We start from the raw sequence: 55,736 nt of genomic DNA on the forward strand, positions 1-55,736 counted from the left end.
ATCGCAGGGTGGTAATGTCCAAGTTTCGCATCTTCACGATTCCTTATGTGTTCCATCAAAAATATTCGTTTTAAAAATATGTCATACTCACCCATATCAATCAAGGAAATTGATGACAACCGGCGAAACCATCGAGAATGCAGAAAGGACAAGTTATGACCCAACTCGCGATCCATCATCCTTGCAAACCAGCCAAACGTTCTTTTGTGACCCTGATCTCTCAAGCCTTCGAGCTGACCAGACAGCGGCGGAAGCTGGCACTGCTGGACGACGCCGTGCTGGAAGATATCGGCGTGACCCGGGAAGAAGCATCTGCAGAAGCAAATCGCTTTTTCTGGGATGCCCCCCAATTCTGGAAAAGGTAACCGTGAAACTCATATTTTTATGGCGATAGGAGGCCTTGAGTCGCCTGTCGCCATTTTTGTTGCGTGTTTTGGTCGGTTTTCGCCCGGAATCTCTTGAAACACAGCCCCTTGTTGCCGATATTTAGATGGAAAACCGCCCCGTACAACCGGGGCGATGTAACTTGACGACTAGGGAGACCCTTTGATGGCACAATTCGATACGATCCGGACGGCATCCGGCGCGCGCGCCGCCGAGATTGATCAGGGCCTGCGCGCCCACATGAACAAAGTCTACGGCACGATGTCCGTCGGCATGCTGATCACTGCACTGGCGGCATGGGCTATTGCGGGTCTGGCTGTCACCAGCGATCCAAGCAACGCGGTCGCACAGATCGGCGCAGATCGCTATCTGACCAGCCTGGGCGGCACGCTGTTCCTGTCGCCGCTGAAATGGGTGGTCATGTTCGCGCCGCTGGCCTTTATCCTCTTTGGCTGGGGTGCCCTGATGCGCCGCGGCTCGGCGGCGACGGTTCAGCTTGGCTTCTTCGTCTTTGCCGCCGTGATGGGCATCTCGATGAGCTCGATCTTTCTGGTCTTCACACCCTACTCGATTACCCAGACCTTCCTGGTGACGTCGATCGCCTTTGCTGGCCTCAGCCTTTATGGCTACACCACAAAGCGGAACCTCAGCGGAATGGGCACCTTCCTGATGATGGGTGTGATCGGTCTGCTGGTTGCGATGATCATCAACCTGTTCCTGCAATCCGGTGTGATGATGCTGGCCATTTCGGCCATCGGCATCCTGATCTTTGCCGGTTTGACCGCGTTTTACACACAGGACATCAAGAACACGTACGTCGCCCATGCTGCGCATGGCGACCAGGAATGGCTGGACAAAGCGGCCTTTGACGGCGCGCTGAGCCTGTACATCTCGTTCCTGAACATGTTCCAGTTCCTGCTGATGTTCATGGGCCAGCAAGAATAGCCCTTGTTGACACCTGAATTGGTTTGGGGCCGGTCATTGACCGGCCCTTTTCTTTGCGCGCCGGACTTCTTTTGCCCGGAAATGAAAAGCCCCGCCTGACAAGGCGGGGCTTTCTGTTTCCGAAGCGTTTATGTGTTCAACTGCAGTTTAGCGGTATGGCAAAGCCCGAGCTCTTCTCGGATGTACCTTTGCGGAACACATTGCCAGCCGGCAGACAGCCTGTAAACCGCTCTGTTTCTTCCGCAAAGCTCACACCGATCGAATTGTCGACTTTCACACTGTTGGAGGGCGTGCGCAGCACACCAAACAAAGTGCCGTTCACGCTGACAGTGCTCAGGAACAGGTTCGTGTCGCTACCTTGCAATTGCACCGCGTTGTCTGGCGTCTGGCCGCCGTTATCGATTGCAACCGATGCTACCTTGGAAGATTCCACCTCATCACTCAAAAGCGTGACTGTCCGCAGTTCCGCCAGTTCCGCAGGAACGTTGGTCGCATCCGGCAGAAAGGCTACGGCTCCGGGTACGTCCGAAATCGTGCGTGGTTCGCCATCGATTCCAGTAAACCCGACACCTTCGCGGTTAAACGGGTCTTCACAGGCCGTTAGGGTTAGAACGGCGATTGTGGATAACAAGATTTTTTTCATGGCGGTCAACATTTTGTGGCGGTTTGCTGAAACGTACTTGCAGGTCCCCACAAAAAGCAAGCCGCAGCGGATGCGATTGCACCAAACGCTGATGCGCCACTGCAACGGACTGCTTGGATTGCCACCTGTCAAAAACAGGAAATCAGAACTGAAAAAGGGCTCTGTGAACCAGAGCCCTTTTCGGAATTTCCATTTGGAACGGCAGATTACTTGATCTTGCCTTCCTTGTACTCGACATGCTTGCGAACGACCGGATCGTATTTACGAATGGTCATTTTCTCAGTCATGGTGCGCGCATTCTTTTTGGTCACGTAGAAGTGGCCCGTGCCCGCGGTCGAGTTCAGACGGATCTTGATTGTCGTCGGCTTCGCCATGGTTATCTCCTGCGTCCGAAAAGGCAGGGGCCTTTCGGTTGAATTCCTATGAGCGTGCGCTTTTACGCGCTGCACCGCCCATGTCAAGGCCAATCCGATGATACCGGCTCAGGAATCGGGTGCAGATTCAACCAGGCAGTGTTGGAGCGCCCATATAGGTGTGAATTTGGTCTCTTTCAGCGTCCGAAAGGCCCAACGCGGTGGACAGCTGCCGCAGGTATGATGCCTCGCGCGCGTTATCCAGACGGATCGCGGCCAGAGATGCTGCATAGATCTGCGTTTTGAACGGCGCACCAGAATCAGCCGCCAATCCCATTACATCAATCGGTGCGTTCAGCTGCTCTTGCACGAAAGCGCGTTCCTCATCGCTGATGTCATCGCCCAATTCACCCAGAATGATTTCCTTTTCCTGTTCGTCCAGTTCGCCATCCGCCTTGGCTGCCTGAATCATCGCCCGAAGCATCAGCTTCGCCTGCTCTTCCATTGCCGCACCCGCGGGCGTGCCGCCGAATACGGTTTCCATCATGTCACCTGTTTGTTGGTTGGCCGTCTTGGCGGCCCCCTGCATGGCATTCAACAACCCACCCAATCCGGCCGCACCGGTTGCGCTGCCGCCGATGCCCATCTTGCTCATCGTGTCCTGCAAGCCTGACGCGCCACCGGGCAGACCAAACTGCTCTGCCATTTTGCCCAGCTGATCCACGCCAAAACCGCCGCCGGCGCCCTGCATCATGTCCTGCAGGCCAGCCATGCCGCCCATCTTCTGATATTTGTCCATGCCCTTGGCAGCAGCAAACCCAATGGCCACGGACGCCAGCGTTTTCATAAAGCTCATAATCAACCTCCCGTTTCAAAAAAATTGGTGCCGCAAGCCTAACAGCAGAATGGAAGCACGAATACCGCACTCAACCCCAGCGCGACTGACGCGCACTATAACGTCTGGAGAAGGCGGGTTATTCGCCATGATGTTTGTACATATCACGCTTTCGTGATAGGTTTGCGTATCCAAGAAGCCGAATTCAGGCTCGAAGGCCGAGGCAGTGCCAAGTGGGATTGATCCGCATCGAGCAGGGGTGTTTTGCGTGACTTTTCTTGGGGGCTATCATGACAGAATGGGCTATTCAGGCCGAAGAACTGGCCAATTGCAATTGCAATTTCGGTTGCCCGTGTCAGTTCAGCGTACTTCCGTCTCACGGAAACTGCGAGGCGGTTGTCGTTTTCGACATTCAAAGCGGTCACTACGGTGACACTGATCTGGGCGGGCTTCGGGCGGCAGGGGTTTATTATTGGCCGGGACCAATTCATGAAGGGAATGGTCAGATGCAGCTGATCATTGATGAAAGCGCGACGGCTGAACAGCGGGCCGCGTTGCAAGCGATCATGACCGGTCAGGATACCGATGAAATGGCCACGTTCTGGTATGTCTTCAGCGCCATGGCACCAACGAAACACGAAACACTTTTCGTTCCAATCGAGCTGGATTGGAACCGCGAAGAACGTAGCGGATACGCCAAGGTTGCCGGGGTTTTCGATGTTGAGGTCAACCCGATCCCACATATCGTATCGGGCGCACCTCACCGCGCGTCGATACAATTGCCCAATGGCTTTGAATACCGCCATGCCGAGGCGGCATCGGGCAGTGCGACGACAACAGGCGGTCAGATCAGCCTGACCTTTGACGCGACGCACGCTCATTTGGCGCATCTGAACATCTCGGGCCACGGCGTTCTTGGCGCTTAGGCGGAGACCTCCCATGACCAGACAAAACATATCGTCCCGGGTTGGGGCGGTTGAACGGTTGTTGAGACAGGACAAAGCAATTGTTTTGGGAAGTGTTCTTCTGATTATTCTCGCAGCAGCCTGGTACACGATAACCGGTATCGGAATGACCATGTCTGCGGTCGAGATGACCCGAATGGCCGGCCCGATCGGAGATCCCATGCAAATGGGCTCTAAGTCCGCCTGGAGCGCAAGCTATGCCTTGCTGATATTTCTGATGTGGTGGGTCATGATGATCGCCATGATGGCCCCGAGCGCTGCACCTGCCGTTCTTCTGTTCATCGCGATCAAGCGGATAGGGCCTGAAAAGCATCGAACGGCAACGTTCGCATTCTGTTTCCTGTCAGGTTATCTTGTTGCCTGGGGTGCATTCAGTCTGACCGCAACTGCGTTGCAATGGGGGCTGGAGCATGTCGGTCTGTTCGACGGCCCAATGATGACGATCCGTTCTGGTGTCTTCGCAGGAAGTATTCTGCTGGCTGCCGGCGCCTATCAGTTTTCAGGTTTGAAGAACGCATGCCTGCGCCACTGCCAAAGCCCTGCACGTTTCCTGGCCGATCACAACCGACCTGGACCATTCGGGGCGTTCCGAACCGGTGCCGAACACGGCACATATTGTCTGGGGTGCTGCTGGGCACTGATGTTGCTGCTGTTCGTAGGAGGGATCATGAATCTCTACTGGATTGTCGGAATTGCCGCCTACGTCGCGCTGGAAAAGCTCCTGCCCAGGGCCCGGTGGCTTGTTCCCGTGACTGGCTTGGCGCTGATCAGTGCTGGCCTCTGGTTCATCACTGCACCGTTGTTTTCTGGCATCTGACGCTCGTCCGCCAAGGGGTCGGTAGACGATAAACCCCTGCACTGTTTCAACAAATAAACGGAGAAACCAATGCCTATTTTCATTACTTATGCATCTTACTCGCAGGCTGGCGTCCAAGGGATGCTGCAAAAACCTGAAAACCGCACCGGGCCGGTGAAAGCCTTGCTGGAAAAAGTAGGTGGCAGGCTGCTGTCCTTTTACATGACAACCGGCAGCAACGACGTGGTCGTGATCAGCGAAACTCCCGATGGAACAGACGCTGTGGCCGTTGGCATGGCTGTCGCCGCATCGGGTGCAGTGACGAACATAGAAACCGTTCGTGCCTGGACCGCGGACGAGTTCACGTCGATAACCGAAAAGGCAGCAGCGCTGACCGGTTCCTACACGCCGCCCGGAGGGTAGGAGGGTACGCGCGGAGGGCCTGTAAGCCGGATCTTGTTCCGGGGTTTCCCCCTTCGATGACCATTCCTCTAGGCCGTGCATTGCTGCACGGCTCAAGCTGCCAACCCGGTCCCTCTCGGCCAAGACGCGCTTAGCGGCGGTATCGGCTTGCGCCGACCGGCCCGCGCGGGGACCCTATTTGGCATTGCTCCCGGTGGGGCTTGCCGTGCCGCCGCTGTTGCCAGAGGCGCGGTGGGCTCTTACCCCACCGTTTCACCCTTACCTTTGACCGAAATCGCAGGCGGTCTGATTTCTGTGGCGCTTTCCGTCGGGTTACCCCGCCCGGGCGTTACCCGGCACCGATGTCTTGTGGAGTCCGGACTTTCCTCTCGGGCCTTGCGACCCCAGCGGCCATCCGGCCCTCCGCGCTTGGGCTGGTTAGGCTTTGCGCCCAGCGGCGTCAAGGGATGATGGTTCAAAGAAGGGGCCAGCCCCTTCTTGGCCTGCGGCCAATTCAACCCCGGGATTTTTTCGGCCAGATGAAGTGCGGATCAGGAGTGCCGGATCAACGGGGCGAGATCGGCTTGCTGCAATGGCCCCCTGCCCCATGGGCGGTATCGAAGGCGGACGGCACGTAACAGCGTTTCATCGTCTACATCAGCGCTGAAACCGGCGGCTTGAGCCAGATTTCGGAACTGGTCCTTTGATGCAGCTTGCGGGCCAAGGGCATATCCGCGTGGCGCAGCCAGCAAGTTGCGCTCCAGCCGCAACCAGTCAAATCGCGGACCGGGGTCAAATTTGCGCCCGGGCGCCATGTCCGAATGGCCGATAACGCCATTTGGTAAAATGGCCCAACGGTGCATTATCTGATGCAACAACTGTTCGAGCCTGTGCAATTGGGGTTCCGAGAACGGATGCTTGCCGGTGTTGTCCAACTCGATGCCAATGGAACGGGAGTTGATGTCGGTCTGACCGTGCCATTCTCCGGCACCCGCGTGCCAGGCCCGGTCTTCTTCGCGCACCATTTGCCAAAGCGTGCCATCATTGCCGATCAGGTAATGGGCCGAGACCTCGGCCTCGGGGTCGCACAGACGATCCAGAGCCGCCTGCGCGTTGTCCATCGCGGTGTAATGAATCACGATTAAAGATGGCGTCAGCCCATCCCGGCGTTCACCAAAATTGGGCGACGGATGCCAAATGGGCGAGGTTTCAGTTGCTGACAGCACTGCGGAACGGGCTTGGGTCCCAGCCACACGCATAGCCGTCCCCATCCGGGTCCAGACCTTTACGGTCGCGCTGTGGGCCGCCATTGGACAGAAACTCGATCTGAGCCTGATCCGGGGATGGGAATTGCGCGCAGTTCCTCTGAGCTTTGGCCTGAAGGTTGAAGCCCGAGCGGCTGTAGAGTTGGGTGCCAACGGGATTGGACGTGCTCAGCGCGTATTGCACAATGTTTGTCTGGCCGCTCGCCGTACGCTCGGGCACTGCCGTCGGGGCCACGAGCTCATACGTCTGGCGGTTCTGCTCGATTCGGACGGCGTCGGTTTCGATGCTGCGGCGTTCGGACACGGCGGCAAAATCCTGTTCATCCGAAATCGCGCCAGTGTTCGCCACGGGAACCGCCGTAGCCGCGGCTGGGTTTTGGCCAGATGTGATGGCCAATGCCGCCGCGGCTTGGTTGGCGATATCCGCGTTTTCACCCGTGGCAACAGTCGCCGCACCGGGAGCGCCCAGCGGTTGTTGTGACACATCGACCGGAGCCAGCAGAGGGTTGCCGACCGCACCTTGACCTGCCAATTGAGCTTCTCGCTGCGCCTGATATTCAGGCGTGTTGAAACCTGTGCTGGTCAGCGGCGCGACGTCTGTGCATGCAGCTGCCAGTGTCAGAGCGGGCACCAAAAGCAAAACGCGCATTGTTTGGCTCCGTGTCTAGATATTCTGTTGCCTTAGGCTTACCACCATTTCCCGGGTTTGGCCACAAAACCGGCTGCGTTTTCCAGCGCATAGGCGGTGTTGAGCAGATCGCCTTCTTCCCATGGACGCCCGATCAGTTGCAAACCCAGTGGAAGGCCTTGTGTATCCAACCCGGCGGGGACCGATATTCCGGGCAATCCGGCCAGGTTCACAGTCACTGTAAAGACGTCGTTCAAATACATTTGAACTGGATCTGCCTCGGTCATTTCGCCCAGACCGAAGGCTGCCGATGGGGTCGCCGGGGTCAGGATGGCGTCGACTCCGGCCGCGAACACGTCTTCGAAGTCTTTCTTGATCAGTGTGCGCACCTTGCGGGCACGGTTGTAGTAGGCGTCGTAGAAGCCCGCCGACAACACGTATGTACCGACCATGACCCGGCGTTGCACTTCGTGACCAAAGCCCTCGGCGCGGGTTTTTTCGTACATCTCGGTGATGCCATCCCCCTGCGCCAACTGCGCACGATGCCCATAACGGACACCGTCATAGCGGGCGAGGTTCGAAGACGCCTCGGCCGGGGCGATCACATAGTAGGCTGGCAGCGCATACTTGGTGTGCGGCAGTGAGATATCGACGATCTCGGCACCCGCATCCTTCAGCATCGCGGCACCGTCGGCCCAGAGCTTTTCGATCTCTGCGGGCATGCCGTCCATGCGGTATTCCTTGGGAATACCGATCTTCTTGCCCTTGATGTCTCCGGTCAGCATCGCTTCGAAATTCGGGACGGCCAGGTTCGTACTGGTCGAATCCTTGGCGTCATGACCGCACATGGTTTCCAGCATGATCGCGGCGTCGCGGACGTTCTTGGTCATCGGGCCGGCCTGATCCAGCGAGGATGCGAAGGCGACAATGCCCCAACGGGAGCAGCGACCATAGGTCGGCTTGATGCCGGTGATGCCGACAAAAGCCGCGGGCTGGCGGATGGAACCGCCGGTATCGGTGCCCGTTGCCGCAAGGCACAGGTCAGCGGCCACAGCAGACGCAGATCCGCCGGACGAGCCGCCCGGCGTCAGCTGCGCATCATCGTTGCCACGACGCCATGGACTGACGGCATTGCCATAGACCGATGTTTCGTTGGACGACCCCATGGCGAATTCGTCCATGTTCAGCTTGCCCAGCATCACTGCGCCTGCGTCGGCCAGTTGCTGCGAAACAGTGGATTCGTATTCCGGCTTGAAGCCTTCAAGAATGCCCGACGCGGCCTGCGACGGCACGCCCTTGGTGCAGAATAGGTCCTTGATGCCGATCGGCAGGCCACACATAGACGGAGCGTCGCCACCCTTGATCCGTTCATCCGCAGCCTTGGCGCGTTCCATCGCGATCTCAGGCGTCTTGTGGACGAATGCGTTCAGCGCATCTGCTTCATCAATGGCTTTCAGGCAGGCGTCTGTCAGCTCGACAGAAGTGACATCGCCGGCTCGCAATGCGTCGCGGGCCTCGGCCAGGCCCAGTTTGTTCAGTTCGCTCATGTCTTACTCCACCACTTTGGGGACTGCGAAGAACCCTTCACGGGCGTCGGGGGCGTTGGCCAGAATCTTGTCCTGCTGATTGCCATCAGTGACTTCGTCCTGACGACGCTTGAGGCGCATGGGTGTGACCGAGACCATCGGCTCGACACCTTCCACATCCACTTCGTTCAGCTGTTCGATGAACCCTAGGATGGTGTTGAACTCGGATGCCAGCGCCGGCAGCGCGTCATCCTCGACCTTGATCCGGGCCAGCTTGGCCACTTTGGCGGCGGTGCTTTGGTCAATCGACATCGGCTTCCCTCATCTACGTTTAGGGGCGTTTACCCGTCTGTTGCGACAGTCGCAAGACCGCCGCGCCACTGGCAGGTCCGAGTTTCGGAATCCTCCTCTTCTCTTGCCATTCAAAACTGAATGAGTGGTATGCGAAAAAGTAAACTGAATAGTTCATTGCGGATCTTGAAAACTAAACTGTACTGTTCATTTTATTTGTGCGACATAACGCAAACCGGAGAAAAAACATGAAACCCCTGATAACAGCCGCAGTCTTGTCCGCCACGTTTCTGGCCGCACCGGCCATGGCCTTGGGTATCGACACAAGCAACCTGACACGCACGTTGACCTTCCCGTCCCCTATTGCGGAACCGGTCACGCAGGATCAGGTTAAACCTGCCAGCTAAAGCGCAGGTCCCGGCCGGGTCAGATATCCCCTCTCTGACCCGGCCGTTTTTCATTTTCGAGGATGCACATCCCAGGGCAAGCCGTTAGCATGACGTCGAATGACGAACAGAACTGCGCCGAGGTTTCGTAGTTCAGGCAAGCCAGTGGAGCAGAAAGTGAGCACGCAAAAACAAGCGGTTCTGGACGCAATCGACGCAGCCAACGCAAATGACCCCAACCAAGACGATGGCCGCCCCGCGGCGCTGTTGTATGGCGAACGCATGAGTGCCGAGCTGGACCGCCTGTTTCCGGAAGCTTCTGACGCCCTTCAGATCGCCGCGCGCGGGCAGCATGTTGAGCGTTGGAAACTTGCCCGCAGTGAATACCCCGAAGGCCGGGCGGGATATTTGGCCTGGCGCAAGGCGCAGGGCGAACACCATGCTGAAGTGGTCATGGGTTTGATGTCCCGTGAAGGTTATGACGCGGAACAGGTTGAGGCCGCAGGGCGCATGTTGCGCAAACAGGGCCTCAAGCGCGACGCAGAGGTGCAGGCGCTGGAAGACGTGATCTGCTTTGTATTCCTGAAATGGTATTTCCAGCCCTTTGCTGCGAAACACTCAGCCGAGAAAATCCAGAGCATCGTCGAAAAGACTGCCCGCAAGATGTCGCCCGACGGCCGCGCACGGGTATTGCGCGAATTCGATCTGCCCGATCATCTGGCCGCGGCCTTTCAGACCTGAACACGGACCAATGCGGATTCGCCGACCTCGTCTCCATGAGACGCGGGATGGCCGGAAAGGACCATTCCGCGACTCAAGGCCCGAGGCCATCGTCGAAACGGCCCCTTATGAGGGCCGTGCGATACACCTCGATCATCCAACCCAGCATGATGGCATTCAGGACATGCCACATGAAATGCGTCCCCATCGGCCATTGCTTGCAAATTTGCAAATCGAGCGCACGGAAAGTGATCGATAGAATCAGGATCAGGGCCCCGAGCGTCATCCCTCTGGCCAAGTTCGGGTCATTGCCCCGCAGCAGGAACGCGTAGATCAGGATCAACAAAGGGACCGGCGCATAAGCCGCCGACCCACCAATCCCTGGCACACGTTGGAACAATGGTGCAACGGCCGCCGCATAGGGAAGAAACAGAATCATACCGACGAAGGCCAATCCAGACGACATGCGACAGATGTCCCGGTTCACCGCATATATATAGACCAATATGAACAGCAGGATCGGCACCACATCCGCCAATGCCGCCCACACCCTGGCATGGGTGTGAAACAGATAGCTGCCGATCCCAATCATGGCCAGAATCACGACCAGACCCTTGGCCAGTGGCATGTCCTGATCGCGTACGCGCCGCCACATGATCCATGCGGCAATCAGAAAAGCTGCGTTTGTGATCGCATTGATCGGCTCGGCCCAATAGTCCGCCGACAAGCGTTCGCAATAGCCATCGATTTCTCGAATCCAGTCCATGGAATTTTACATAGCCGATGCTAGGCTGCTGCCAAGAGACCTTATGGGAGGAAAACCGGAATGAACATTATCTGGCTGGGCCATGGCAGTTTTCGCATTGAAACTCAGGGGCAGGTTCTGTTGATCGACCCGTGGCTGACCGGCAACCCGGTCTTGCCGGAAGATCAGCATGATGCAGCGCTGGATGGTGCGACTCATATCCTTCTGACCCACACGCATTTCGACCACGTGGTTGATATTCTGCCGCTGGCCAAACACCTGAAAGTCCCCGTTGTCGGCCAGTATGATCTGATGGGATTCTGGAGCGAAACGGAAGGCATTGAGACCATCGGTTTCAACAAGGGTGGCACCGTCGATCTGAACGGCGTCAAGGTGACAATGGTTCCGGCTTCTCACAGCTCGACCTTTTCAACACCGGACGGTCTGCGCACCGGTGGCAGTGAAGTCGGCTTCATGATCGCGGCTGAGGGGCATATGCTCTATGTCTCGGGCGATACCGACATCATGGCCGACATGGATTGGATGGGAGATTACCACAAGCCCGATATCGGCATCCTTTCGGCCGGCGGGCATTTCACCATGGACATGAAAGCCACCGCCTATGCCGCCAAGCGCTACTTCAACTTCAAGACGGTCATCCCATGCCACTACAGAACGTTCCCCATCCTGGAACAGTCCGCACAGGCGTTGATCGACGGATTGCCGGGGGTCGATGTGATCGAGCCTGAGGTGATGCAGCCGATCAAACTCTAGGCCCGACTTCAGCTTGGCACGTCCTTCCGGCGCGACGCAAAGAAGTCTTTCAAAAGTGCGGCGGCGTCTTCGCAGGCAATCCCGTCATAGACCTCGGGCACGTGATGCGCCTGTGCATGCGAAAACACGCGTGCACCATGCGCCACACCCCCGGACTTGGGGTCTGCCGCACCGTAATAGATCCGCCGGATGCGCGCGGCGGCCAAGGCCGCTGCGCACATCGCGCAGGGCTCCAGCGTGACATAAAGATCGTGATCCGGCAGCCGTTCAGACCCCGCCTGTGCACAGGCTGCACGCAAGGCCACGATTTCAGCGTGGGCCGTGGGGTCATTCAACTCACGCGTTTGGTTTCCAGCCGCCGCCACAACGGTTCCGTCCGGACCGACGATAACAGCCCCCACGGGCACCTCGCCGCGGTCAGCCGCTGCGCGCGCCTCGGCCAGGGCCTGTTCCATATGCGATTTGAACACCATGCCCCTGACTGCATCAGAAACCCGCCTTTCGCAAGCGTGCGGGATGCGGTATGGCCCTGACATGAACAAGACCCCACCCCCCGGCGATCGGATCGCCAAAGTCCTGGCCCGCGCTGGCGTAGCATCGCGGCGCGAGGCGGAACGCATGATCGAAGCAGGCCGCGTGGCAGTAAATGGCAAGACCATTGACAGCCCCGCCCTGAACGTGACGGCGAAAGACAAGATCGTAGTCGACGGCAAGCCGGTCTCGGAACCGGAACCATCGCGCCTGTGGCTGTATCACAAGCCTGCCGGGTTGGTGACAACGACCAGCGACGAAAAAGGGCGAGAGACAATATTCGACAGGCTGCCCGACGACATGCCACGGGTGATGAGCGTCGGTCGGCTGGATCTGAACTCCGAAGGGTTGCTGCTGTTGACCAACGATGGCGGCATCAAGCGCAAGCTTGAACTGCCCTCGACTGGCTGGTTGCGGAAGTACCGCGTGCGAGTGAACGGTCGCCCGAAGGACGAAGACTTCGAACCGTTGCGCAAGGGGCTGGTAATCGAAGGAGAGCGATTTCAGCCGATGACCGTGTCGCTGGATCGCCAACAGGGCGCAAATGCCTGGCTGACGATCGGCTTGCGCGAAGGCAAGAACCGCGAAATCCGCCGCGCGATGGAAGATATCGGTTTAACCGTGAACCGACTGTTGCGCGTGTCCTACGGCCCCTTCCAGCTGGGGACTCTGAAACAGGGTGAGGTCGAAGAAGTCCGTCGCAGGGTCATGCGCGATCAACTGGGTCTGGATTCCGAAGATAAAGCCGACAACGCGCCCAAACGCCCGTCACGGCCACAAAGAAAACGACCTCAAATCGGCAAGAATCCCCGCAAGTGATGCGGGTTCGGCAACCTTCCCCCTAGCGCTAAGCCCGCGTATCCCCTAAATTTTCAGTGAAAGCTGCTATTTGGGGGGCGTGATGTCCGGAAGCGGAGTGCAAAAACTGGCCTACGCTGTACTGCTGGTGCTGTTGTTCGGCGTCTGCACTGGCTTGCTCGGGGGTCTGTAAGCCATGGCAAAACGGTTTGGCGGTAAATACAGCCCACAGGGCGATGAAACGGAAAACGCTCCGCTGCCAAGGGGTCAGTTTGACGGCGCGCGGGTCGAGCCCGCTGGTGCGCGTGCGAATATTTTGTTTCTGCCCGCCATTCCTCTGGTGTTTCTGTCCCTGAACGACGGCGCGATTGGCATGACCATCGGGTTGATCGCCGCTGGTTTTCTGACGGCGGCCGCATTCTTGCTGCGGGAAGGCCTGAGGGCCGAGGCCGCGTACAACGCCCGCAAAACCGCCCGAAGGCCCGCTTTTCCGCGCAAGATCTTTGCCAGTGTTCTCACTGGCCTTGGCGCAGGCCTTGCGTCTTACAGATCCGAGTTTCTGGACGCTGAGGCAGCCGCGCAGGTCAGCCTGTTGGCCCCCGTACTGTTTGGCGTTGCGGCGACCGTTCTGCACTCTGTCTCATTTGGACTTGATCCGATGAAGGACAAAGGGATGGAAGGGGTCGACACCTATCAGCAAGACCGTGTGGCCCGCGTGGTCGATGATGCCGAGAAACATTTGTCGGAAATGACGGACGCCATAAAACGCGCGGGCGACCGACGCGTCGAAGCCCGTGTGGAGCGGTTTCAGGACACCGCACGTGACCTGTTCCGCACGGTCGAGGAAGATCCTCGCGATCTGGCCGGAGCCAGAAAATACCTGACCGTCTATCTGCGGGGCGCGCGTGACGCGACTGTCAAGTTTGCTGATGTCTACGCGCGCACCCGCGATGCGCAGGCGCTTGCCGACTATTCCGCCCTGCTGGACGATCTGGAGCAGAATTTTTCCGCACGTACGCGGAAAATGTTATTGGATGACCGCAGTGATCTGACGGTCGAAATCGACGTGTTGCGTGAAAGACTGCAGCGCGAAGGCGTCCGGCTGGACTGACCGGCCATTATTTGAGCGAGGAACATCCCCATGTCCGATGAGATCAAGAAAAAGGCAGTTCAGGCCGAAACTCTGGTACAGGAAGTCACCGCAGTTGCCCTGCCCGAACCACAGGCCGAAGTCGTGTCGCTGGAGGAAGCCGACGAACCCGTCAGCGCCGAAATCCGCAGGCGGATGAATGAAATCGACATGGACAACACCAATTCGATCGTCGCGTTTGGCTCGTCCGCTCAGGCCGAACTTCAGGAAATCAGCCAGGCCATGCTGGCGGATGTGCGCAACAAGGATGTCGGCCCGGCCGGTGACAGCCTGCGCAACATCGTAACCACGATACGCGGGTTCTCGGTCAGTGAACTTGACGTGCGTCGCGAACGTAGCTGGTGGGAAAAACTGTTGGGCAGAGCTGCACCATTTGCAAAATTTACCGCTCAGTACGAAGAGGTTCAGGACCAGATCGACCGCATTACCGACGATCTACTGGGGCATGAGCATACGCTGCTCAAGGATATCAAGTCTTTGGACTTGCTGTATGAAAAGACCTTGGATTTCTATGATGAACTGGCGCTGTACATCGCGGCGGGCGAAGAGAAGCTGACCGAACTCGACAGCCACGCCATCCCTGAAAAAGAAGCCGAAGTTCAGGCAGCACCCGAAGAACAACAGGTGATGAAGGCGCAGGAACTGCGCGACATGCGCGCGGCACGCGATGACCTCGAACGCCGGGTTCATGACCTGAAACTGACACGACAGGTCACGATGCAGTCGCTGCCGTCGATCCGTTTGGTTCAGGAAAACGACAAGTCGCTGGTCACCAAGATCAACTCGACACTGGTAAACACCGTCCCGCTTTGGGAAACGCAACTGGCCCAGGCGGTTACGATCCAGCGCAGCGCCGAGGCCGCTGCCGCGGTGCGGGATGCCAATGACCTGACCAACGAGCTTTTGACCTCGAACGCAGCCAACCTGCGAGAATCGAACAAGATGATCCGCCAAGAAATGGAGCGCGGTGTGTTCGACATCGAAGCGGTCAAGCAGGCCAATGCCGACCTAATTGGCACCATCAATGAAAGCCTTGCGATTGCAGACGAAGGCAAGGCCAAACGCGCCGCAGCCGAAGCTGAGTTGCAGAAGATGGAAAAGGAACTGCGCGACACTTTGGCGTCTGCCAAGGCACGGCGCGATGGAACCGGCGACAATGCCGGTACGGCGGTACCTGGCTAAGGGTGGGTTCAGCGTGCGGGCCTTCGGTTACTTGAAACGAACATTGGGGATAGTATCATTCCTGGCCCTGGCCAATTGCGATGAGACCCTGACGTCATCCGTTGTTCCGCAACCCCGCCCCGCACCCGCACCTGTGGCAGCCATTGCTTATGTGCCGCCGTCTGCCGCAAGTCAGGATCTGGCGCGCTTTTATCGGCGGGTTGAACGGGACCTGCTGGTGCGGGGACTTTTGCGCATCGATGGGGGCGGCCCCGACACCCCCTATGATGCCGAAGATCTGTCGCGGAATTTCGAAGCGATTGCGTTCTACAGTGAGTATCCGACGCAGAGCGTCGCGGTTGGCTCGCGTCAGACGGACGGGCAACTCAGCCGATGGTCCGGGTCGGTGCGCATACAGACCGAGTTCGGCCCTTCGGTGCTTCCCTCTGCACGGCAGAAAGACACAGATCAGGTTCGGTCCTTTGCCACCCGTCTGGCCAGATTGACCGATCATCCGATTTCCGTCGTCTCTCGCAACGCCAATTTCCATGTCTTTTTTGCAGGCAAGGACGACAGCGCCTATGTCGTATCCCGCCTGAAGCAGCTGATCCCGAATATCGGTCAGGACTCGCTGAACCTGGTGGCCAATCCACGTGCCAATATCGATTGTCTGGTGTTTGCATCGGCAACGACCTCATCACCACACAGATACGTACGAGCCGTTTCCCTTATCCGGGCCGAATTGACGGATCTGGGCCGCCAAAGCTGCATTCACGAAGAAATTGCTCAGGGTCTTGGCCTGTCCAATGACAGCCCGGCAGCGCGACCTTCGATTTTCAATGATGACGACGAGTTTGCCCTGCTGACCAGCCACGACGAAAAGCTGCTGACGATGCTGTATGACCCGCGACTGCAGCCCGGCGTAGACGTCGACGAAGCACGACCCATTGTAAGAATTATTGCACACGAACTGATGGGGCAGCCGCTCTGACCCCAAGGACAGGAGAACCCAAATGGGAATATTCGATTTTCTGACCGGAGAATTCATTGATGTCATTCATTGGGTGGATGACACCCGTGACACCATGGTCTGGCGGTTCGAGCGCGAAGGTCACGAGATCAAGTATGGCGCCAAGCTGACCGTGCGCGAAGGTCAGGCGGCGGTCTTTGTGCACGAAGGCCAACTGGCGGATGTGTTTACGCCGGGCCTTTATATGCTTGAAACAAACAACATGCCGATCCTGACCACGTTGCAGCACTGGGATCATGGATTTCAATCTCCGTTCAAGTCAGAGATTTATTTCGTCAACACCACACGGTTCAACGACCTGAAATGGGGCACAAAGAACCCGATCATGCTGCGCGATCCAGAGTTCGGGCCGACCCGGATCCGCGCCTATGGCACTTATACTGTACGTGTGAAGGACCCAGCCAAGTTCCTGATCGAGATCGTAGGAACTGACGGTGAATTCACAATGGACGAGATCAGCTTTCAGATCCGCAACATCATCGTGCAGGAATTCAGTCGGGTCATCGCGGGGTCGGGCATTCCGGTTCTGGACATGGCCGCCAACACCGCCGACCTGGGCAAGCTGATCGCGGCCGAGGTGTCGCCGGTACTGGACGGATACGGGCTCGAGATGCCTGAATTCTATATCGAAAACATTTCGTTGCCGCCAGCGGTCGAGGCGGCGCTGGACAAGCGCACCTCGATGGGATTGGCCGGTGATCTGGGCAAGTTTACACAGTATTCCGCAGCCGAGGCAATGACGGCAGCCGCCAGCAACCCAAACGGCGGTGGCGGCATGGGCGCTGGCCTTGGCATGGGAATGGGCATGGCGATGGCGAACCAGATGGCGAACATGGCAGCGGGTCAGCCGTCAGGCCCGTGGGGCGCGACCGCGCCCGCTGCTGCGCAACCGGCCGCGCATGTGGCCCCGCCGCCTCCGCCCCCCGTCGAGCATGTGTGGCATATCGCGGTGGACGGACAGACCAGCGGCCCGTTCTCGAAGGCCAAGATGGGCCGCATGGCCAGCGACGGCGAGATCACGCGCGACACTTTCGTGTGGACGCCTGGTCAGGACGGATGGAAGAAAGCGGGCGAGGTGCAGGAGCTGGCGCAGCTGTTCACCATTCTGCCTCCGCCCCCACCCGGCACATGAGGGCACCGCATGGCCGGCCCTGGAAAGCGCACGAAGAAGGTCAGACGCAGAACGCGGCCCGGCCCGCATTTCGTCTGCCCCTGCTGCGACTATGTCACCCTTTCGGAGCGCGGAAAGTACCTGATCTGTCCGATCTGTTTCTGGGAGGACGAGAAAATCCATTGTGACACGAACCCACGCGAGCCCTCGGCGGCCAATCATAGCCTGACGCTGGCCGAAGGGCGCGACAGTTTCAAGACGATCGGGGCCTGCGAGGCCGCGATGCTCCCGCATGTCCTGCCCGAGGAAAACCGCGCGGCCTATCTCTACTTCCCTCTCAAGGACTGAGCGCGTCATGACTCATGCCCCTGCCCCATCGCCTGATGTCGCGGAACACCGTTTTCCGTGTGACCAGTGCGGTGCGGACTATCGGTTCGACCCGAAATCCGGCACGCTGACCTGTGACCATTGCGGCCATTCCGAACCGATCGGTGCGGGCCCCTGGGGCGGCGCCAGCCTGCGCGAGCTGGATTTCGACGCGGCCATCGCCGACCGCCTGCCCGACAGCGAAATCGAAGAGACACGGGTTCTGTCCTGCCCAAATTGTGCGGCGCAGGTTGAATTCGACCCCAACACCCATGCTGCGGAATGCCCGTTCTGCGCTACTCCGGTTGTGACGGACACCGGGGTGAACCGACATATCAAACCGAAGGGCGTTCTGCCTTTTGCTCTGGATGAACGCGTGGCCCACACGGCGATGAGCGATTGGCTGGGGCGGTTGTGGTTCGCTCCGAACGGGCTCAAGGACTATGCCCGCAAAGGACGTAGGATGCAGGGTATCTACGTGCCGTACTGGACCTTTGATGCCGATACCAAATCGGCCTATCGCGGAGAGCGCGGCACAGTCTACTATGAAACCCGCACCGTCATGCGGGATGGCAAACGGGTGCAACAACAGGTGCCAAAAGTCCGCTGGACGCCCAAGTCCGGCCGGGTGGCGCGTTTTTTTGACGACGTGTTGGTATTGGCCTCAAGGTCACTCCCCAAGACTTACACCGATGCTCTGGAGCCTTGGGATCTACCGGCTCTGGAACCCTACCAGCCAGAATACCTCGCCGGGTTTCGCGCCGAGGCCTATACGGTTGAGCTGAAAGAGGGATATGCCGAGGCCCGAGCACATATGGCGCGCGTGATCGAGCGGGATGTACGTTTTGATATTGGTGGCGACAGGCAACGTATCCACGCAGTGGACACCGATGTGCGCGATGTCACATTCAAACATATCCTGCTGCCGGTCTGGTTGGCGGCCTATAAGTATCGCGGCCAGACCTATCGTTTCGTGGTGAACGGCCGGACCGGTCGGGTTCAGGGAGAGCGCCCCTGGTCGGCAATAAAGATCACAATCGCCGTTGTACTTGGTCTGCTGGTTGCCGCAGGTGTCGGGTACTTGATGGCAACAGGACAGCAATAACAGCCTCTTGTACATTGTACACCGCACCTTCATCCTCAGGCCTGCAACGTTGAAAAGAGGTCCACGTGTCGATTGCTGAATTGAATGCCTTGCTGGACAAACGTCATTCCTGCCGGGCCTTTCTGCCGGACCCGGTACCGCAAGAACAGATCGCGCAGATCGTGACCAGCGCGTCCCGGGTGCCAAGCTGGTGCAACGCGCAACCTTGGCAACTGGTCATCACCAGCGGAGACGAAACCGACAGGTTCCGCGACGCGATGCTAAACGAGGCGGAAAACGGCACACCGGCCCCGGATCTTCCATTTCCCACCTCTTACTCCGGCGTGTACCAAGACCGCCGCCGGACGTGCGGCTGGGCACTCTACGACGCGGTTGGCGTAAAACGGGGGAACCGCGAGGAATCGGCCCAGCAAATGATGCAGAACTTTGCCCTGTTTGGCGCACCACATTGTGCCATCATCTCAAGCCCGGCAGAGCTTGGACCATATGGTTCAATGGATTGCGGCGGCTTTGTCACGGCTTTTGCGCTCGCTGCTCAGGCTTTGGGCGTGGCAACCATCCCGCAAGCGGCATTGGCCACATATAGTCCTTTTTTGCATCAGTATTTTCAGATCCCCGATGACCGGCTGATCCTGTGCGCAATTTCCTTTGGCTATTCGGATATGGATCATCCTGCAAACAGCTTCCGTACGGAGCGCGCGGCATTGGGTGACTTTGTGGACTGGCGCGGCTAAACCGTCGCTCAGGCAGGCTCAACGTTTCGGGGGAGGAACCAAGTGCGCGCATTGCTGCAAAGGGTGACACAGGCCAAAGTGTCGGTCGGAAGCACCGTCATAGGCACAACCGGCCCTGGGCTCATGATTCTTGTCTGTGCCATGCAGGGCGACAGCAAGGCACAGGCAGAAAAACTGGCCGAGAAAACCGCGAAACTGCGGATTTTCAAAGACGACGCCGGCAAGATGAACCGCTCGCTTCTGGATGTTGAAGGCTCTGCTTTGGTGGTCAGCCAGTTCACATTGGCGGCGGACACCTCCGGCGGCAATCGCCCCGGATTTTCGAACGCAGCCCCGCCTGAGCTGGGAGAGCAGTTGTACATGGTCTTCGCAGAGCACCTTGCCGCGCAGGGGATCGCAGTGGAAGCCGGACAGTTCGGCGCGGACATGGCGGTTGAGCTTGTAAATGATGGGCCAGTCACGATCTGGGTGGAGAATTGATGGATATTGAGAAGCAAGCCGTCAGGTTGTGGCAGGCCGGGGTTGAGGCCGTCGGCGGGTATCAGGCCACCCAAGCCGCCTTGCCTGATGTCCCGAAACCCGACCGTATTCTGGCCGTGGGCAAACCAGCCGCAGCCATGGCGCGGGCTGCGCTGGCGCAATTTGGCGCTATCCCCACGCTTGTGGTCACCAAAGACGACCATGGCCGCGACCTGCCGGGTGGGGTCGAGGTGATTGAAGCTTCACACCCCGTTCCGGACGACCGCAGCCTGGCGGGCGGGCGTGCTCTGCGCCTGGCCATGGAACAAATGGAACCCGGATCACATGTGCTGCTGCTCGTCTCGGGCGGCGCGTCATCCCTGGCCGAGGACCTACTTCCCGGAACATCACTTGATGACCTCGAGGTGTTAAACCGCAAACTGCTGTCCAAAGGTCTGGATATCCGCGCGATGAATGCCGAGCGGCGCAAGCTGTCGCGTATCAAGGGCGGCGGTCTGCTGTCCCATTTCGCCGGAAACCGCGCCACTGTTCTAGCGATTTCGGATGTGCCCGGAGACGACCTGAATGTCATCGGATCGGGAATCGGAGCATTGCCTGATAACCATTCCTTTGCGGCCACCACCCGGATCGTTGCTTCGAACGCGCATGCCCGCAATGCGGCTGCCAAAGCAGCGGAAACGGCGGGGTTGAGTGTCTTGACCAATAATGAGGCCCTGCACGACGACTATTTGCAGGTCGCGGCGCGTCTTGGGCCCATGCTGCGCGAAATGAAAAAGGGAGTGATGATCTTTGGCGGAGAACCGACCGTGGTTTTGCCTGATCACCCGGGGCGTGGCGGCAGAAATCAGGCCCTTGCGCTTGCCTTGGCCAAAGAGATTTCAGGCCAAACAGATCTTGCGGTGGTCGTGGGCGGCACCGACGGCACGGACGGTCCGACAAATGCGGCGGGAGGAATCATAACAGGCGCAACCTGGGGTGATGGCGCAGATCGCGCGCTTCGAAAAGCCGACAGCGGGTCTTTCCTGGAAAAAGCCAATGCTTTGCTGATAACAGGGCCAACCGGCACCAATGTCATGGACCTGGTTGTCGCGATACGTGGATGAATTGACGCTTATCATGCCACCTTGACCCGCAATCGACCGGAAACTACCCGGAAATGCAGACTGCACCTGAACACCCAATCAGCAATTGCCGCACACCGGACAAGAAAGAGAGGGCTTCGGCCATCGGTATTTAGGAGAAATGTCCTTGCCCGGTCCGCGGAAATAAGCCAACGTTGACTCATGCGTCAACAAAAGCCCGAAAAGGGCTGGAACCACTCGATAGGGAGATCACTAAATGAACGAACAAATCACGCATATGGCCGGTCAGGTCACAGCCGGAAAAATGACCCGCCGCGAATTCATGGGGAAAGCCGCGGCCCTGGGCGTTTCGGCTGCCGTGGCCAGCACGATGTTCGCCGACGCAGCACGCGCAGCTGGCCCGAAAAAGGGCGGCGACCTGAAGTTTGGCCTTCAGGGTGGCGAGTCCACAAACTCGCTGGATCCCGCGACCTATGCCAGCTCGGTTCCGTTCCAGAACGGCAAGCAATTCGGCGACCAGCTTGTAGAAGTTGCACCTGATGGGACCATCGAGCCGCGCCTGGCTGAAAGCGTCGAAGGCAGCGCGGACGCCAAGGTTTGGACCTTCAAACTGCGTCAGGGTGTCGAGTTCCACAATGGCAAGACCATGACCAGCGAGGACGTGCTGAAGACCATGCAGCGCCACTCGAACGAAGACTCCAAATCTGGTGCCCTCGGCATCATGAAGGGCATCGAGTCAATGAAGGCCGACGGCGACAACTTCCAGGTCACTCTGACCGAAGCGAACGCCGACCTGCCTTATCTGATGGCGGACTACCACCTGATCATTCAGCCGGACGGCGGCATGGATAACCCGGCGGCTGGGATCGGCACTGGTCCGTACAAACTGGAAGTTGACGAGCCCGGTGTCCGTCACCTGTTCACCAAGAACGAAAACCACTGGAACAGCGATTTCGGCAACTTTGACAGCGTCGAAGTGGTTGTCATCAACGATGCGACCGCACGTACTGCAGCGCTGCAGTCCGGTCAGGTGCACGCCGTTAACCGCGTAGAACCCAAAGTAGCCGACTTACTGGGGCGCGCGCCAAACCTGACGGTGCATTCAACAGCGGGTCGCGGACATTATGTCTTCATCATGCATTGCGACACGGCTCCGTTCGACAACAACGAACTGCGCACGGCACTGAAGTACGCAATCAACCGTACGGATCTGGTGGACAAGGTACTGCGCGGCTATGGCTCGATCGGGAATGATATGCCGATCAACGCCGCCTACCCACTGTTTGATGAGACCATCGAACAGCGCGAGTTCAGCGTGGAAAAAGCCGCCGAGCACTACAAGAAGTCCGGTCATGACGGCTCGCCGATTATCCTTCGTGTTGCTGACGGTGCCTTCCCGGGTGCTGTGGATGCCGCAGCGCTGTTCCAACAGACGGCGGCGCAGGCCGGAATTCCGCTTGAGATCAAGCGTGAACCCAATGACGGATACTGGTCCGAAGTTTGGAACGTGCAACCTTTCTGTGCCTCCTACTGGGGCGGCCGTCCGGTTCAGGACCAGATGTACTCGACCGCGTATCTATCAACCGCAGACTGGAACGACACTCGGTTCAAGGTTCAGGCGTTCGATGACATGCTATTCGCGGCAAAGGCGGAGCTGGACGTTGAAAAACGCAAGGGCATCTATAGCCAGATGGGCAGAATGGTCCGCGACGAAGGCGGCCTGATCTGCCCGATGTTCAACGACTTTGTCGAAGGTGTCAGCAACCAACTGGACGGCTGGGAAAGCGACCCGACGCAAGAGATGATGAACGGCAACATGTCCCGCAAAATGTGGTTCGTCTAAGACGGGCCACGGATAATGCATCCCATCATCAAATTGGTTTCCCAGCGCCTCGCGCTGGGAATCCTATTGCTGTTTGGCGCTTCGGCCTTGATTTTTGGCCTGACCGAAGCTCTTCCCGGAGACGCCGCGCAAGCCGTCCTGGGGCAGTCCGCAACCCCCGAGGCCTTGGCTAACCTCCGCGAAGAAATGGGCCTGAACCGCCCCGCCCTGACCCGCTATTTCGAATGGCTGGGAGGCATTGTTCAGGGCGACCTTGGTCAATCGCTTACCAACAAGCTTGATATTTCTGAGAGCATCGGAAAACGCCTCGGCAACACGCTTTTCCTGGCTTGTGTTGCGGCAATCGTTTCGGTTCCACTAGCGATTTTCCTTGGGCTGCTGGCTGTCAGGTACCGCAATCGCTGGCCAGACAAGCTGATTTCCGCCATCACATTGACGACGGTATCGATCCCCGAGTTTCTGATCGGCTACGTTGTGATCTATTACATCTCAGTCAAACTGGGATGGTTTTCCTCGCTTGCCATGGTCAATGATTCCATGTCCATCGGCCAGAAACTGTACGCCGTCGCCTTGCCGGCATTTGTTCTGACACTTGTGGTGCTGGCGCAGATGATGCGTATGACCCGGGCTGCAATTCTGAACCTGATGCAATCCGCTTATATCGAAACGGCAGAGCTTAAGGGCCTGAGCACATTTCAGGTCATCGCGCGGCATGCCTTTCCCAACGCAATCTCGCCCATCGTGAACGTCGTCATGCTGAACCTCGCCTATCTGGTTGTCGGCGTTGTCGTGGTCGAAGTTGTCTTCGTCTATCCCGGCATGGGGCAGTACCTTGTGGACGCCGTGACCAAGCGTGACGTGCCGGTCGTTCTGGCCTGCGGCGTGGTGTTCGCGGCTGTTTACATCGGCCTGAACATGGTCGCGGATATCGTCTCGATCCTTGCAAACCCAAGACTGAGGCATCCGAAATGAAGAACATTCCTATTTCGGCTCTGATTGGCCTTATGTTCACCGGCGCCTATTTCTTCGTGGCAATCGCTGCCCCGTTGATCGCGCCCTACGGGATGGCGGAAGTGGTCGGCGATGTATGGGAGCCGACCAGTGCCGAGCACCTGCTGGGTACTGACAATATCGGCCGTGACCTGCTGACCCGCATGATCTATGGCGGGCGCACGACGATCTTCATTGCCGCCGCCGCGACATTGCTCAGCTTTCTGACCGGTACCTCGCTCGGTTTGCTGGCCGCCGTTCTGGGCGGTTGGGCGGATCAGGCGCTCAGCCGGACAGTCGATCTGATCATGTCGATCCCGACCCTGATCCTCGCGCTGGTCATTCTGGCCATCGTTCCGGTCACTGTTCCGATCCTGATCCTTGTCATGGGCCTTCTGGATGCGACACGCCCCTATCGCCTGTCGCGGTCCGTTGCCGTGGATATCAACGTGATGGATTACGTCGAAGCCGCTAAACTGCGCGGTGAGGGACGGGCTTGGATCATCTTCCGTGAAATCCTGCCGAACGCATTGTCGCCATTGGTGGCCGAGTTTGGACTGCGGTTCATCTTCATGGTGCTGTTCATCTCTACCCTGTCCTTCCTGGGCCTGGGCGTACAGCCCCCACTGGCCGACTGGGGTGGCATCGTGAAGGAAAACAAAGATGGCATCGTCTATGGCATTGGCGCGGCGCTGTACCCGGCTGTCGCCATCGCGACGCTGGCGATTTCGGTCAACCTTGTGGCTGACTGGATCCTGAACCGAACCACATCGCTGAAAGGAGGCCGGGGATGAGTGATACCCTTCTCAAGGTCCGCGACCTCAAGATCGGTGCGACCGTTTACCCACCGGGTGAGAAACCCCATGACATCGAAATCGTGCACGGGGTCAGTTTTGACCTCGAGCGCGGCAAGGTGTTGGGCCTGATCGGTGAATCTGGTGCTGGGAAATCCACAATCGGTCTCGCCTCAATGGCCTATGGCCGGGGTGGCGTTGAAATCACCGGCGGCGAAGTCTGGGTCAACGGACGTGACGTCCTGAAGTCATCGCATGGCGATATCCGCAATCTGCGCGGGGGTGAGGTTGCCTATGTCTCGCAATCCGCTGCCGCGTCGTTCAACCCGGCCAAGAAGATCATGGATCAGGTTGTCGAAGCCGCGGTCGAGCACAAGAAGTTCAGCCGCAAAGAGGCCGAAGGCCGCGCGCGCGAACTGTTCGCCAAGCTGGGATTGCCCGATCCTGACAACATCGGCAGCCGTTATCCGCACCAGGTCTCGGGCGGTCAGTTGCAGCGTTGCATGACCGCTCTGGCTCTGTGCCCCGAACCTGATCTGGTGGTGTTCGACGAACCGACCACAGCGCTTGATGTGACCACCCAGATCGACGTTCTGATGGCAATCAAGGATGCCATTCGCGATACCGGCGTTGCCGCTTTGTACATCACGCATGACCTGGCCGTTGTTGCGCAGGTCAGCGACGATATCATGGTTTTGCGGATGGGTGATACAGTCGAATACGGCAGCACCGACCAGATCATCAACAACCCGCAGGAAGAGTATACGCAGGCTTTGGTCTCGGTTCGTTCAATCGAGCACGAAGAAAAACAGCCCACGCCGCAACCGCTGCTCACCGTCGAAGGCATCACGGCACGCTACAAGGGGCTGAACTTCGACGTGCTGCACAACGTCAATGTCGAACTTCATCCGGGACAGACGCTGGCGGTCGTTGGCGAATCCGGTTCGGGCAAGTCAACACTGGCCCGGGTTATCACCGGCCTGTTGCCGCCGCGCGATGGTGAGATCAATTTTGCCGGGCGCACACTTTCGCCGAACCTTGCGGGACGGTCTCGCGAGGATCTGCGCGAGTTGCAGATGATCTATCAGATGGCAGACGTGGCAATGAATCCACGCCAGACCGTCGGCACCATCATCGGCCGCCCGTTGGAGTTCTATTTCAACATGCGCGGCGCTGAGAAGCGCAAACGGATCATCGAGTTGTTGGATGAGATCGAGCTGGGCGAAAAATTCATCGACCGCTATCCTGCGGAACTGTCTGGCGGCCAGAAACAGCGTGTCTGTATCGCGCGGTCGCTGGCGGCAAAGCCCAAGATGATCATCTGTGACGAGGTCACTTCAGCGCTGGATCCGCTGGTGGCGGACGGCATCCTGAAACTGTTGCTGGGCTTACAGAAGATCGAGGATGTGGCCTATCTGTTCATCACCCACGATCTGGCGACGGTCCGCGCCATCAGCGACAGCATCGCGGTGATGTATCAGGGTCGCGTGGCCCGTTATGGCTCAAAGAGTCAGGTGCTGAGCCCGCCTTTCGACGATTATACCGACCTGCTGCTCAGTTCGGTGCCTGAAATGCATCTGGGCTGGCTGGAGGAAGTTGTCGCCCATCGCAAGATGGAAAGCGCCGGGAACTGATCCGGTTCGCGACAATTCAATGACGGTTTGAAATCCCGGCACTTTGTCTGATGACAGGTGTCGGGATTTTGCTATTGGGGGCGCAAAGTGGCAGCCGATGGACGTCGAATCTCCTAGGGTCGCCGGAACGCAATGTCTCTCAAAGGGCCTCGACATGGACCGCAAGCTACTTCTCATCATTCTGGACGGTGTCCCCTATCGCAATTTTCGCCGCCTGTTCGGCAATCTCGAAGGCTGGGTCGACAGCGGCGAAGCGCGTGTCTGGAAACTGCGCGCGGTGCTGCCTTCGACATCGGCCAGTTGCTATGCGTCGATCCACACAGGCGTGACGCCGCAAGAGCACGGCTGCACCGGGAATGGAAACGTCTTCCGGCTGAACCACAAGGACGTCTTTAGTCAGGTGCGTGAATCCGGTGGTGTGACCGGAGCGGTGACACACAGCTACTGGTCGCAGTTCTTCAACCGTCATCCCTTTGATTACGTCCGCGACATCGAATATGACGAACCCGAAAGCCGGACGATCAACCATGGCCGTTTTCACAGCATGACCGGCTATGGCAAAGCCAATCAGATGACGCCATCCGATGTCGACCTGTATGCCACTCTGACCAATCTGTGCCTGCGGTTCGGGCTGGACTATGGCATTCTGCACACCTGCACGCTGGACAGTATGGGCCACCGTTTCTTCCACGATTGTGAAGAAATGGATCACGCCTGCTTTGTCGCCGACGAGATGCTGGCCCCTTTCATCCCCCGCTGGCGCCAGTTGGGATATGAAGTGATCGTCACGGCGGATCACGGCCAGGACGAGCGTGGGCACCACGGTGGACGCAGCCCGCTGCAACAGGAAACGGCGCTGTATTATTTCGGCGACGCCGAAGGGCCAGACTCTGAGACCGTCATAAACCAGTTGCAATTGGCCCCGACCATCCTGAGCCGGATAGGTGCCCCCATTGCAGAGACAATGAAGGCCGAACCGTTTCTGCGGTAATGCGCATGCAGCTTCGGGGTCGCTTATGTGGCCTTTGCGGCCACCATTGTCGCAAACACCTGATATCCGTAAAGTGACCCGTTTCGAGCACGTCTTTCGTGCTCGGCCACAAGCCCCGCCGCCAATTCTTTTCCGATGTCACCTCGCTCGTACATTTGCTTGGTGGTCAGGTCGACCCAAGGCAACATGTGCTCTGGTGTTGATACAACTCTGCTCTGAACGTCAAAGTGCCTAACAGAAAGTCCGGCATCGGCAATCATTGGCCTGAGTTTTGCGACGACAAAGGGATCGGTCACAAACTCGCGGACGAACTCTTTTGCGCGGATATCCAGTGGGTCATTTGGAAAAGAGCTGAACGTCGCTTTGGAAAAATCAGCGTCACACACAATCAACAGACCATCAGGTTTAAGCACTCTGAAAGCCTCGGCAACCAGAGATTCGGGATCTTCCACATGCGTTAGCACCGTATGCATAATGACCGCATCGACGGCATCATCTTCCAAAGGCAGCGCGGCACCGTCCGCCACCTTAAACGTCAGGTTCGAATACTCTTTAGCCCGATCGCTGGCTTCCGAGACAAACCCTTTCGAGGGTTCAAACCCGACAACTTCTGCCGGGTGGCAGCGTGATGCGATGCGACGCGTTACGGCGCCTGCACCCGCACCGACCTCTACAACTGTGGGCGCCCGCGTCACATGCAGATGATCCAGATACGCAGCAACGATCCGTTCCATGGTCGGGTCCGCTTGCCGTTGGCCCATTGAATCCGCAAACAACTTGATGAATTCAGGCCCTGCGGCATCAACGTTCTGGAAGGGGTCGGTCATAACCTAATGTCTCATTGGAAATTCCAAGAGACTATACCACAGCCTAACGGTTTGTTGGGTTGTGAACGTACCGGGCTTTCGAGCGCCATTGCTGAGACATTCGCTTCATTAGTCGTAGGACCAAATCCCCTGCCCCAGCGCTTCTATCGCAACCGAAATACGTTCGAAACTGTCAGCCGCACGTTTCACCGAGGTTCTCGCGCGCAGATAGCCGTGAACAAGACCGGATTCGTTGATCCAGTGGGCCCGCCCGCCCGCCGCGTTGATCCGCCTGCAATAAACCTGCCCGTCGTCTCGCAGCGGATCGCAATCAGCCGTTACAACCACGGTCGGCGGCAGGTTTGAAAAGTCACTGTCCTGCAACGGAGCATAGGTTGGATCGCCCTTGGGTTGAACGCCCGAGTATCGGACGGTTTCATAAAACTTGATTTCATCCAACGTCAGCAACGGGGCCTGGGCATGTTCCGTGTAGGACCCCTGACTGGGGTCCCCACCGAGGCCCGGGTAGATCAGCACCTGCCCCAGGATCCCGTCCAAACGCCCGCGCGCGTGATGGGAAACAGCGGCAGCTAGATTTCCACCGGCGCTGTCACCGGCCAATATCAGCGGGTCACCGTATTCGCTTGCGGCCCAGTTCGCAGCCGTCCAACAGTCATCAAACTGTGCCGGGTGCACATGTTCAGGGCACAGCCGGTAATCGACGGCGACGACCCGGTACCCGGTTTGGACGCATAACTCAGCGCAAACATCGTCGTGGCTTTCGAGACCACCAACAACGAAACCGCCACCATGAAAATAGACGACTGTTCGGGTTGGTTGCCCGGCAGAGTAGATACGAACCGGAACACCATCGGCCGCCCTGTCCTCTGTTTCCACGCCAGCCGGGCGTGGTTGGCGAAAGTCCTGACACATGGTGTCATAGACACGACGCTGATCCTCAATCGACAACTGTACCGCGTCATCAGGATAGCTTTCGGCCGTGCGACGTATGAACGCCCAGGTTTCTTCGTCGATCAGGCGTTCATAGTCCATTGTCCCTCCGGCTTATTCAGACCACTCCCACGGCCGGGTGTATACCCCCAGCACTTTTGCAACATCGTCTTCCGAAGATCCGTTCGCGTCAAGCTGCGCGACCAGGCCGCGCTTCTTGTCATCGATGACAGAGACCACCCGTGCCGCTAAACCAGCATCCTCGAGAGCGCCGTTGTAGATACGAGTGATAGCCTGTTTCCGAAGATCAGGCTTGAACACCTTGCCAACGGCAGTTTTGGGCAGCTCATCCAGAATGGTCATGTGCTTGGGTTGCGCCGCGCGTTCATGCACGTGAACCTTGCAGTAATCCATCAGCTCTTTTTCGGTGACCGATGCGCCCTCGACCAGTTCGACAAAGGCGCAGGGAACTTCACCGGAATGCGCATCCGGCTGGCCGATAGCACCGGCAAAAGCAACGGTTTCATGGCCCAGCAAAGCCTCTTCGATCTCGGCAGGATCGATATTGTGACCGCCACGAATGATCAGGTCCTTCGCCCGACCGGTGATCCACAGATACCCATCTTCGTCGAAGCGCCCCAGATCACCTGTCCGCAGGTACTCATCGAAGTGATACAGGTTAACGTTCTTGTCGGCCTCGGTGTAGGTATTTCCCGCATAGACACCTGGGTTCGAGATACAGATCTCACCGATTTGATCAGTCCCGCATTCGGTCGGTCCGTCCGGCCCGTCCTGCAGGATTTTGACGTCTGTATAAGGAAACGGAATACCGATCGATCCGATCTTTTTCTCGCCGTCCACCGGATTGCACGAGACCAAGCACGTTGCTTCTGTCAGACCATACCCTTCGACAATGGTGACGCCGGTGGCTTCTTCAAACCGGCGGAACAGTTCCACCGGCAGCGGGGCCGAGCCCGAGAAGGCCGTTTTTACGCTTGAGATATCGGCATCGACCGGGCGTTGCATCTTGGCTGAAATCGCAGTTGGCACGGTAATGATAAAACTCACCTTCCAACGCTCGATCAGCTTCCAGAAATTGTCGAACACCCCGTCGCCGCGATATCCCTGTGGTGTCGGGAAAACCACATGGGCACCGGATGAAACGGCCGCCATCACAATCACGTGCACCGCGAAAACGTGGAACATGGGCAGCGGGCACATGATGACGTCGTTTTCGTCAAACAGAAGCGTACTTCCCAACCAGCCATTGTAGATCAATCCGGAATACTTGTGCTGCGCCACCTTCGGCATACCTGTGGTGCCACCGGTATGGAAGTAACAGGCGACACGATCTTCCTTGCTGTCTTCAAAAGTCAGCGTCGTCGGCTGTTTGGCCAATTCAGTGTGGAAGTTCTTGTAATCCGCATGGGCGAGCTTTTCCTTGTCGCCCATCTTGGGGCGCAGGAACGGCACCAGCCATGATTTGGGCGGGGTCAGATACCGGTTCAGATCAATTTCCAGAATGGTATTGACCTTGGGTGCGTGGCGCACCGCTTCCTCGACCTTCTGGGCGACATCTGTTTTCGGGAAGGATTTCAGCGTCACCACGACCTTGGCGCCGGTCTCGCGCAGGATCGCGGCGATCTGTTCCGGTTCAAGCAGGGGATTGATCGGGTTCACGATCCCCGCGACCGCACCGCCCATCAGTGTGACCAATGTCTCATTGCAATTGGGCAGCACAAAAGCGACCACGTCTTTTTCGCCCACACCCAGCGAGCGGAACAGGTTAGCCGCCTGATTGACCTGAGCCAAAAGTTGCGACCAGGTCAGGGTCTCGGCCTTGTCGTTCGGGCCCGAGAACAGTTGGAAACTCATGGCATTATGGTTGGGAAACTTCCCTGCCGTGCGCGACAAAAGCTGATGGAAGGTGACAGGCAAATCCCGATCCTCCCACGGCATTTCCTGTTCCATACGCTTCTTGTCTTCCAATCCCACAAAGGCCATGTGGTTCCTCCCGTATATTCTCCCGCGTTTTGCGCGGGCTTGTTATTCGCGACCAAGATGGAAGCAAAACAAACCTCGCGCAAGCGAGGCCTTAGCCTTCAAGGGGGGTGAAATGTAGAATGACGCTACGGCGAATTCGCAAATGCCGGAGCGTCACTCTTATTCGGCAGCGACACCATCGGTGAACTGCAGGCGCGCAAGGCGTGCATACAGTCCGTCCTGAGATACCAGATCCTCATGGCTGCCTTGCGCTACGATGCGGCCTTCTTCCAGCACAACGATGCGGTCGGCTTTTTTCACAGTTGCCAGTCTATGCGCAACAATCAGGGTCGTACGCCCGGCACGCATCTTGTCCACAGCACCTTGCACTGCGCGTTCACTTTCCGCATCCAGCGCCGAAGTCGCCTCGTCCAGCAGCAGAACCGGCGCGTCGCGCAGGATTGCGCGGGCAATGGCGATACGTTGCTTCTGCCCGCCGGACAGCATGACACCCCGTTCGCCGACAAAGCTGTCATATCCTTCGGGCAAGGCCGCGATAAAGTCATGCGCGGCAGCGGCCCGCGCGGCAGATTCGACTTCTGCATCCGAGGCGTCCAGACGCCCAAAGCGGATGTTTTCACGCGCGGACGCAGCAAAGATCACAGGATCCTGAGGCACCAAAGCCATGTGGTGGCGGAAGTCTGACCGGTCGAGGTCGCGCAGATCAAGGCCGTCCAGCGTCACGCGGCCCGAGTTTGGATCATAGAAGCGCTGGATCAGTTGAATCACGGTTGTTTTTCCCGCACCCGATGGCCCGACAAATGCGACCGTCTCGCCGGGTTTCACCAAAAGCGAGAGATGATCCAGTGCAACTGTATCGGGGCGCGCCGGGTAGCGGAAGCTGACGTCTTCAAACCGGATTTCGCCCTGAATGTCTTTGGGCAGCGCTTTAGGATTGGCAGGGTCGGTGACAGTATCTTCTGCATGCAGCAACTCGACCAGACGCTCGGTGGCACCTGCGGCGCGCTGAAGTTCGCTCCAGATTTCGGACAGGGCAGCGACTGAACCTGCCATGATGATCGAATAGATCACGAACTGGATCAGAACGCCTTCGGTCATTAGCCCGTTTCGCACGTCGTTCGCACCCATCCACAGAACGCCAACAATACCCGAGAAGACCAGGAAGATCACGATAACCGTCAGGACCGCACGGGTCTGTATGCGGCGCAGCGATACACCGTAAGAGGTCTCGGTCATCTCACCGAATTGCTGACGGCTGGCTTGTTCGTGAGAAAAGGCCTGAACGGTCTGCACTGCCCCCAATGCCTCACCCGCATTGCCGGACGAGGCGGCGATCCAGTCCTGATTCTCGCGGCTGATCACGCGAAGGTGGCGGCCAAGAACGAGAATCGGTACTATGACGACAGGGATCAGCAACAATACCAGCCCGGTCAGTTTGGCAGATGTCAGCAGCATCAGAACCAGCCCACCGACGAACATCAACATATTTCGCAGGGCAATGGACACGGATGAACCAAGAACCGATTGGATCAGCGTCGTATCAGTGGTGATCCGGCTTAGCACCTCACCTGTCATGATGCGTTCGTAGAATTCCGGGCTCATGCCGATGACGCGGTCAAACACCGCCTTGCGGATATCAGCCACCACCCGTTCGCCCAGACGAGTGACCAGTGCATACCGAATACCGGTGCCCACGGCTAGAACGGCGGCAATGCCGAGCGCGGCCAGAAAATACCAATCCAGAAGCTCGCCATCCTGAATGCGGAAATTGTCAACGACGCGCCGTACTGCCAGTGGCAGCGTCAGGGTCATGCTCGCCGTCAAAATCAACGCCAGCGTCGCGCCGATCATCAGGAACTTGTAGGGCTTCATGAACGGCCAAAGCGAGGCCAGCACCCCAATCTTCTTTGAACGGGCGCGTTCTTCAGAGGCGCCGGGGGCTGCGGCATTTGCTGGTTTGCTGACGGTTTGTCTTGCCATGTCTGGCCTTTGTGTCCTGAACGGTACTGAGTGACCGCTTTCTTGGAGGTACAGTCAGGTATGGTCAAGCATCACGACCACAATCGGTAGGTCGAAAGGGCCATTTGACGCAGAATTTAGTGAAAGGAATGGAGCGGGTAGACGGAATCGAACCGACATAGCCTGCTTGGAAGGCAGGGGCTTTACCATTAAGCTATACCCGCAAATGGTTTGCGCTGGTTAAGTCATGCGTTCGGGCACGTCAAGCCGGAAGTGGCAAATTTAGTGGTGCATTTTTTCGGAAACTGCGCCGCCCACTATCGGACGTTCAGTCCTGGTTACGGAATATTCTGGTCGACGAGAAAAACCGTTCCAGTTCTTCAATCCGCTCCTTGCTTTCTTCCCACCGTGCCTCCTGCACTTCTGCAATCAGCGTTTCTGAAATCAACTGCAAGGCAATCGTCGAATCCCAACTGGATGGTGCCTCAACCAGCGCGTGGAAGGAATAATTGGCGGTCTTTCCTATCGGTGACCCCCATTGATCCGTAAACAGCACAACGGTGACGCCGCGGCCCGAGGCAACCTGTGCCAGCTTCTCCAGATGCGCCTCGTAACGGCGGATGTCGAAGATCACCAGAACGGATGATTCATCCATATCCAAAAGGTATTGCGGCCAGACATTCGCCGAATTGCCCAGCATCGTCACATTGGGTCGGATGATCTGCATGTGATTGAACAGGTAATCCGCGTTTGACCGGGTGATGCGGCCACCAACGACATAAAGATGGCGCTCTGTCTCTGCCAGAAGATGCGCAACGGCATCGAACATCTCTTTGTCCAGACGTTCCAGCGTGTGGCGCATGTTGGTCCATACCGCTTGCGCAAAGCGCGTTGTTGGATGCTCAGCCTCATCATCCACAACCCAGGCGTCCCGCTTCGAGATCGGCTTTTTGATCTGCGCCGCCACTTCTTCGCGCAGCGCGTCCTGCAGGTCCGGAAACCCGTCGAAGCCAAGCTTGCGCGCCATGCGAATAACGGTCGGGGTCGAAACCTGCGCTGCAGCGGCCAGCTTGGTGATCGATTGCAAACCGGCCATCGGATAATCCTGCAACAGGACAGAGGCCAACTGACGCTCGGAGCGTGTCAGATCGTCCAGCTCATCCTGAATCCGCTGTTTGACAAGTTTGGCAACGGTGGCCATTGGCGCTCTCATTTCTTAAATTTGTTACAGAATATGTTTGTTTGTAATTTTGTCTACAGAAATTTTCTTGACAGGTGAGAAGTTGCTGTAACAAATGCTACCTATGCGTCACGAGACCGAGTCATCATTGCTACAGCCGACTGAAGCCCCGGCAGCCCGCGCGCTCAACGCGCACGGTCGCGCGCCTGCTGTGCTGATATGCGAACATGCAAGCCGGTTTATTCCTGCCGCGTTGGGTGGATTGGGGCTGGATGAGGTGGCTGCGTCTTCTCACGCGGCGTGGGACATCGGCGCGCTGGACCTTTCGGTGGAACTGATGGGCGCTTTGGATGCGCCGCTTGTCCACTCGCGCGTCAGTCGGCTGGTTTATGACTGCAACCGTCCGCCCGAACGCGAAGATGCCATGCCGCAGGTCAGCGAAGTGTTTTCCGTTCCCGGAAACATGAACCTGACGGACGCTCAACGTGCCCAGCGGGTTCGCGATGTCTATGAACCGTTCAAACAGCTGGTTTCATCTACGCTGGATTCGCGACGTGAACCGCCGGTTGTGTTTACGATCCACAGCTTCACGCCTGTCTACAAAGGAAAACCCAGATCGGTAGAGCTGGGAATTCTTCATGATGCAGACGACTGCGCCGCACAACTCATGCTGCGGCACTCGGAAGGCTCGGGGCTACGTGTGGCTTTGAATGAGCCCTACTCGGCCACAGATGGCGTCACACACACGTTGCGCGAACACGCGATCAGGCGTGGGCTTCCAAATGTCATGATCGAAGTCCGAAACGATCTGATCGACTCACCAAAAGGCGTGAATCGCATTGCGGGATTGCTGATGCCAATTCTGCAATCGATCATCAAAGACATATCGCACGCAGAGGCGAAACCATGAGAACAGAGGTATCGAGATGAATTTCATGCGGGGATATGTGGCGGTCATTGACCGCGCGAACCGCTGGATCGGGCGCGTCGTCATGTACGGCATCTTCATCATGATGGGCATCCTGCTCTGGTCCTCGATCTCGAAAACGTTCTTTCTGCCATCGCTATGGACACTGGAGATGGCCCAGTTCGCAATGGTCGCCTACTACATTCTGGGCGGCCCTTATTCGATCCAGATGGGGTCCAACGTCCGCATGGACCTGCTGTACGGCGAATGGTCCGACCGCCGTCGGGCATGGACGGATGCGATCACCGTCTTTTTCCTGATAACCTATCTTGGTGTGATGATTTATGGCGGATACGACTCGCTGAGCTATTCGTTGCAATATGGTGAACGCAGCCCGACGGCGTGGCGTCCCTATCTGTGGCCGATCAAGGTCATAATGGTCGTGGGTCTGTTCCTGATGTTGCTTCAGGCAATCTCGGAACTGTTCAAAGATATTCTGCGCCTCCAGGGCGATGACATCCCGCGCGAGGTGATCTGATGTCCTACGAGTTGATCGCCATCCTGATGTTTTCGACCATGATGCTGATGCTGATGACCGGGCAGCGCGTTTTTGGCGCGATTGGTTTTGTCGCCGTGATGGCCGCCCTGTTCCTGTGGGGGGATCGCGGCGGCTATGACATTGGTTTTTCGGCAGCCATGAAGCTGATGAAATGGTACCCGCTGCTGACCCTGCCGATGTTCATCTTCATGGGCTACGTTCTGGCCGAGTCCAAAATCGCAGACGATCTGTACAAGATGTTCCACGTCTGGATGGGCGGTCTGAACGGCGGTCTCGCGATTGGCACGATTGGCCTTATGGTGCTGATTTCGGCCATGAACGGGCTGAGTGTTGCGGGCATGGCCATCGGAGCGACCATTGCGCTGCCTGAGTTGCTTAAACGTGGGTACGACAAGAAGATGGTGACCGGGGTGATACAAGCCGGATCATCACTGGGCATCCTTGTGCCACCCTCCGTCGTGCTGGTTCTTTATGCAATGATCGCGCGCCAGCCGGTTGGGCAGCTGTGGCTTGCCGGGCTGCTTCCCGGGCTGATGATGGCTGCAATGTTCATCCTGTATATCGTGATCCGCTGCCGCATTAACCCGGCCTTGGGGCCGGCTCTGTCAGCCGAAGAGCGCGACGTGCCCATGGCAGAGAAACTGCGCCTGTTGCGCGCGGGCCTTCTGCCTTTGGCTATATTCGCCGCGATGATGGTGCCTTTCGTCAACGGCTGGACCTCGCTGGTCGAAAGCTCAGCCATCGGCGCCTTGACGGCGTTCGCCGCGGCCATTTTCAAAGGCCGTATGACACGCGAAGTATTCGAGACCTCGGTCCGGTCAACGTTGGGCATCACCTGTATGTTCATGTGGATCATCCTCGCCGCGCTCGCGTTCGGAGCCGTATTCGACGGGCTGGGCGCGGTGCGCGCAATCGAGAACCTGTTTACCGAACGTCTGGGCCTGAACCCTTGGCTGATCCTGATCTTGATGCAGCTCAGCTTTATCCTGATGGGCACGTTTCTGGACGACACTGCCATGCTGGTGATCGTCGCGCCTTTGTACGTTCCCCTGGTCGGCGCAATGGGATTCGATCTGATCTGGTATGGGGTGCTCTATACGATCACGACCCAGATCGCCTATATGACACCGCCCTTCGGCTATAACCTGTTCCTGATGCGCGCGATGGCACCGCCAGAGATTTCGCTGCGCGACATCTACGGGTCAATCCTGCCTTTCGTGATGGTGATGACGCTGGCGCTGGCGATTATCATGACCTTCCCGCAGATCGCGCTCTGGCTGCCCGAATACGTTTACAACAAATGATCCCGGATCAAACCGGGGCTTCGCGGGCAATCCCCGCATAACTGAAACTGACCAACGGAGAGAGAGAATGACGAACAGACGTACATTTCTGAAAGGTGCCGCGGCGGCCCCCGCTGCTGCGCTGGCGACGCCTGCACTAGCGCAATCGACCATCAGATGGCGGATGCAGACCTATGCCGGCCCGGCGTTGGCCGAACACGTGATCGACCCCGCCATCAAGATGTTCAACACAATCGCCGGCGACCGGATGCAGATCGAGCTGTTCTATGCCGATCAGCTGGTTCCAACGGGTGAATTGTTCCGCGCCATGCAGCGCGGCACGATTGATGCCGTGCAGTCGGATGATGACTCGATGGCGTCACCCACCGAGGTCACTGTTTTCGGCGGCTATTTCCCATTCGCATCACGCTATTCTTTGGATGTGCCGGTTCTGTTCAACCAGTACGGCCTGAATGAAATCTGGGACGAGCAATATTCGGCAGTCGGTGTAAAACACATCTCGGCCGGTGCGTGGGACCCTTGCCACTTTGCCACCAAAGACCCGATCAACAGTCTCGCTGACCTGCAGGGCAAGCGTGTCTTCACCTTCCCGACTGCGGGCCGCTTCCTGTCTCAGTTCGGCGTTGTGCCGGTCACCCTGCCCTGGGAAGACATCGAAGTCGCGGTTCAAACTGGTGAGCTGGACGGCATCGCATGGTCCGGCATCACCGAAGACTACACTGTCGGCTGGGCGGATGTGACCAACTACTTCCTGACCAACAACATTTCGGGCGCATGGGCTGGATCGTTCTTCGCCAACATGGATCGCTGGAATGAGTTGCCCGAAGACCTGCAGACCTTGTTCCGCGTTTGCACCGATCAGTCGCACTATTATCGTCAGTGGTGGTACTGGGGCGGTGAAGCCAGCCTGCGCGTCAATGGCGACAAGATGCAGCTGACCTCGATTCCGGACGAAGAATGGGCGACGGTCGAGGCGGCCGCCGTTGCATTCTGGGATGAGATAGCAGCTGAGTCCGAGACCAAGGCGAAGGTTGTTGAAATCTTCAAACAGTATAACGCCGACATGCTGAAGGCTGGACGGCCCTACCGCTACGGCTAAGAATTGGCCAAGCGACCTGCCCCTTCCGTGGGGGCGGGTCAAACAGGACGAATGGCCGATGATGGATCTCGGCAAAGATAAAGGTGGCACATGCTCACGTTCGAACATCTGAAAACGCAGGTATCCGAGGGTTCGGTTGACACGGTTTTGGTCTGCATGGTGGACATGCAGGGCCGATTGATGGGCAAACGATTTCACGCGGGCCATTTCGTGGCAGGCGCATGGGAAGAGACCCATTGTTGCAACTACCTGCTGGCCACCGATCTGGAGATGGCGACACCCGATGGCTATGCCTCGACCAGTTGGGAGCGGGGCTATGGCGATTATGTCATGAAGCCGGACCTTAGCACTCTGCGCCCGGTGCCGTGGCTTGAGGGCACGGTGATGGTGATGTGTGATGTGCTGGATCATCACACCCATGAGGAAGTGCCGCACGCACCGCGTTCAATCCTGAAAAAGCAGGTCAACCGTTTGAAAGCCATGGGCTATGACGCCATGACGGCGACCGAGCTTGAGTTTTTCCTGTTCGAAAAGAGCTTTGATCAAATCCGCAAGGAAGGGTTCCGCGATCTGGCGCCGATATCGGGCTATAACGAAGACTATCACATCCTGCAGACCACCAAGGAAGAACATGTGATGCGTCCGATCCGCAACCATCTGTGGGATGCGGGTATTCCGGTTGAGAACACCAAAGGTGAGGCCGAGACTGGGCAGGAAGAGCTGAACATCAAATACGCGCCCGCCATGGATACAGCCGAGTACCACTCGATTGCCAAAAACGCGGTGAAAGAGATCGCGTGGCAGCATGGTCATGCGGCGACTTTCCTGCCGAAATGGCATCACGATAAGGTGGGCAGTTCATCCCACGTGCATCAGTCACTGTGGGCCGACGGCAAGCCCGCCTTTTACGATGACGCTGACGAACTGGGCATGTCGGCGCTGATGAAGAACTACATGGCCGGTCTGCTGAAATACGCCCCGGATTATACCTGTTTCATGGCACCCTACATCAACAGCTACAAACGCTTCATGAAAGGCACCTTCGCGCCGACGCGGATCATCTGGTCAGTGGACAACCGCACCGCTGGTTTCCGCCTGTGCGGAGACGGCACCAAGGCTGTGCGAGTCGAGTGCCGGATTCCGGGCTCAGATATGAACCCCTATCTGGCGATGGCTGGCATGCTGGCGGCAGGGATCGCGGGCATCGAAGAGGAGTTGGACTTGCAGCCACCCACCCAAGGGGACGTTTATCAGGGCGAGACTGGCATGATCCCTGGCAACCTTCGTGCGGCGCGGGATGCCCTGCATGGTTCTGTCATGTTGCGGGCGGCCATGGGCGATGACGTCGTCGACCACTATACCCGTGCTGCTGAGGTCGAAATCGAGGAGTTCGAGCGCGTGGTGACGGATTGGGAAATCGCCCGCGGGTTCGAGCGGGCGTGAGTTCGGGTCGTGCTGGGGGCTCTGCCCCCAGCCCCCGGGATATTTTTAGCCAGATGAAGCAGGGTTCCTGTTTCTTTCGGAAATGGAGTGAAAATGGGGCAGATATTGAAATGTGTCTCGCCGATCGACGGATCGGTTTTTGCCGAACGTGAAGTATTGTCGCGAGACGCCGCTTCCGGGGCCGCAGCCCGCGCTCGGGCTGCTCAGGCGGAATGGGCGACCCGTCCGTTGCAGGAGCGGATTGATCTTGTGATGGCTGGCGTGGCCGCCATTGGTGCCATGAACGATGAGATCGTGCCCGAACTGGCCCATATGATGGGTCGCCCGGTGCGTTATGGTGGTGAGTTCGGTGGGTTCAACGAACGCGCAAGCCACATGGCGAGGATTGCCGAGGCGTCCCTGGCAGATATCGCTGTGGGCGAGGATGAGACGTTCAAGCGTTATATCAAGCGCATCCCGCACGGGGTCGTCTTTGTGGTGGCGCCCTGGAACTATCCTTACATGACGGCGATCAACACGGTCGCACCGGCGCTTATCGCGGGCAACACGGTCGTCCTGAAACACGCCACCCAGACCTTGCTGGTGGGCGAGCGCATGGCAAGGGCGTTCCATTCCGCGGGTGTGCCCGAGGACGTGTTCCAGAACGTCTTTCTGAACCACGATGTTACGAACGACCTGATTGCGGGTAACGCGTTTGATTTTGTGAACTTCACCGGTTCGGTCGGCGGCGGCCAGGCGATGGAACGTGCCGCGGCGGGCACATTTACCGGCGTCGGCACCGAGCTGGGCGGCAAGGATCCCGGCTATGTCATGGACGACGCCGATCTGGATGCCGCAGTCGACACGCTGATTGACGGTGCGATGTTCAATTCGGGCCAGTGTTGTTGTGGTATTGAGCGGATCTATGTCCACGAAAGCCTCTATGATGACTTTGTCGCCAAGGCGGTGGACATCGTGAAGGGGTACAAACTGGGCAACCCGCTGGGTGCCGAGACAACGATTGGCCCGATGGCCAATGTGCGTTTTGCCGATGAGGTGCGAGCACAGATCGCCGAGGCGGTTGCATCCGGCGCGGTCGCGCATATCGACACCTTCGCTGAAGACGATGGTGGCGCGTATCTGACACCGCAAATCCTGACCAATGTCACCCATGACATGCGCGTGATGCGGGACGAGAGCTTTGGGCCCGTGGTGGGCATCATGAAAGTGTCATCCGACGAAGAGGCCATCGCATTGATGAATGACAGTGAGTTTGGCCTGACCGCCAGCCTGTGGACCCGTGATGTGGATCGTGCGGCGCGGGTTGGTGACCGGATTGAAACGGGCACTGTGTTCATGAACCGCGCCGACTATCTGGACCCCGGCCTGTGCTGGACGGGCTGCAAGAATACAGGGCGCGGCGGCGGTCTGTCCGTGATCGGATATCACAACCTGACACGTCCCAAATCCTACCACCTCAAAAAGGTAACGGGCTAAGGACGACGGCCTGCTTCGGACCCACCCCCTCGCCGAAGCAGGCCTTATTTTGCAAAGGAAACCTGACATGACACTTGTTGGAAACTGGTCCTATCCGACCGCCATCAAATTCGGAGCCGGGCGCATCAGGGAATTACCCGAAGCCTGCGCCGTCGCCGGAATGAAGAAGCCATTGCTGGTCACGGACAAGGGGCTGGCCGATCTGCCCATCACCAACGCGACACTGGATATCATGGACGCCGCCGGCCTGGGCCGTGGGGTGTTCAGCGATGTGGACCCCAACCCGAACGAGAAGAACCTCGAGGCCGGAGTTGCGGCCTACAACGCGGGTGGCCATGACGGGGTGATCGCCTTTGGCGGCGGCTCCGGGCTGGATCTGGGCAAGATGGTCGCATTCATGGCGGGTCAGACCCGCCCCGTTTGGGATTTTGAGGATATAGGCGACTGGTGGACCCGTGCCGATGCTGACGTTATCGCGCCAATCATTGCGGTTCCGACCACCGCAGGGACAGGGTCGGAAGTGGGCCGCGCAAGCGTCATCACCAATTCCGAGACCCATGCCAAGAAGATCATCTTTCATCCCAAGGTTCTGCCCACCGTTGTGATTTGCGACCCGGATCTGACCGTCGGAATGCCCAAGTTCATTACGGCAGGAACAGGCCTGGACGCCTTCGCGCATTGCGTCGAAGCCTTCTCGAGCCCGCATTATCACCCAATGAGCCAGGGCATCGCGCTGGAAGGTATGCGACTGGTGAAGGAGTACTTGCCACGCGCTTATGCTGACGGTACCGATATCGAAGCCCGTGCCCAGATGATGAGCGCCGCTGCCATGGGCGCAACGGCATTCCAGAAGGGCCTTGGCGCGATCCACGCGATGAGCCACCCAATTGGTGCGGTATTCAACACCCATCACGGAACCACAAACGCAGTCTGCATGCCCGCTGTTCTGGACTTCAACGCCCCGGCCATTGCAGACCGGTTCCAGCAAGCCGCGGCATATCTGGACATCGACGGTGGCTTCGATGGGTTCCGCGCCTTCGTGCAGGATTTCAACGACAGCCTTGGCATCCCCCGCACTCTGTCCGACCTGGGTGTGACCGAAGCCTCAATCGCAGAGCTTGTCGAAGGGGCGATCGTCGATCCTTCATGCGGCGGAAACCCGATTGAGTTGACGAAAGACAACCTGACGCAGCTGTTCAAGGCAGCTCTGTAAAACCAAGGGCCCGGCAGTGAGTTTCTGCCGGGCCCTTTAAAACTGCGCAGCCTGTACCAGATCAGTGCCCGGTCAGCACCAGTGTGTTGACAGGCATCAGGATCAGACGCAAACGCAGACCGGCCGCATGCACTACTCCGATCGTGTCGACCACATGCAGGAAAGCCGCCTCCCAAAAGCCCAGATCCCCGTGCTCCAACCGCTCGTGGTTGTCTGTGTAGACATTGGCCAGACAATTGCTGCCCGGTGGAATGTCATCGGCCATACCTTTGTATAGCGGCTCCATATAAACCAGAATCGAGCCGGGATTGCTGTTGGTCTGCACGTCCCGCAATTCATCCGATGGACGGATCTGGCCGGAAGGAATGACATCCTGCACCTCGACCACCACAGTAGGGATCACGGTGAATGGCATGGTCATGCAGCCCAATTCGCCAATCATGCCCGGCTTTATCACCTGAGCAGACAGCTGGCTGAAAGCGGCCTGAAAGCGGTCATGTCCGGTATGCGATGGCACTAGAATACCAGCAGGTCGCAACAACGGGCTTACGTAGTCACCGACCTGCAGGCCGAACTGTTCGACCCGCCCCGTGACGCCCGCGATGATTACGGTTTTGTCCAATTCGGTCTGCGCAGCATCCAGTTGCGCAATGGCACTTGCCAGCTGCGCGGGGATCAGTTCTTCAATCTGCTGCTCAACCGCAGCACGTTTGGATTCCGCTGCAAGAACCTGGGCCTCTCGCTGGGCAACAAGGTTTTCCAGCCTCTCAATCTCGGCCAACCTTACCGCGCTTGAACCTTCGTCACGCAGGGTTGTGTTGCGCTCAAGATCCTCCAGAGACTGCGCAAGCGCTGCCTTGGCACCGGCAATTCCAGCTTCGGCCTCGGCCAAGTCGGTTTCCGCAACCTTAAGTGAGGCCTGCACCTGTGCAATCTGCGCATTTGCCGCCTGAACCTGTGCGGTCTGACTAAAATCCTCGATCCGGAAAATCGGTTGCCCAGCGGTTACTAGCTCGTTGTTCTTGACAAAAACCTCGGAAACACGGCCACCCAATTGCGGCAGAATGGTCACTGTCCGGAAATAGGACGCCGCGGTTTTACTGGCTGGATGAAAATAAAACAGCGTGGTGATCACGGTCAGCGCCAGAATTGCACAGGTGGTCAACCCCCACCGCAGTTCGTACCACATGGTAAACAAGGTAATCTCGTGACCGATCCGCTTACCCTGAACGAACCGGCGAAACAGATAGTCGGGCAGCACCGTTATCAGGGCGCAGAGCATGGTCTCGATCATGTGGTTTGCTCCTGCGCATCGCTGGCTTCGGAATCCGGCGATACCGGTACCGTTGTTTCAGGCACCGGTTCCGGAACAGGAGATTGACCAAGAGAACGAATGGCATCGGCAATATTTCTAAGCGGGGTGGCAAAATCCGGAAACTGGAACCCTGCGACCAATATAGCGGCAACCCAGAAAAGCCCATTATGTGTGAACAGTGCCAGCAGCGCCAGAATACCCACCAATTGGAATTGCGGGTGATTGTTTTCGTGGGCCATTTTTTCAGGAACTGAATGAAGTGTCAGGTATCCGACACCGATCAACACCACCAGAACGACGAAAAAAACGACCATGGCGGAGAAAAGGTAATCGCTTCCGTCAGCTGCGACAACGTATCCGGGAATATGCCCTGTGGCCATTGGATGAAGGTCTGCTGCGGTCACCTTACCCTCCTGTTTATTTTGATACTTCTTTGACCGGGTTGAAGCACAATTTCAAGGCTGCTTATAGTTTGAAAACCCAAACGCGTGGCGAATGAGGAGCTTTAGGGTCAGCATGAAATTCAAGAAACCCATTGCATATCTGTCTCGAACGGATCGCAAATCATGATTGATTTCCTTATCATCGGCGGCGGAATTGCCGGGCTCAGTGCGGGTGCGCGCCTGTCGAAACATGGAACTGTGGTGGTTCTCGAAGCCGAAGACGCCCTGGGCTATCACGCATCGGGCCGGTCGGCGGCGTTGTTCGAAGAAAGCTATGGGCCTCCCTCGGTCGTCGCCCTGAACAAAGCGGGGGCCGCCTTCTTGCGCACACAGAATGGCGGGTACCTGACCCCGCGGGGTTTGATGCTGGTCGGAGCGGTTGAACAACCCGACATTTTTGAAGCCGATCGCGCCGATCTGAACATGGTGAAGATAACGATGGATCAGGCCATATCGCGCGTTCCGATCCTGAACCCGGACAAAGTCGGGTTTGCAGCCATCAGCGAAGCGGCCTTTGACATCGATACAGATCGCCTGTTGCAGGATTTCGCCCGGACCATCCGGCAAAACGGAGGAACGGTTTCGACGAAAAGCAAAGTCACCGGCATTCGAAAAGAAAAGCACTGGGTGGTTGAGGCCAATGAGATCTTTGACGCCCGCACTCTGGTCAACGCAGCCGGTGCCTGGGTGGATGAGGTTGCACAGCTTGCAGGGCTGCCTGGTATCGGCATCACACCTCGCCGTCGGTCGATGGCGCGTCTGCCCGCCCCCGGAGGGCATGACGTTTCTGTCTGGCCCATGATGCTGGGCGCTGGCGAGACATGGTACGCCAAACCGGATGCGGGCAAGCTTCTGGTCTCTCCCTCCGAAGCCGATCCGGTTCCGCCGCAGGATGCCTATGCAGATGATATGGTGTTGGCAGAGGGTCTGGCGCGGTATGAAGAGTTGATGACCGAGCCGGTCACAAGGGTTGAAACGAATTGGGCAGGTTTGCGCAGTTTTGCCCCTGACGGGACCTTGGTGCTTGGGCGCGACCCACTGGACCCTTCGTTTGTCTGGAGTGGCGGCCAGGGCGGGTATGGTTTTCAAACCTCACCGGCGGCCTCGCAACTGTTGTGCGATCTTGTTGTTGGAAACACACCCGAGCTGGAACCTGACATAGTAGGCATGTTGACCCCTGACAGGTTGAAACGATGATCAAACGCAGCCTCCCCTCTTCTGCAAGCGTCGCCAATGCGTCTGAAGATGGCAAGCTGGTGGCCCCGGCAGCATCCCGAAACACGGAGGCCCTGTGTGCATTGCTGCAAGAATGGGGCCCGTCCCAAGGCCAGGCATTGGAAATCGCAAGCGGGACAGGTCAGCATGTCAGTGCCTTCGCCGAAGTGCTGCCCGGGCTGACCTGGCAGCCTTCGGAAGTTGACACTGAGCGGCGCGTGAGTATCGACGCCTATACCCGCAACTCGCCCAATGTCGCGCAGGTCGTAGAACTGGATGCAGCGAATTCAGGCTGGCACAGGCGGATTTACGGCAAGGATCTGATCGTTCTAATCAACTTGATTCACTTGATCAGTTGGCAGGAAACCAGAACCATCGTTTCAGAAGTCGCCCAATCGCTGTCACCAAAGGGGCGGTTCATCTTGTACGGCCCATTCAAACGCTCGGGCCAACTCACCAGTGACGGGGATGTCCGCTTTCATGCGGCTTTGTTTCAACAAGACCCCGAAATCGGCTACAAAAACGACGGGGACATTCTGAATTTGTTCAAAAACGTCGGTCTGCACATGCTGGCTACGGTCGAGATGCCTGCCAACAACCTTGCATTCATTGCCGAGCGCCCTGTCGTCTGATCGAGATCAAAGTCAAACAGCTGTACCCAACTTCATATTCCGGTTGCGAAATATGAAGAAGGGCACTCAGAAATGGCATGGCAAGAAAAACTCTCGGCAACACGAAAGAGTTTGCGAAACCTGAACGGTTCTATCCCCGACACGACGCGCGCATTCGGAGCGCTTGGCAAAGCCGTCAAAGAGGGCGGTACACTCGACTACAAAACCAAGGAACTCATTGCGTTAGGCATGTCGGTCAGCCTGCGCTGCGAACCCTGTATCACCCTGCATACCGAAGCTTTGATCAAGGCAGGTGCGACACGAGAGGAAGTGTCCGACGTGTTGGCCATGGCTATCCAGATGGGTGGCGGCCCAGCCATGATGTACGCGGCCAAGGCGCTGGAATGCTTCGACGAACTCTCAACATGACAAAAAGAAAAGGCCCCGGAGGTTTCCAGGGCCTTTCTTCGATCACCCGTCCTTGCGGATGGTTTCGTTTTTAGGATCGTAAGGGCTGTCGCAGGTTACAACCGCATCCCAAAGCTTGTCCTGCATTTTGACCTTCAGCTTTTTGCCTTCGACTGCCAGCTCGGGCTTTACATAACCCATGCCGATGGACTTCTCGAATGCCACGGAGTAACCGCCCGAGGTCAATCGACCCACACGCTCGCCTTCCGGTGTGTACAGTGCCTCGCGGCCCCATGGGTCGGCATCCTCCGGGCCGTCGATCAGCAGGGTACAGCACTTCACGCGCACGCCGGTCTCTTCCAGCTTGGCCTTGCCGTAGAAGTCTTTCGACAAATCGACAAAGCGCGGCAGGTCGGCTTCCAGCGGGGTCGCATCGCGGCCCAGTTCGGTGCCGAAGGCGCGATAGGATTTCTCCTGCCGCAGCCAGTTCTGGGCGCGCGCACCGACCAGCTTCATGCCGTGCTTCTCACCGGCTTTTTCAAGCAGGTCGAACAGGTAGTTCTGCATCTCGATCGGGTGGTGCAGCTCCCAGCCCAGTTCGCCGGTATAGGCCACGCGGATCGCGTTGACCGGGCACATGCCCAGTTCGATCTGACGGGCCGACAGCCACGGGAAACGCTTGTTGGACAGCGCGGTTTCCGGATCGGCGTCTTTGATGACCTCGTTCAGAACGTCGCGCGACTTGGGTCCGGCGATGGCGAAGACGCCCCATTGCGTGGTCACGTCCTGGATTTCGATGTAACCGAACTCCTCCATCTTGTCCTCGGCCGCCTTGCGGAGGTAGTCGGCGTCATACTCGGTCCAGGCACCGGCAGAGACGATGTAGTAGTTGTTCTCGCCATTGCGGACGATGGTGTATTCGGTGCGGGTGGTACCGTGCGACGTCAGCGCGTAGGTCAGGTTGATCCGACCGACCTTCGGCAACTTGTTGCAGGTGAACCAATCGAGGAACTGGGTCGCACCGGGGCCTTTGACGACATGTTTGGTGAAGGCCGACGCGTCGATCAGGCCGACGCCTTCGCGGATCGCTTTGGCTTCTTCGACAGCGTACTGCCACCAGCCTCCACGGCGGAACGAGCGGCTTTCCTTGTCGAATTTGTCAGCTGCATCGACGGGGCCGAAATAGTTCGGACGTTCCCAGCCGTTGACCCATCCAAACTGAGCGCCGCGCGCTTTCTGACGATCGTAGGCCGGAACTGTTCGCAGCGGACGGCAGGCTTCACGTTCTTCGTCCGGATGGTGCAGGATATAGACGTGCTCATAGCACTCTTCGTTCTTGCAGGCCGCGAACTCGGTGGTCATCCAGTTGCTGCTGTAGCGTTTGGGGTCCAGCGAGGCCATGTCGATCTCGGCTTCGCCATCGACCATCAACTGCGCCAGATAATAGCCGGTGCCGCCGGCGGCGGTGATACCGAAGCTGAAACCTTCTGCCAACCACATATTGCGCAGACCCGGCGCAGGACCAACCAGCGGGTTGCCGTCAGGCGTATAGCAGATCGGGCCGTTGAAATCGTCCTTCAGGCCGGATTCGGCGCAGGACGGCACACGCTCGGCCATGGCCATGTACTGATCCGCAATCCGATCCAGATCCAGCGGGAACAGGTCTGCGCGGAAGCTGTCCGGCACACCGTGTTCAAACCGCGCGGGGGCGCCGTGTTCATAGATACCCAGAATCCAGCCACCGCGCTCTTCACGCGCATAGGATTCGTTGTCCGCATCGCGCACAACGGGGTGTTCGGGGTTGCCCGCTTCACGCCATTTGACCAATTCCGGGTCTTTGTCCATGACGATGAACGTATGCTCGACCGGGATCGCCGACATCTTGATGCCCAGCATCTTGGCGGTGCGCTGTGCGTGGTTGCCCGATGCAGTGACGACATGCTCGGCAGTAATCACGACCTTCTCATCGCTCTCGACAAGATTGCCGCCTTTTTCCACCATCTTGGTGCAGGTGACTTCCCAATGGGTGCCATTCCAGTGGAAGGCATCCGCCTGCATCTTGCGCACGATCTCTACACCACGCTGACGGGCCCCCTTGGCCATCGCCTGAGTCACGTCAGCCGGGTTAATGTAGCCGTCCTCGGTGTGATAGATCGCACCCTTCAGATCCGATGTCTCGATCAGGGGCCAACGCTCCTTGATCTGGTCGGGGGTCAGCCATTCGTACACGACATCGCAGGTCTCCGCTGTCGAGGCGTAGAGCATATACTCATCCATGCGCTCTTGCGTCTGTGCCATGCGCAGGTTGCCGACAACGGCAAAACCCGCATTCAGCCCGGTTTCTTCTTCCAGCGTCTTGTAGAAGTCGACCGAGTACTTGTGGATGTGAGTTGTCGCATAGGACATGTTGAACAGTGGCAGCAGACCAGCCGCGTGCCAAGTGGACCCGGACGTCAGCTCGTCCCGTTCGATCAACATCACATCATCCCAGCCCGCTTTGGCCAGATGATAGGCAATCGAGGTCCCAACGGCGCCGCCGCCAACGACCAATGCTTTGACTTGGGTTTTCATAACCGGGCGTCTCCCCTTGAAATCAGTTGACACCATATGGCGCACTTGAGGGGGATCGCGCGACATTCATCCGACCAGTGATATGAAAAAAACGACCCGAACATCGAAAGCGGATCGAAGATCAGGCATGAAACCCCTGATCTCAACCGCTGGAGCGACAGCGCTTGCTTGTCCCGATCGTGGTGCAGACGAGCTTCCGAGTGTCCTCTGACGGCGTCTTAGCCGCAGGTTCCTCTGGCTGTACAGGTTGAACTTCTGCTTCGAACCATCTGTCCGAAATTCCGACACGCGAGGATACCGAGGCAAGATAACCTTTGATACCCAGCCCAGTCTCGGATGCCTTGGCTTGCTGAGAATAATCCAGCCCAGCAACGACCACCCCACAGACTGCTGCAAACCCTGCCAGATATTTTGCACTCATGTCGACCACCTGTTCTCAATCAAGTCTGTGAAACCAAAACATGTGGACGATTTGAAGGCGCAATGCGGGCCAGAACGCGAAAATCATTACGATTGGTCGGACAAAACCTTGCCGGGATTCATGATATTTTCGGGGTCCAGAGCGGCCTTGATCGCCGCCATATACTGCGTGGCAGCACCCAATTCCTTGATGAGGTAAGGCATTTTGCCCTGACCGATGCCGTGTTCACCTGTACAGGTGCCTTCCATTGAAATTGCCAGATCATTCAACCAGCCGACAAACTCTTCGGCTTTGGCAACTTCTTCGGTATTTTCCATGTCGATCAGTAGAAGCGAGTGGAAGTTCCCATCCCCCACATGCCCGACCATTGGCGCGAGCAAACCAAGATCGGATGCCTTCTGTTGGGTGCTGGTCACACATTCCGCCAGGCGCGAGATCGGCACGCAGACATCTGTGGAAATGCCACGCGCGCCGGGGCGCAGTTGCAGGCACGCCCAATACATATCATGCCGAGCCTGCCAAAGCTTGTTCCGCTCTTCGGTGGTCGAGGTCGCAGCAAAGTCAGTGCCGCCGAACTCCTCGACGATCTGACCAAAGGTTTCAGCCTGTTCCGCTGCACCGCTTTCAGAGCCATGGAATTCAAGCAGCAACAACGGCGTTTCCGGCAGGCATAGCCCGGAATAGGCGTTTGCCGCCTGAACCGACATTTCATCCAGCAACTCTATTCGGGCGACCGGAATGCCATACTGAATGGTCATCATCACAGCACGACACGCTGCATCGACCGATGGAAAAGAACACCTGGCCGAGCTGATCGCTTCGGGGATGCCCTGCAACCGCAGAGTCAACTCGGTGATGATCCCCAACGTACCTTCCGCCCCAATCAAAAGACGTGCCAGATCATACCCGGCCGATGACTTCTTGGCCCTGTGACCGGTACGGATGATCTGGCCGTCCGGCATGACCGCCTCAAGGCTGAGAATGTTGTCCCTCATCGTTCCATACCGCACCGCATTGGTGCCCGAAGCGCGGGTCGCGGCCATACCGCCCAGCGAGGCATTCGCCCCCGGGTCAATCGGAAAGAACAGACCCTGGTCCCGCAAATGGGTGTTCAGCGCCTCACGCGTGACGCCGGGCTGCACGACGCAATCCAGATCTTCGGCGTGGACCGCCAGCACCTTGTCCATCTGCATCAGATCGACCGAAATTCCCCCCGCTGGCGCATTCACATGCCCTTCCAGCGACGTTCCAGTGCCGAAGGGGATCACCGGTACCCTGTGCGCGGCGCAGGTTTTGACGATTTCCGAAACCTCCTGCGTTGTATGCGGGAAGACCACAGCATCCGGGCTCTGGTTTTCGATCCAGGTCGTGGTGTGCCCGTGCTGTTCCCGGATTGCGGCACCAGTTTGCAGCCTGTCGCCAAAGCGTTGTTTCAGAACGCCTATGACGGTTTCGATACCTGTTTCATTCCGAGGCAAAGCGGTCGCCTGCACCATCGTCATCCTCCCTTGCCCCAACACATCGCGGGCCTTTCAGTCTATGACTAATTGGCCCACTAAGTGCGGGCAATCCCCACAAATACCGAGGGCCTATTCGCCCAGCGCAATACCTTCGCGGCGCGGGTCGGCACCACCGCTCAGCCCGCCGCCAATTTCGATGGCGTGAAGGCCAGATGTCAGGTCACGCGGATTTACCTCGAAGCCAAGCTCGGTCAGCCCGTCAGAAAAGCCTTCTGCAGAGGTCCCGGCCTCGACGTCGTAAGTCCCGAAACGATTGACCATATGCGGCAGTGACACGGCTTGTTGCACATCCATCCCCCAGTCGACCCAGGCGATGATCGACTTGGCCACATAGCCGATGATCCGACTGCCACCCGGAGAACCAATAGCCAAAACCGGCGCGCCATCCTGCATCACGATGGTCGGGCTCATGGACGAACGCGGACGTTTTCCGGGCTCCAGCCGGTTGGCAATCGGCACGCCGTTACTGTGGGTCTTGAACGAAAAATCCGTCAGTTCGTTGTTCAGAAGGAACCCGTTTGTCATCAGGCGTGAACCAAAGCCGTTCTCGATGGTCGTGGTCATCGACAGCACGTTGCCATAGCCGTCCACGATCGAGATATGCGAGGTCGAGGGCAATTCCAGCGATACATCATCCGCCCAGTTTAGCGCGTGATCGAATTCTGGTTGCCCCGGTCCGACCTCTGCCAAAGCGCCTTCGGAGTCCAGCAATTCAGCACGTTGCGACAGGTACGCCGGATCGACCAGCCCGCTGGTCGGCATGGGTACGAAATCGCTGTCGGCCATGTAGCGGCCCCGGTCCGCAAAGGCGAGACGCGAAGCGTCTCCGATCAGCCGCCACGCTTCGGCGCTTTCCGAGCCCATGGCCGCCAGATCATAGCTGTTCAGCATCCCCAGAATTTGCCCCACGGTCAACGCACCCGACGACGGCGGGCCCATGCCGCAGACTTCATAGGCACGGTATTCTGCGCAAACCGGCTCGCGTTCAATCACCTGATACAGCGCAAGATCCGCACCGGACAGAACACCGGGATTGCCGGGAGCGTTGCGAACCGTGCGCACGATATCTGCTGCAATCTCACCTCCGTAGAATCCAGCCGCCCCGTCACTGGCCAACACACGCAGTGTTTCGGCATAAGCTGGGTTCATCAGGCGCTGCCCCTGCTGCAACGGTTCGCCTCCCGGCAGGAAGTATTCGGCGGTTTCCGGGAAGTGCGACAGGCGCTCGGCATCGTTTTCGACAAGGCTGGCCAGACGTGGGGACACCAGGAACCCTTCGTCCGCCAACCGGATTCCATCGGCAAACAATCCCGGCCACGCAGAACGGCCCCAGCGGCGATGCGCCTCTTCCAGCAAAGCAGGTGTGCCCGGAGTACCCACGGACAGCCCACCAACAACTGCGTCGAAGAACTTCAGCGGCTCTCCGTTTTCGTCTTGAAACAGAGTCGGTGTGGCCGCAAGCGGTGCGGTTTCACGCCCGTCCAGGGTTGTCATCTGCCCGGTCGCTGCGTCGTACCAGACCAGAAACGCACCACCGCCCAAGCCCGAGGATTGAGGCTCGACCAGGCCCAGCACGACCTGCACCGCTACCATTGCGTCTGCGGCGGACCCACCTGCGCGCAATACTCTGGCTCCGGCTTCCACGGCCAGCGGGTTGGCTGCGGCAATCATCCAAGTCTCAGACGTGACCGGAACACCATCCAGCTTGGCCTCGAGCGCGGCGATGACCTCCTCTGTCATGGCCTGCACCTGCCCTTCCGTGGCCGTTTCCGGCGCAACGGCATCGGCCGCTTCCTGAGCGTACCCCTGAGTTGCACAACACAATGCAGAAAGAAGTAGAACTGAAACAAGTCTCATCTGATCAAATCCTCCAATACATCCTTAATTATCAAAACTGTACGCCGAACACACTCTGAACAAGGATAAGCTGCACGGGCATCAACACACGGCAGACTTCCGCCACATGAGTTAAGCCTTTACGCCGTCTGCCAATCGACCCTGGTCAAAGCGGGTCATTCCACAGAAATCAGGCAACCACGCTTCACGCCGGGTGACCCAGCTTTCATAAGTTGGCGTCAACTGGTCTGGCGCATCAAGGCACCCAAGATGCACTTCCACTTCAGCTCCGCTGCGCGCAAAGACCGGAGAGCCGCAGCCAGGGCAAAAGAACCTGTCAACATAGCCGCGCGCTTCGCCGGAAACCTCAATTCTGTCATCCGGGAAAACGGCCGCCGCATAGAACAAAGCGCCATGATGCTTGCGACAATCCAGACAGTGACAAATCCCGACCCTGAGAGGACGACCTGAAGCTTTGATGCGCAGATTTCCACATCGGCATCCTCCTTCATAAACGTCCATTCCTGCTCCTTTCCGGAGTGCTACAGCATCGCCGGCACAACCTGATCCGGCGGGCGGTGGCCGTCTTCGAAAGTCTTGATGTTGATAATGACCTTCTCGCCCATCTCCACCCGGCCCTCCAGCGTTGCCGATCCCATATGAGGCAACAGAACCACATTGGGCAGCTGCCGCAGGCGCGGGTTCACGTCAGTGCCCTGTTCGTAGACATCCAGCCCCGCCCCCGCAATTTCACCTGCACGGATCATCCGGGTCAGGGCATTTTCATCCACGACTTCGCCACGTGACGTGTTTACGATCACTGCCGAGGGTTTCATCAGTTTCAGACGACGTGCGTTCATCAGATGGAAAGTCGACGGCGTTGAGGGGCAATTGACCGAGATCACGTCCATCCGCGCGACCATCTGATCCAGGCTTTCCCAATAGGTTGCCTCCAGTTCCTGCTCAGTCTCTGGGCGCAGCCTGCGACGGTTGTGATAGTGGACCTGCATTCCAAACGCGTTTGCACGCCGCGCTACTGCCTGCCCGATCCGTCCCATGCCCAGAATACCCAGACGGCGACCTCCGATACGACCTCCCAGAAAAGCGGTGGGTGCCCAGCCGGACCAATCTCCTTGCTGCATCACACTCAGACCTTCGGGAATGCGTCTGGTAACTGCCAGGATCAGGGCCATCGTCATGTCGGCGGTGTCATCAGTCAGCACGCCCGGCGTGTTCGACACCAGAATACCGCGCTGACGCGCTGTGGACACATCAATATTGTCGACACCAGCCCCGTAATTGGCAATGAGCTTCAGCTTTTCGCCCGCCTGCCCCAGTAGACCGCTATCAATCGCATCAGTTACCGTAGGCACCAGCACATCGGCGTCTTGCACTGCGGCCACCAGTTCCTCGCGTGTCATCGGAGTGTCATCGTCGCGCAAGCGCACGTCAAATAACTCGCTCAAACGTGTTTCGACCGCTTCGGGCAACCGTCGCGTAACGACAACACTCAAACGTTCTCTTGGCACCTCGGCCCTCCCACTGCTTTGCAAACGGACGCGCGCCATGGCATCGTGGCGCAGGAAAAGGCGGGGCACAAGAACCCCTTTGGCATTGAGTCGACCTTTTTTCGGAACCGGATCAACAGGCATAAGAGCAGGCAGTCAGTGAGTGGTATTCGACCGGTAAAACGCCGTTGTCTGGCGGGATTATCCGTATTTCTGGTCATGCTCGGCGCGTGGGCTGCTCATGCCGACGTGAAACGTGGATCAGTCACCAACCTGCCCCTACCCCGTTATGTCTCGATGAAAGCGGCCGAAGGCAACGTTCGACGCGGACCTTCTTTGACACACCGAATCGACTGGGTGTTCAAACGACGCGGCATGCCGCTGCAGGTTACTGCCGAATACGGCAATTGGCGAAGGGTTCAGGACCGCGACGGCGCTGGAGGCTGGGTTCACTACGCTTTGCTGTCGGGCGTTCGGACAGTGCTGGTTGAAGCCGAAATGCTACCTGTCTATGCCCGACCTGATCCGACCTCGCCCGTGAATGCGCATTTCGAATCCGGGGTAGTGGCCCGGCTGGGAACCTGTTCGCTGGACTGGTGCCGGATCACCGCCGGCGGGTATCGGGGTTGGACATTGAAATCGAACCTTTGGGGTGTCGACCCGTCCGAGATTCGCGAATAACCACTGGGCTGAACTCCCCCTCATCGCGGACTCGTGACAAGGTGTTTGAGTTTCCCGCCGATATGCTGTGAAACTCGACCAAAACGGAGACGATCATGCGCGCAGTTACATATTCCACCTTCGGAGACCCGGCTGATGTCCTGCGGATACAGGACCTCCCTCCGGTCCGGCCGGGTCCGGGCGAGGTCACGGTAGAGCTGTCCTTTTCCGGAGTGAACCCTTCCGACGTCAAAGCCCGCGCTGGGACCAGACCGGGCGTGACAGAGCCGCCGTTCCCCCTGATCATCCCGCACAGTGACGGCGCCGGTGTGATCTCGGCCGTAGGCGATGGAGTATCCGCATCTCGGATCGGTCAACGCGTGTGGATCTGGAACGGGCAATGGCAACGCCCGTTTGGCACTGCCGCCAGCCACATCACTCTTCCCGATGCGCAGGCCGTCGCTCTGCCGGATACAGTGTCGTTACAGACCGGTGCGATTCTGGGCATCCCCGGTCTCACCGCCAGCCATGCGGTGTTTTCAGGCGGCTGCCCCGAAGGGCGTACGATCTTGATACACGGTGGCGCGGGCACCGTCGGCTTTCTGGCTGTTCAACTTGCCAAATGGGCAGGCGCGCGTGTGATTGCGACCGCCAGCCCTCGCAACTTTGACAGGGTCAAGGCAGCCGGGGCAGATATCGTACTTGATTACGCCAGCAAAGATCTTTCGACCGAGATTCTCGAAGCAAATGGCGGGCAAGCAATCGGTCGAATCGTCGACGTCGAATTCGGCCAAAACATTCAAACAAACGCCGTGGTCATCGCCGAGAACGGCCGCATCAACGCCTATGGCTCTGCCCAAGACATGACC

58 protein-coding genes, 1 tRNA gene and 1 other RNA gene (2 of these 60 only partly in view) are annotated in these 55,736 nt (G+C 58.0%); 35 read left to right on the top strand and 25 right to left on the bottom strand.

Features of this window, described 5'->3' with window-relative positions:
* Nucleotides 1-31, bottom strand: partial view of a LysR family transcriptional regulator gene (locus AC2FJB_RS03115; RefSeq protein WP_117868247.1) — the 5' portion only. Its footprint begins 851 nt before the window's first position; the window shows 31 of its 882 coding nt (coding positions 1-31); it begins with the start codon at nt 29-31; its stop codon lies beyond the left edge, outside the window.
* Between the two features lie 124 nt (nt 32-155).
* Here AC2FJB_RS03115 and AC2FJB_RS03120 point away from each other — a divergent pair, with 124 nt between their 5' ends.
* Together AC2FJB_RS03120 and AC2FJB_RS03125 are read left to right on the top strand one after the other, a co-directional pair.
* Entirely contained in the window at nt 156-365 is a 210-nt protein-coding gene (locus AC2FJB_RS03120; RefSeq protein ID WP_117868246.1) for a DUF1127 domain-containing protein, read from the top strand.
* A gap of 184 nt (nt 366-549) precedes the next feature.
* On the top strand, nt 550-1,329 hold the full coding sequence (locus tag AC2FJB_RS03125; protein ID WP_117868245.1) for a Bax inhibitor-1/YccA family protein: 780 nt from the start codon (nt 550-552) through the stop codon (nt 1,327-1,329).
* 136 nt (nt 1,330-1,465) lie between these two features.
* Here AC2FJB_RS03125 and AC2FJB_RS03130 read toward each other — a convergent pair whose 3' ends face one another.
* The 3 genes from AC2FJB_RS03130 to AC2FJB_RS03140 form a co-directional block, all read right to left on the bottom strand.
* A complete protein-coding gene (locus tag AC2FJB_RS03130; RefSeq protein WP_162896730.1) occupies nt 1,466-1,972 on the bottom strand; it encodes a hypothetical protein in 507 nt (168 codons plus the stop codon).
* Nucleotides 1,973-2,178: 206 nt separating this feature from the next.
* Nucleotides 2,179-2,346 (bottom strand): 50S ribosomal protein L33, encoded by a 168-nt coding sequence (rpmG, locus tag AC2FJB_RS03135; protein ID WP_037309480.1) that lies wholly within the window; start codon nt 2,344-2,346, stop codon nt 2,179-2,181.
* A gap of 127 nt (nt 2,347-2,473) precedes the next feature.
* The gene (locus AC2FJB_RS03140; protein ID WP_496719136.1) at nt 2,474-3,181 is read right to left on the bottom strand and encodes a DUF533 domain-containing protein; all 708 of its coding nucleotides are present in this window, start codon (nt 3,179-3,181) and stop codon (nt 2,474-2,476) included.
* Between the two features lie 269 nt (nt 3,182-3,450).
* On the opposite strand from AC2FJB_RS03140, the gene AC2FJB_RS03145 reads away from it, so the two are divergent.
* The 3 genes from AC2FJB_RS03145 (at nt 3,451) to AC2FJB_RS03155 (ending at nt 5,344) form a co-directional block, all read left to right on the top strand.
* Nucleotides 3,451-4,086, top strand: coding sequence for a DUF1326 domain-containing protein (locus AC2FJB_RS03145; protein ID WP_299640183.1), 636 nt, complete (start codon nt 3,451-3,453; stop codon nt 4,084-4,086).
* A gap of 13 nt (nt 4,087-4,099) precedes the next feature.
* Nucleotides 4,100-4,942: a DUF2182 domain-containing protein gene (locus AC2FJB_RS03150; protein ID WP_496719137.1), complete on the top strand. Its 843-nt coding sequence runs from the start codon at nt 4,100-4,102 to the stop codon at nt 4,940-4,942.
* Nucleotides 4,943-5,011: 69 nt separating this feature from the next.
* On the top strand, nt 5,012-5,344 hold the full coding sequence (locus AC2FJB_RS03155) for a GYD domain-containing protein (RefSeq protein WP_496719138.1): 333 nt from the start codon (nt 5,012-5,014) through the stop codon (nt 5,342-5,344).
* A gap of 6 nt (nt 5,345-5,350) precedes the next feature.
* Here AC2FJB_RS03155 and rnpB read toward each other — a convergent pair.
* The 5 genes from rnpB to gatC form a co-directional block, all read right to left on the bottom strand.
* Nucleotides 5,351-5,750, bottom strand: an RNA gene (gene rnpB, locus AC2FJB_RS03160) — RNase P RNA component class A.
* Between the two features lie 124 nt (nt 5,751-5,874).
* A complete protein-coding gene (locus tag AC2FJB_RS03165; protein WP_496719139.1) occupies nt 5,875-6,582 on the bottom strand; it encodes an N-acetylmuramoyl-L-alanine amidase in 708 nt (235 codons plus the stop codon).
* Nucleotides 6,533-7,237, bottom strand: a complete 705-nt coding sequence (locus AC2FJB_RS03170) for a hypothetical protein (protein WP_496719140.1) — start codon at nt 7,235-7,237, stop codon at nt 6,533-6,535. The genes AC2FJB_RS03165 and AC2FJB_RS03170 overlap by 50 nt, the downstream gene beginning before the upstream one ends.
* Before the next feature lie 38 nt (nt 7,238-7,275).
* Nucleotides 7,276-8,763 (bottom strand): Asp-tRNA(Asn)/Glu-tRNA(Gln) amidotransferase subunit GatA, encoded by a 1,488-nt coding sequence (gene gatA, locus AC2FJB_RS03175; protein WP_496719141.1) that lies wholly within the window; start codon nt 8,761-8,763, stop codon nt 7,276-7,278.
* A 3-nt stretch (nt 8,764-8,766) separates the two neighbouring features.
* A complete protein-coding gene (gene gatC / locus AC2FJB_RS03180) occupies nt 8,767-9,054 on the bottom strand; it encodes an Asp-tRNA(Asn)/Glu-tRNA(Gln) amidotransferase subunit GatC (RefSeq protein WP_117868236.1) in 288 nt (95 codons plus the stop codon).
* A 227-nt stretch (nt 9,055-9,281) separates the two neighbouring features.
* On the opposite strand from gatC, the gene AC2FJB_RS03185 reads away from it, so the two are divergent.
* Both AC2FJB_RS03185 and AC2FJB_RS03190 read left to right on the top strand, forming a co-directional pair.
* Nucleotides 9,282-9,440 (top strand): hypothetical protein, encoded by a 159-nt coding sequence (locus AC2FJB_RS03185; protein ID WP_162896729.1) that lies wholly within the window; start codon nt 9,282-9,284, stop codon nt 9,438-9,440.
* Nucleotides 9,441-9,596: 156 nt separating this feature from the next.
* Nucleotides 9,597-10,160, top strand: a complete 564-nt coding sequence (locus AC2FJB_RS03190; RefSeq protein ID WP_299895032.1) for a DUF4202 domain-containing protein — start codon at nt 9,597-9,599, stop codon at nt 10,158-10,160.
* A gap of 73 nt (nt 10,161-10,233) precedes the next feature.
* On the opposite strand, the gene AC2FJB_RS03195 is transcribed toward AC2FJB_RS03190, so the two are convergent.
* On the bottom strand, nt 10,234-10,905 hold the full coding sequence (locus tag AC2FJB_RS03195; protein WP_299895035.1) for a ceramidase domain-containing protein: 672 nt from the start codon (nt 10,903-10,905) through the stop codon (nt 10,234-10,236).
* 60 nt (nt 10,906-10,965) lie between these two features.
* On the opposite strand from AC2FJB_RS03195, the gene AC2FJB_RS03200 reads away from it, so the two are divergent.
* Nucleotides 10,966-11,658 carry a metal-dependent hydrolase gene (locus tag AC2FJB_RS03200; RefSeq protein WP_496719142.1) on the top strand — a complete coding sequence of 231 codons (693 nt, stop codon included), beginning with the start codon at nt 10,966-10,968 and terminating at the stop codon, nt 11,656-11,658.
* A gap of 8 nt (nt 11,659-11,666) precedes the next feature.
* Here the strand turns inward: AC2FJB_RS03200 and AC2FJB_RS03205 are convergent, their stop codons facing one another.
* Nucleotides 11,667-12,131 (bottom strand): nucleoside deaminase, encoded by a 465-nt coding sequence (locus AC2FJB_RS03205; protein ID WP_496719143.1) that lies wholly within the window; start codon nt 12,129-12,131, stop codon nt 11,667-11,669.
* On the opposite strand from AC2FJB_RS03205, the gene AC2FJB_RS03210 reads away from it, so the two are divergent.
* The 15 genes from AC2FJB_RS03210 (at nt 12,130) to AC2FJB_RS03280 (ending at nt 27,458) form a co-directional block, all read left to right on the top strand.
* Nucleotides 12,130-13,008: a pseudouridine synthase gene (locus AC2FJB_RS03210; RefSeq protein ID WP_496719144.1), complete on the top strand. Its 879-nt coding sequence runs from the start codon at nt 12,130-12,132 to the stop codon at nt 13,006-13,008. The two genes, AC2FJB_RS03205 and AC2FJB_RS03210, sit on opposite strands and share 2 nt — an antisense overlap.
* Before the next feature lie 175 nt (nt 13,009-13,183).
* A complete protein-coding gene (locus AC2FJB_RS03215) occupies nt 13,184-14,098 on the top strand; it encodes a 5-bromo-4-chloroindolyl phosphate hydrolysis family protein (protein ID WP_496719145.1) in 915 nt (304 codons plus the stop codon).
* Nucleotides 14,099-14,128: 30 nt separating this feature from the next.
* Nucleotides 14,129-15,319: a toxic anion resistance protein gene (locus AC2FJB_RS03220; protein ID WP_496719146.1), complete on the top strand. Its 1,191-nt coding sequence runs from the start codon at nt 14,129-14,131 to the stop codon at nt 15,317-15,319.
* 43 nt (nt 15,320-15,362) lie between these two features.
* Nucleotides 15,363-16,289: a DUF2927 domain-containing protein gene (locus AC2FJB_RS03225; RefSeq protein ID WP_496719147.1), complete on the top strand. Its 927-nt coding sequence runs from the start codon at nt 15,363-15,365 to the stop codon at nt 16,287-16,289.
* Nucleotides 16,290-16,311: 22 nt separating this feature from the next.
* Nucleotides 16,312-17,460 (top strand): SPFH domain-containing protein, encoded by a 1,149-nt coding sequence (locus AC2FJB_RS03230; RefSeq protein WP_117868227.1) that lies wholly within the window; start codon nt 16,312-16,314, stop codon nt 17,458-17,460.
* A 9-nt stretch (nt 17,461-17,469) separates the two neighbouring features.
* Nucleotides 17,470-17,787 (top strand): CPCC family cysteine-rich protein, encoded by a 318-nt coding sequence (locus AC2FJB_RS03235; RefSeq protein WP_496719148.1) that lies wholly within the window; start codon nt 17,470-17,472, stop codon nt 17,785-17,787.
* Nucleotides 17,788-17,794: 7 nt separating this feature from the next.
* Nucleotides 17,795-18,910, top strand: a complete 1,116-nt coding sequence (locus AC2FJB_RS03240; protein WP_299895054.1) for a TFIIB-type zinc finger domain-containing protein — start codon at nt 17,795-17,797, stop codon at nt 18,908-18,910.
* Nucleotides 18,911-18,975: 65 nt separating this feature from the next.
* Nucleotides 18,976-19,644, top strand: a complete 669-nt coding sequence (locus AC2FJB_RS03245) for a nitroreductase (protein ID WP_496719149.1) — start codon at nt 18,976-18,978, stop codon at nt 19,642-19,644.
* Between the two features lie 42 nt (nt 19,645-19,686).
* Nucleotides 19,687-20,124 carry a D-aminoacyl-tRNA deacylase gene (dtd, locus tag AC2FJB_RS03250; protein ID WP_496719150.1) on the top strand — a complete coding sequence of 146 codons (438 nt, stop codon included), beginning with the start codon at nt 19,687-19,689 and terminating at the stop codon, nt 20,122-20,124.
* A complete protein-coding gene (locus AC2FJB_RS03255) occupies nt 20,124-21,227 on the top strand; it encodes a DUF4147 domain-containing protein (protein WP_496719151.1) in 1,104 nt (367 codons plus the stop codon). Before dtd ends, AC2FJB_RS03255 begins: the two co-directional genes overlap by 1 nt.
* A gap of 235 nt (nt 21,228-21,462) precedes the next feature.
* Nucleotides 21,463-23,049, top strand: coding sequence for an ABC transporter substrate-binding protein (locus AC2FJB_RS03260; protein WP_117868221.1), 1,587 nt, complete (start codon nt 21,463-21,465; stop codon nt 23,047-23,049).
* A 15-nt stretch (nt 23,050-23,064) separates the two neighbouring features.
* Nucleotides 23,065-24,021 (top strand): ABC transporter permease, encoded by a 957-nt coding sequence (locus AC2FJB_RS03265; RefSeq protein ID WP_117868220.1) that lies wholly within the window; start codon nt 23,065-23,067, stop codon nt 24,019-24,021.
* Nucleotides 24,018-24,833: an ABC transporter permease gene (locus AC2FJB_RS03270; RefSeq protein ID WP_117868219.1), complete on the top strand. Its 816-nt coding sequence runs from the start codon at nt 24,018-24,020 to the stop codon at nt 24,831-24,833. The genes AC2FJB_RS03265 and AC2FJB_RS03270 overlap by 4 nt, the downstream gene beginning before the upstream one ends.
* Nucleotides 24,830-26,467 carry an ABC transporter ATP-binding protein gene (locus AC2FJB_RS03275; RefSeq protein ID WP_496719152.1) on the top strand — a complete coding sequence of 546 codons (1,638 nt, stop codon included), beginning with the start codon at nt 24,830-24,832 and terminating at the stop codon, nt 26,465-26,467. Before AC2FJB_RS03270 ends, AC2FJB_RS03275 begins: the two co-directional genes overlap by 4 nt.
* Nucleotides 26,468-26,621: 154 nt before the next feature.
* Nucleotides 26,622-27,458 carry an alkaline phosphatase family protein gene (locus tag AC2FJB_RS03280; protein ID WP_496719153.1) on the top strand — a complete coding sequence of 279 codons (837 nt, stop codon included), beginning with the start codon at nt 26,622-26,624 and terminating at the stop codon, nt 27,456-27,458.
* Between the two features lie 23 nt (nt 27,459-27,481).
* Here AC2FJB_RS03280 and AC2FJB_RS03285 read toward each other — a convergent pair whose 3' ends face one another.
* The 6 genes from AC2FJB_RS03285 to AC2FJB_RS03310 all read right to left on the bottom strand — a co-directional run bounded on the left by AC2FJB_RS03285 (nt 27,482) and on the right by AC2FJB_RS03310 (nt 34,379).
* On the bottom strand, nt 27,482-28,285 hold the full coding sequence (locus AC2FJB_RS03285; RefSeq protein ID WP_496719154.1) for a class I SAM-dependent methyltransferase: 804 nt from the start codon (nt 28,283-28,285) through the stop codon (nt 27,482-27,484).
* A gap of 108 nt (nt 28,286-28,393) precedes the next feature.
* The gene (locus AC2FJB_RS03290) at nt 28,394-29,317 is read right to left on the bottom strand and encodes an alpha/beta hydrolase (protein ID WP_117868215.1); all 924 of its coding nucleotides are present in this window, start codon (nt 29,315-29,317) and stop codon (nt 28,394-28,396) included.
* 12 nt (nt 29,318-29,329) lie between these two features.
* Nucleotides 29,330-31,219 (bottom strand): acyl-CoA synthetase, encoded by a 1,890-nt coding sequence (locus AC2FJB_RS03295; protein WP_496719155.1) that lies wholly within the window; start codon nt 31,217-31,219, stop codon nt 29,330-29,332.
* Nucleotides 31,220-31,378: 159 nt separating this feature from the next.
* On the bottom strand, nt 31,379-33,199 hold the full coding sequence (locus tag AC2FJB_RS03300; RefSeq protein WP_496719156.1) for an ABC transporter transmembrane domain-containing protein: 1,821 nt from the start codon (nt 33,197-33,199) through the stop codon (nt 31,379-31,381).
* A gap of 129 nt (nt 33,200-33,328) precedes the next feature.
* Nucleotides 33,329-33,402: transfer RNA gene (locus tag AC2FJB_RS03305), tRNA-Gly, on the bottom strand.
* Between the two features lie 104 nt (nt 33,403-33,506).
* A complete protein-coding gene (locus AC2FJB_RS03310; RefSeq protein ID WP_117868212.1) occupies nt 33,507-34,379 on the bottom strand; it encodes a MurR/RpiR family transcriptional regulator in 873 nt (290 codons plus the stop codon).
* Nucleotides 34,380-34,506: 127 nt separating this feature from the next.
* Here AC2FJB_RS03310 and AC2FJB_RS03315 point away from each other — a divergent pair, with 127 nt between their 5' ends.
* From AC2FJB_RS03315 to AC2FJB_RS03345, 7 genes are all read left to right on the top strand, one after another.
* On the top strand, nt 34,507-35,268 hold the full coding sequence (locus AC2FJB_RS03315) for an N-formylglutamate amidohydrolase (protein WP_299643122.1): 762 nt from the start codon (nt 34,507-34,509) through the stop codon (nt 35,266-35,268).
* A gap of 16 nt (nt 35,269-35,284) precedes the next feature.
* On the top strand, nt 35,285-35,803 hold the full coding sequence (locus tag AC2FJB_RS03320; RefSeq protein WP_299643119.1) for a TRAP transporter small permease subunit: 519 nt from the start codon (nt 35,285-35,287) through the stop codon (nt 35,801-35,803).
* Entirely contained in the window at nt 35,803-37,128 is a 1,326-nt protein-coding gene (locus tag AC2FJB_RS03325) for a TRAP transporter large permease (RefSeq protein ID WP_299895087.1), read from the top strand. Before AC2FJB_RS03320 ends, AC2FJB_RS03325 begins: the two co-directional genes overlap by 1 nt.
* Before the next feature lie 67 nt (nt 37,129-37,195).
* Nucleotides 37,196-38,227, top strand: coding sequence for a TRAP transporter substrate-binding protein (locus tag AC2FJB_RS03330; RefSeq protein WP_299895090.1), 1,032 nt, complete (start codon nt 37,196-37,198; stop codon nt 38,225-38,227).
* A gap of 90 nt (nt 38,228-38,317) precedes the next feature.
* Nucleotides 38,318-39,670 (top strand): glutamine synthetase family protein, encoded by a 1,353-nt coding sequence (locus AC2FJB_RS03335; protein WP_299895093.1) that lies wholly within the window; start codon nt 38,318-38,320, stop codon nt 39,668-39,670.
* 93 nt (nt 39,671-39,763) lie between these two features.
* A complete protein-coding gene (locus tag AC2FJB_RS03340; RefSeq protein WP_496719158.1) occupies nt 39,764-41,146 on the top strand; it encodes an aldehyde dehydrogenase family protein in 1,383 nt (460 codons plus the stop codon).
* A 67-nt stretch (nt 41,147-41,213) separates the two neighbouring features.
* Entirely contained in the window at nt 41,214-42,359 is a 1,146-nt protein-coding gene (locus AC2FJB_RS03345; protein ID WP_496719159.1) for an iron-containing alcohol dehydrogenase, read from the top strand.
* A gap of 61 nt (nt 42,360-42,420) precedes the next feature.
* Here the strand turns inward: AC2FJB_RS03345 and AC2FJB_RS03350 are convergent, their stop codons facing one another.
* The gene (locus AC2FJB_RS03350; RefSeq protein WP_496719160.1) at nt 42,421-43,653 is read right to left on the bottom strand and encodes an HlyD family secretion protein; all 1,233 of its coding nucleotides are present in this window, start codon (nt 43,651-43,653) and stop codon (nt 42,421-42,423) included.
* Nucleotides 43,650-44,078, bottom strand: a complete 429-nt coding sequence (locus AC2FJB_RS03355) for a hypothetical protein (protein ID WP_496719161.1) — start codon at nt 44,076-44,078, stop codon at nt 43,650-43,652. The genes AC2FJB_RS03350 and AC2FJB_RS03355 overlap by 4 nt, the downstream gene beginning before the upstream one ends.
* 162 nt (nt 44,079-44,240) lie before the next feature.
* On the opposite strand from AC2FJB_RS03355, the gene AC2FJB_RS03360 reads away from it, so the two are divergent.
* The 3 genes from AC2FJB_RS03360 to AC2FJB_RS03370 all read left to right on the top strand — a co-directional run bounded on the left by AC2FJB_RS03360 (nt 44,241) and on the right by AC2FJB_RS03370 (nt 46,372).
* The gene (locus AC2FJB_RS03360) at nt 44,241-45,314 is read left to right on the top strand and encodes an NAD(P)/FAD-dependent oxidoreductase (RefSeq protein ID WP_496719162.1); all 1,074 of its coding nucleotides are present in this window, start codon (nt 44,241-44,243) and stop codon (nt 45,312-45,314) included.
* Complete coding sequence (locus AC2FJB_RS03365; protein ID WP_496719163.1) at nt 45,311-45,964, top strand: DUF938 domain-containing protein; 654 nt, start codon at nt 45,311-45,313, stop codon at nt 45,962-45,964. Before AC2FJB_RS03360 ends, AC2FJB_RS03365 begins: the two co-directional genes overlap by 4 nt.
* 72 nt (nt 45,965-46,036) lie before the next feature.
* Nucleotides 46,037-46,372 carry a carboxymuconolactone decarboxylase family protein gene (locus tag AC2FJB_RS03370; protein ID WP_496719164.1) on the top strand — a complete coding sequence of 112 codons (336 nt, stop codon included), beginning with the start codon at nt 46,037-46,039 and terminating at the stop codon, nt 46,370-46,372.
* A gap of 42 nt (nt 46,373-46,414) precedes the next feature.
* Here the strand turns inward: AC2FJB_RS03370 and AC2FJB_RS03375 are convergent, their stop codons facing one another.
* The 6 genes from AC2FJB_RS03375 to AC2FJB_RS03400 form a co-directional block, all read right to left on the bottom strand.
* Nucleotides 46,415-48,922 (bottom strand): GcvT family protein, encoded by a 2,508-nt coding sequence (locus AC2FJB_RS03375; RefSeq protein WP_496719165.1) that lies wholly within the window; start codon nt 48,920-48,922, stop codon nt 46,415-46,417.
* 142 nt (nt 48,923-49,064) lie between these two features.
* Nucleotides 49,065-49,343 (bottom strand): hypothetical protein, encoded by a 279-nt coding sequence (locus tag AC2FJB_RS03380; protein ID WP_496719166.1) that lies wholly within the window; start codon nt 49,341-49,343, stop codon nt 49,065-49,067.
* Between the two features lie 86 nt (nt 49,344-49,429).
* The gene (locus tag AC2FJB_RS03385) at nt 49,430-50,839 is read right to left on the bottom strand and encodes an FAD-binding oxidoreductase (RefSeq protein WP_299895116.1); all 1,410 of its coding nucleotides are present in this window, start codon (nt 50,837-50,839) and stop codon (nt 49,430-49,432) included.
* Between the two features lie 93 nt (nt 50,840-50,932).
* Nucleotides 50,933-52,720 (bottom strand): gamma-glutamyltransferase, encoded by a 1,788-nt coding sequence (gene ggt / locus AC2FJB_RS03390; protein ID WP_496719167.1) that lies wholly within the window; start codon nt 52,718-52,720, stop codon nt 50,933-50,935.
* Nucleotides 52,721-52,831: 111 nt separating this feature from the next.
* Entirely contained in the window at nt 52,832-53,221 is a 390-nt protein-coding gene (locus AC2FJB_RS03395; RefSeq protein ID WP_299895122.1) for a GFA family protein, read from the bottom strand.
* Between the two features lie 20 nt (nt 53,222-53,241).
* Complete coding sequence (locus AC2FJB_RS03400) at nt 53,242-54,228, bottom strand: 2-hydroxyacid dehydrogenase (RefSeq protein ID WP_117872586.1); 987 nt, start codon at nt 54,226-54,228, stop codon at nt 53,242-53,244.
* A 198-nt stretch (nt 54,229-54,426) separates the two neighbouring features.
* On the opposite strand from AC2FJB_RS03400, the gene AC2FJB_RS03405 reads away from it, so the two are divergent.
* On the top strand, nt 54,427-54,888 hold the full coding sequence (locus tag AC2FJB_RS03405; RefSeq protein WP_117868194.1) for an SH3 domain-containing protein: 462 nt from the start codon (nt 54,427-54,429) through the stop codon (nt 54,886-54,888).
* Between the two features lie 95 nt (nt 54,889-54,983).
* Nucleotides 54,984-55,736, top strand: the 5' portion of a protein-coding gene (locus AC2FJB_RS03410) for an NADPH:quinone reductase (RefSeq protein WP_496719168.1). Its footprint extends 237 nt past the window's final position; 753 of the gene's 990 nt are visible here — the first part of the coding sequence; the start codon lies at nt 54,984-54,986; its stop codon lies beyond the right edge, outside the window.

Source organism: Ruegeria sp. CDSC085, from assembly GCF_059610465.1.

What these genes read in the sequence shown, in the direction of transcription:
- AC2FJB_RS03120 (WP_117868246.1), top strand. Translation starts at nt 156, where the DNA reads ATGACCCAACTCGCGATCCATCATCCTTGCAAACCAGCCAAACGTTCT.
- AC2FJB_RS03270 (WP_117868219.1), top strand. Translation starts at nt 24,018, where the DNA reads ATGAAGAACATTCCTATTTCGGCTCTGATTGGCCTTATGTTCACCGGC.
- AC2FJB_RS03335 (WP_299895093.1), top strand. Translation starts at nt 38,318, where the DNA reads ATGCTCACGTTCGAACATCTGAAAACGCAGGTATCCGAGGGTTCGGTT.
- AC2FJB_RS03345 (WP_496719159.1), top strand. Translation starts at nt 41,214, where the DNA reads ATGACACTTGTTGGAAACTGGTCCTATCCGACCGCCATCAAATTCGGA.
- AC2FJB_RS03125 (WP_117868245.1), top strand. Translation starts at nt 550, where the DNA reads ATGGCACAATTCGATACGATCCGGACGGCATCCGGCGCGCGCGCCGCC.
- AC2FJB_RS03230 (WP_117868227.1), top strand. Translation starts at nt 16,312, where the DNA reads ATGGGAATATTCGATTTTCTGACCGGAGAATTCATTGATGTCATTCAT.
- AC2FJB_RS03290 (WP_117868215.1), bottom strand. Translation starts at nt 29,317, where the DNA reads ATGGACTATGAACGCCTGATCGACGAAGAAACCTGGGCGTTCATACGT.
- AC2FJB_RS03360 (WP_496719162.1), top strand. Translation starts at nt 44,241, where the DNA reads ATGATTGATTTCCTTATCATCGGCGGCGGAATTGCCGGGCTCAGTGCG.
- AC2FJB_RS03275 (WP_496719152.1), top strand. Translation starts at nt 24,830, where the DNA reads ATGAGTGATACCCTTCTCAAGGTCCGCGACCTCAAGATCGGTGCGACC.
- ggt (WP_496719167.1), bottom strand. Translation starts at nt 52,720, where the DNA reads ATGAGACTTGTTTCAGTTCTACTTCTTTCTGCATTGTGTTGTGCAACT.
- AC2FJB_RS03340 (WP_496719158.1), top strand. Translation starts at nt 39,764, where the DNA reads ATGGGGCAGATATTGAAATGTGTCTCGCCGATCGACGGATCGGTTTTT.
- AC2FJB_RS03185 (WP_162896729.1), top strand. Translation starts at nt 9,282, where the DNA reads ATGAAACCCCTGATAACAGCCGCAGTCTTGTCCGCCACGTTTCTGGCC.
- gatC (WP_117868236.1), bottom strand. Translation starts at nt 9,054, where the DNA reads ATGTCGATTGACCAAAGCACCGCCGCCAAAGTGGCCAAGCTGGCCCGG.
- AC2FJB_RS03130 (WP_162896730.1), bottom strand. Translation starts at nt 1,972, where the DNA reads ATGAAAAAAATCTTGTTATCCACAATCGCCGTTCTAACCCTAACGGCC.
- AC2FJB_RS03330 (WP_299895090.1), top strand. Translation starts at nt 37,196, where the DNA reads ATGACGAACAGACGTACATTTCTGAAAGGTGCCGCGGCGGCCCCCGCT.
- AC2FJB_RS03365 (WP_496719163.1), top strand. Translation starts at nt 45,311, where the DNA reads ATGATCAAACGCAGCCTCCCCTCTTCTGCAAGCGTCGCCAATGCGTCT.
- AC2FJB_RS03375 (WP_496719165.1), bottom strand. Translation starts at nt 48,922, where the DNA reads ATGAAAACCCAAGTCAAAGCATTGGTCGTTGGCGGCGGCGCCGTTGGG.
- AC2FJB_RS03240 (WP_299895054.1), top strand. Translation starts at nt 17,795, where the DNA reads ATGACTCATGCCCCTGCCCCATCGCCTGATGTCGCGGAACACCGTTTT.
- AC2FJB_RS03140 (WP_496719136.1), bottom strand. Translation starts at nt 3,181, where the DNA reads ATGAGCTTTATGAAAACGCTGGCGTCCGTGGCCATTGGGTTTGCTGCT.
- AC2FJB_RS03210 (WP_496719144.1), top strand. Translation starts at nt 12,130, where the DNA reads ATGCCCCTGACTGCATCAGAAACCCGCCTTTCGCAAGCGTGCGGGATG.
- AC2FJB_RS03350 (WP_496719160.1), bottom strand. Translation starts at nt 43,653, where the DNA reads ATGATCGAGACCATGCTCTGCGCCCTGATAACGGTGCTGCCCGACTAT.
- rpmG (WP_037309480.1), bottom strand. Translation starts at nt 2,346, where the DNA reads ATGGCGAAGCCGACGACAATCAAGATCCGTCTGAACTCGACCGCGGGC.
- AC2FJB_RS03205 (WP_496719143.1), bottom strand. Translation starts at nt 12,131, where the DNA reads ATGGTGTTCAAATCGCATATGGAACAGGCCCTGGCCGAGGCGCGCGCA.
- AC2FJB_RS03150 (WP_496719137.1), top strand. Translation starts at nt 4,100, where the DNA reads ATGACCAGACAAAACATATCGTCCCGGGTTGGGGCGGTTGAACGGTTG.
- AC2FJB_RS03325 (WP_299895087.1), top strand. Translation starts at nt 35,803, where the DNA reads ATGTCCTACGAGTTGATCGCCATCCTGATGTTTTCGACCATGATGCTG.
- AC2FJB_RS03280 (WP_496719153.1), top strand. Translation starts at nt 26,622, where the DNA reads ATGGACCGCAAGCTACTTCTCATCATTCTGGACGGTGTCCCCTATCGC.
- AC2FJB_RS03200 (WP_496719142.1), top strand. Translation starts at nt 10,966, where the DNA reads ATGAACATTATCTGGCTGGGCCATGGCAGTTTTCGCATTGAAACTCAG.
- AC2FJB_RS03220 (WP_496719146.1), top strand. Translation starts at nt 14,129, where the DNA reads ATGTCCGATGAGATCAAGAAAAAGGCAGTTCAGGCCGAAACTCTGGTA.
- gatA (WP_496719141.1), bottom strand. Translation starts at nt 8,763, where the DNA reads ATGAGCGAACTGAACAAACTGGGCCTGGCCGAGGCCCGCGACGCATTG.
- AC2FJB_RS03195 (WP_299895035.1), bottom strand. Translation starts at nt 10,905, where the DNA reads ATGGACTGGATTCGAGAAATCGATGGCTATTGCGAACGCTTGTCGGCG.
- AC2FJB_RS03320 (WP_299643119.1), top strand. Translation starts at nt 35,285, where the DNA reads ATGAATTTCATGCGGGGATATGTGGCGGTCATTGACCGCGCGAACCGC.
- AC2FJB_RS03235 (WP_496719148.1), top strand. Translation starts at nt 17,470, where the DNA reads ATGGCCGGCCCTGGAAAGCGCACGAAGAAGGTCAGACGCAGAACGCGG.
- AC2FJB_RS03145 (WP_299640183.1), top strand. Translation starts at nt 3,451, where the DNA reads ATGACAGAATGGGCTATTCAGGCCGAAGAACTGGCCAATTGCAATTGC.
- AC2FJB_RS03215 (WP_496719145.1), top strand. Translation starts at nt 13,184, where the DNA reads ATGGCAAAACGGTTTGGCGGTAAATACAGCCCACAGGGCGATGAAACG.
- AC2FJB_RS03265 (WP_117868220.1), top strand. Translation starts at nt 23,065, where the DNA reads ATGCATCCCATCATCAAATTGGTTTCCCAGCGCCTCGCGCTGGGAATC.
- AC2FJB_RS03255 (WP_496719151.1), top strand. Translation starts at nt 20,124, where the DNA reads ATGGATATTGAGAAGCAAGCCGTCAGGTTGTGGCAGGCCGGGGTTGAG.
- AC2FJB_RS03260 (WP_117868221.1), top strand. Translation starts at nt 21,463, where the DNA reads ATGAACGAACAAATCACGCATATGGCCGGTCAGGTCACAGCCGGAAAA.
- AC2FJB_RS03380 (WP_496719166.1), bottom strand. Translation starts at nt 49,343, where the DNA reads ATGAGTGCAAAATATCTGGCAGGGTTTGCAGCAGTCTGTGGGGTGGTC.
- AC2FJB_RS03370 (WP_496719164.1), top strand. Translation starts at nt 46,037, where the DNA reads ATGGCATGGCAAGAAAAACTCTCGGCAACACGAAAGAGTTTGCGAAAC.
- AC2FJB_RS03385 (WP_299895116.1), bottom strand. Translation starts at nt 50,839, where the DNA reads ATGGTGCAGGCGACCGCTTTGCCTCGGAATGAAACAGGTATCGAAACC.
- AC2FJB_RS03310 (WP_117868212.1), bottom strand. Translation starts at nt 34,379, where the DNA reads ATGGCCACCGTTGCCAAACTTGTCAAACAGCGGATTCAGGATGAGCTG.
- AC2FJB_RS03405 (WP_117868194.1), top strand. Translation starts at nt 54,427, where the DNA reads ATGCTCGGCGCGTGGGCTGCTCATGCCGACGTGAAACGTGGATCAGTC.
- AC2FJB_RS03155 (WP_496719138.1), top strand. Translation starts at nt 5,012, where the DNA reads ATGCCTATTTTCATTACTTATGCATCTTACTCGCAGGCTGGCGTCCAA.
- AC2FJB_RS03295 (WP_496719155.1), bottom strand. Translation starts at nt 31,219, where the DNA reads ATGGCCTTTGTGGGATTGGAAGACAAGAAGCGTATGGAACAGGAAATG.
- AC2FJB_RS03300 (WP_496719156.1), bottom strand. Translation starts at nt 33,199, where the DNA reads ATGGCAAGACAAACCGTCAGCAAACCAGCAAATGCCGCAGCCCCCGGC.
- AC2FJB_RS03170 (WP_496719140.1), bottom strand. Translation starts at nt 7,237, where the DNA reads ATGCGCGTTTTGCTTTTGGTGCCCGCTCTGACACTGGCAGCTGCATGC.
- AC2FJB_RS03165 (WP_496719139.1), bottom strand. Translation starts at nt 6,582, where the DNA reads ATGCGTGTGGCTGGGACCCAAGCCCGTTCCGCAGTGCTGTCAGCAACT.
- AC2FJB_RS03395 (WP_299895122.1), bottom strand. Translation starts at nt 53,221, where the DNA reads ATGGACGTTTATGAAGGAGGATGCCGATGTGGAAATCTGCGCATCAAA.
- AC2FJB_RS03285 (WP_496719154.1), bottom strand. Translation starts at nt 28,285, where the DNA reads ATGACCGACCCCTTCCAGAACGTTGATGCCGCAGGGCCTGAATTCATC.